Genomic DNA, 57671 nt, shown 5'->3' on the forward strand with positions numbered 1-57671 from the left:
CCCGCGGCTCTCCTCGAGCGCGGCGGCCGCCGCCTCTACCTCGCCTACCCGCACTTCCGCGACGCCGCGGCCGGCATCCCCGACTCCGTGTACCTCGCGGAACCGCGCGAGGCCCGCGCCTACCCCGGATACCGGGAGGGCGGCACGGGCACCCTGCTGCGGAGGGCGGCGCGGAAGGCGGGGCGGATGCTGAGATCCGCCGCCGCCGCTACGGGTGGGCGCGCTGCGGTGGTGTAGCGGACCGCCGCTGGTCGGGGATCTCGGTCGGAACCTCCTCCGCCAGCCGCTCCTCCATGCGGGCCCGGTGTGCCAGGGCCGCCGAACACAGCTCCCGCACCGCCCGGTTGAAGCGCTCCTGCGAGGTCGGCTCGTCCGGTCCCAGCAGGTGCCGCTTCAACTCGGCGCGGGCGTCGGCCAGTTCGTCCTCCTCGGGGTGGCGTACGGCGTCCAGCAGCTCCGGCACCCCGGCCGCGTCCGGCGTCAGCACGGTCGCCGCGCGCACGGTCGGGAAGGTCTTGCGGTACACGTCCTCCGCCAGACCGCTGGTGTTCGCCACCGCGTACGGCTTCCCGCTCGCCAGGAAGTCGCTGATCACGCTCGACACATCGCTGATCAGCAGGTCAGCCTGGTTGAAGCAGGAGTACAGGGTGGGCCGGGCGTCGACCACGACCTGGTGCTCGCCCTCCGGCAGCGACGCCCAGTACGCCTCCTCCCAGGCGGCCGTGGCCCGCGCCACCGCCTCGGCCCGCCCCGGCTCGGGCGCCGACTGCACGAGCATCCGCTCGACCTGGTCGGCGCCGGGCCGCCCGGCGAGCGTCGTCAGCCGGTCCAGCTCCCGAGTCAGCGCGGCGAGTTCAGCGGTGTCGCGGGGGCGCGGCACGGCACGCTCCCGGTTCGCGGCCCGGATCAGCTCCCGGATGCGCTGGTCGGCGGCCCCGGCCCGCGGATCCACCGAACCGGTCAGGGGGTGCGGCTTGTACAGCACCCGCACCCCGGGGTCGGCGAGCAGCGCCCGTACGACGTTCTCGCCGGCCTCGATCACCGAGGTGTTGCCCGGGTTGCCGTCCCAGCCCTCCCAGGTCGGCGCGTACAGGACCGTCGTCCAGGGCCCTGACGGCGGCCCCTGGTACGGCCGTACGCCGTCCAGCTGCGGGCGGCCGATCTCCACGACGTCCTTGTCCTCGACGCCGACCTCGGCGTACGCGTACCGCTCGCGGGCCGCGGGGCCGGCCACCCACACCTCGTCGTACGCCTTCGCGTAGGGGTTGCACGACGACAGCTTGTCGCTCTCCCCGTGGTTGACGAAGGTGTGCTTCAGCGTGGGGATGCGCAGGACCTGGGAGGTCTTCCCGGAGTTCGAGGGATGGATGAGGACCTGGAGCGACGACTCCTCCAGGCGCATCAGGGTGGACACCTTCGGCAGGCACAGGATCGGCACATCGGTCGGCGCGATCTTCTGCACCATGAACCGCTCGCGCAGCACGATCAGCGGCCGGCCCTCCAGCTTCGCCAGCGGCTCCAGCCACATGTTCGCCTGGTACGCCGAGGACACTCCGCCGGAGAAGTACAGCCCGGCCGTCGGCCGGTACTCCGCCAGCCAGGCGTCGAGCCACTCCAGGGCCTCCCGCTCGCCCACGGGGCGACGGCCCGGCAGCAGCCGCGCCAGCAGGTCGGCCAGACCCAGGACGGCCAGCCCGAGGGACAGGGCGACCCCGAGGGCCGCGCAGCGCGGGTCACCGGTGGCCGCCGTGGTGAGCAGGCCCGCCGTGGCCGGCAGCCCGAACAGCACCAGCCGGGGGCCGGGGCGGCGCAGCAGCACCGGCGGCGCGGCGGACAGGCGCAGCGCGGAGGCGTCGATGTTGCGGGTGACCACCGGGAGCGTGCGGGTACGGCGGACCAGCACCGACACCGCCTGGATCGCGCAGTGCAGGGCGTAGAAGGCCAGCAGGCCCCCGACGAGCGGGGTGTACAGCGGCTCCTGCTGCTCGCCGAGCCGCAGCAGGGCCACGACGAGCAGCAGGTCCCGCAGCACATGCCGCACGGTGATGTCGGCGTGCGCCTTGGCGAACGCGGTCAGCGCCACGCGCTGCCAGCGGAACAGCACGCCCTCCACGGCCAGGGACACCACCGTCGCCGTGAGCAGCAGCGGGACGTGCGGGCGCAGCGCCGCGCCGGCCTGGACGCAGAAGGCGGCGGCCAGAAGGGCCGAGACGAGTGCTCCCGCCGGGATGCGGGACAGGGGTGCGGGCAACGCGGTCACTCCAAGGTCGGCGCGGGACGTCGTGCGTCCGGTTCAACGCGCGGCGCCCCGGCAACGACACGCCCGTGTCGTCAGGAGTGACCGTGGTGCCCTCGTGTCAGCGCCCCGACTGCAGGGCCCGGCGGATCGGGCCGCCCACCACGCGGCGCGCGCGCCGGTAGACCGACGTCGGGAGCGCCCCGCCGCTCTGGGTGGCCCGGCCCAGCTCGCGCCGCAACCGCTCGTTGTCCCTGCCCAGTTCGCCGACCCGGCGCTGCAGGAAGGCGAAGCGGCTGCTCAGCGAGGTGAGGTCGACCTCGTTCCAGGGGCCGATGCCCGCCGGGAAGGTCAGCGAGCGCATGCGCTCCTCGAAGGCGGCGCCGCCGTCGCCGTGCGTGAAGGTGTTCTCCAGGCCGTTGCGGTCGAGGAACGCCGTGAACCGCTCGAAGCGCTCCTGGTGGCCGCTCATGAGGGGGCCGAAGTCGGCCTCCTCGTACAGCGCGGCCGGGTCCACCTCGCCCGTCAGCTTGTCGATCCGGCGGTGCGGGATGCCGAAGTACCGGCACAGCTCCAGCGTGCGCGAGTCCCCGCACAGGACGGTCGCCGGGGTGCCCGCGAGCAGCGCGGCGATATTGCCGTGGATCCGGGAGCCGAAGGAGAAGTCGAAGCCGCGCAGATCGTCGATCCAGGTGACCGGGTCGATGTAGACGCGGACCTTGTCCTCCCGGTACATCGGGTGCTCGGGATGCGTGGGCATCGCCGTCACCAGGGCGTTCGGGTCCGACAGATCGCGCCAGTGCAGCTGCCGGGCGTCGCTGAGGTTCTGCCCGATGAAGCGCAGATGCGGGTAGCGGGCGTGCGCCCGGTCGATGACCCGGTCCAGGCCCTGGGACTTCACGGCGCTGTGCGAGCCGTTGACCGCGATCCGGGAGCCGGCGCCGAGGGCCGGCTCCTTCTTGGTGACCGTGAGCTCCTTGCCGTACAGGAACAGCGACGGGCAGCCGATGACCTCGACGTCCCGGAAGCCGAGGTCGTTGAGGTACTTCTCGGTGAACTCGCCCCGCACGCCGATCGAGGCGCTGCGGTCCAGCACGGCGGAGACGAACGCGCGCACCGCGGGCTCGATGCCCTTCAGCCGGGCCGCGTTGTAGCCGAGCCCGGCCTGCGCGCCGACCCCGACGACGACCACCGGGATGCGCAGCTTCTCGATCAGCCGGGTCAGCCGCTTCAGCTGCGCCTCGAACGACGGCCGGAAGGCGTTCGCCAACGGGATGACGAAGGCGTCGAACTCCTCGTTGATCCGGCCGGCCGCCGAGACGTCCGTGCGGATGCCGTTGGAGACGACCTCCGTGCGCGGCGTCTCGAGGATCTTGTGCGTGGCGTCGCTGAAGATCAGGTTTCCGGAGTTGGTGGCGATGACGTCCTGTTCGAGCGCCTCCTCGACGGGGACGACGTCGTACGGGCTCTTGCCCGAACGAAGAAGAAGACGCTGCGTGCGGGGATCCTGGGGAGCGTGTGACACGCTCGTCACCCTAGGTTTGCCGCATCTTTAATTTCCAGAGGCAACCAACGCAACCTTTTCACCGTGCGCGTGGCGTGAGCAAGCGGTTACCACCCGCCTGTGTCCCGGGGGCTGGAACGCCCGCGCGCCGCACGATCCCCTTCGCGTAGATTGCCGGAAGAGGCTTTCGGCGGACACGAGGGAAAAGAGCAGAGGTGGCAGGGGCAAGGCAGGCCGTGCACGAGGCCCGCAGGATCGTCGTCAAGGTGGGCTCTTCCTCGCTGACCACCGCGTCCGGCGGCCTGGACGCCGACCGCGTGGACGCGCTGGTCGACGTCCTCGCCAAGAGCCGCAGCGGCGGGGAGCGGGAGATCGTCCTCGTCTCCTCGGGCGCCATCGCGGCCGGGCTCGCCCCGCTGGGGCTGCGCCGCCGCCCCCGTGACCTGGCCCGGCAGCAGGCCGCCGCCAGCGTCGGCCAGGGCCTGCTCGTCGCCCGCTACACAGCCTCGTTCGCGCGCTACGGCGTCCGCGTCGGCCAGGTGCTGCTGACCAGCGACGACATGAGCCGCCGCGCCCACCACCGCAACGCCTCACGCACCCTCGACAAGCTGCTGGCGATGGGCGCCTTCCCGATCGTCAACGAGAACGACACCGTCGCCACCGACGAGATCCGCTTCGGCGACAACGACCGGCTCGCCGCCCTCGTCGCCCATCTCGTCCACGCCGACCTGCTCGTGCTGCTGTCCGACGTCGACGGCGTGTACGACGGCGACCCCAGCACGCCGGGGACCTCGCGGATAGCGGAGGTGCGCGGCCCGCAGGACCTCGCCCATGTCGAGATCGGCAGCGCGGGCAAGGCGGGCGTCGGCACGGGCGGCATGGTCACCAAGGTCGAGGCGGCCCGCATCGCCGCCGCGGCCGGCATCCCCGTGGTCCTGACCAGCGCCGTCCACGCCGCCGAGGCGCTGACCGGCCGCGACACCGGTACGTACTTCCACGCCACCGGCAAGCGCTCCGCCGACCGTCTGCTGTGGCTCCAGCACGCCTCCACCCCGCAGGGCTCGCTGACCCTGGACGACGGCGCGGTCCGCGCGGTCGTGGAGCGCCGCAAGTCCCTGCTGCCCGCCGGGATCGCCGCCGTCGAGGGCGAGTTCAGCGCCGGCGACCCGGTCGAGCTGCGCGACGGCGCCGGGCGCGCGGTCGCCCGCGGTCTCGTCAACTTCGACGCCAAGGAGATCCCCCAGCTCCTCGGCCGCTCGACCCGCGAACTGGCCCGCGAACTGGGCGCCGAGTACGAACGGGAGGTCGTCCACCGCGACGACCTCGTGCTTCTCCAACCGTAGGCCCACCGCCGCCGCAGCCGCTTGTCGATGAGCGCCAGGGTGGGGTCGATGTAGAGGTCGCCCGGGTCGACGTCGCTGCCGGGCGGGACGATGGCGTCGACTCTTCGGCCCCACCCGTGCCCCCGCGTCACGGCGAAAAGCCGAAAACGGGGGGAACACCCCGTTGTGAACGTCGTCATGAGGTGGACGTTCCGCAAAATCGCCCCGCGAGCCCTTGCGGCCTGCTCAACTTTGTCTCACGGACACATTCCGCCGACCGTCCGGTCGGTCACTGCGTGAAGGAGGCCGTCGTGAGACGAGTGCGCCCTGGGACGGCGCCCCGCAGTGCCGGTGGGGGCTCGTCCCGCGCGGCCGGTGAGGAGCGCGCCTTGACGAGCGTCGCGGCCGGCGACCGGTTCGAGCAGCCGGAGGAGCTGCCCCGCCTGTGGCACGTCACCCTCAGCGTCTCCGGCAAGGAGGCCCCGCTGAAGGACGTCCGGCGCGCGCTCGAACAGCTGGCCCACGACCACCCCTTTCTGCTGACGAGCCGGTACGCGAACGACCACGCGGAGATCCGCTACTGGGAGGAGGCCCGCGACCTGCACGACGCGGCCGCCGTCGCCCTGCGGCTGTGGGGCGAGCACCGCCAGACCGCGGGCCTGCCGCCCTGGGAGATCGTCGGCCTGGAGGTCATCGACCGGGAGACCTACCACCAGCGCGTCGCGGAGGGGTACGGGCCGCTGCCGGCCACACCGGTGGGCGTCCACCCCTTCTGAGCGCCCGGCACGCCCCCGGGCCCGTCTCGCGGTGCGGAATGCGCGCTGGAACGATACGGCGGGCGCACTACCCTTCCTGGTATGACCTCGCTCTCCCCGTACGACGCCATGACCCCGGTCACCCAGGCCGCCTACCGCGCCAAGGCCGCAGCGGCCGACCTGGCCCCCCTGCCGCGGGCCGAGAAGGACGACGCGCTGCTGGCCATCGCGGACGCCCTGGAGGTCCGCACCAGCGAGATCGTCGAGGCGAACGCCAAGGACATCGCCAAGGCCCGCGAGGCCGGCACCAGCGAGGCGATCGTCGACCGGCTGACCCTCACCCCCGAGCGGGTCCGGGCCATCGCCTCCGACGTACGGGACGTCGTCGCCCTGCCCGACCCGGTCGGCGAGGTCGTCCGCGGCTCGACCCTGCCCAACGGCATCGACCTGCGCCAGGTCCGCGTCCCGCTGGGCGTCGTCGGGATCATCTACGAGGCCCGCCCGAACGTCACCGTGGACGCCGCCGCCCTCTGCCTGAAGTCCGGCAACGCCGTGCTGCTGCGCGGCTCGGCCTCGGCGTACGAGTCGAACTCCGCGCTGGTCCGGGTCATCCGGGACGCCGTCGGCGGCGCCGGGCTGCCCGCCGACGCCGTGCAGCTGGTGCCGGGCGAGAGCCGGGAGAGCGTGCGCGAGCTGATGCGGGCCCGCGGCCTGGTCGACGTGCTGATCCCGCGCGGCGGCGCCTCCCTGATCCAGACGGTCGTCGCCGAGTCCACGGTCCCGGTGATCGAGACCGGCACCGGCAACTGCCATGTCTACGTCGACGCCCACGCCGACCTCGACATGGCCGTCGACATCCTGATCAACTCCAAGGCCCAGCGCGTCAGCGTCTGCAACGCCGCCGAGACCCTCCTCGTCCACCAGGACATCGCGCCCGAGTTCCTGCCGCGCGCCCTGGACGCCCTCGCGGAGGCCGGCGTGACCGTGCACGCCGACGACCGGGTGATGGCGTACGCCGAGGACTCCAAGGCCACCGTCGTCGAGGCGACCGCCGAGGACTGGGAGACCGAGTACCTCTCGTACGACATCGCCGCCGCGGTCGTGGACTCGCTGGAGCGGGCGGTCGAGCACATCCGCCTGTGGACCTCCGGTCACACCGAGGCCATCGTGACCACCTCGCAGCAGGCCGCCCGCCGCTTCACCCAACTGGTCGACTCCACCACGGTCGCCGTGAACGCCTCGACCCGGTTCACCGACGGCGGCCAGTTCGGCTTCGGCGCGGAGATCGGCATCTCCACCCAGAAGCTGCACGCGCGCGGCCCGATGGGCCTGCCCGAGCTGACCAGCACGAAGTACATCGTCACAGGCGACGGGCACATCCGGCGCTGATCCGGGGCCGCTGCGGCCCGGCTCACGGGCGCCCGCGGGAAGCCTCGGGGGCGCCCGGCGCACAGCCGGGGCATATGCGTCCGACACGCGCCCCCGCAGGCGTCCGCGCCCCGGGCGGGTGTCTCAGCAGACGGATGAATTTCCATACCGTCTGCCCAAAATGACCCCCCAGGTCTACTCTGGATCCGTGCCGGAGGACGTGGGGGGCACGCCGTTCCCTGACGGCTGGGAGCCCGACGACGACCACGACCACGGGGTGTCGGACGAAGAGTTCGCCTCCGTGGTCTTCGACGAGGCCTTCGTACGCGCGGCCGTGGTGCACGAGCCGAGCGCTGTCGAGCGCCTCCTGGCCGCCGCGCAGGCGAGAGCCGAGGCCTCCGAGGCGGAGGCCCGCCGGGCCCATGGGCGCGGCGACCGGTTCGACGAGGCCTACGGCGAGCTCACCGGATTCGGCCGCGACCCCGACTTCGACGACCTGGACGACCGGGACCTCTTCGAGGACGGCTACGGCGGTTCCGGGGCGTTCGGCAAGCAGGTCCGCTGGCATCGTCCGGTCGCCTGGGTCCTCGCCGTGGTGATGGGCGTCGGCATGGTCGCGCTGGCCTTCGCGGCCGTCTACCGGGGCGCCTCCTCCAGCAGCGGCGACCAGGCCCCCGTGCCGGCCACCACCGGATTGGAGCAGGGCGGGGGACCGGTGCCGTCGGCCTCCGCCGACTACTCCCGGCCGACCGTCTCGGCGATCCCGCGCACGCCCTGACGCCGAGGCGCCGGACACCCCCGGGCCGACCGGTCAAATCTGGTGAGAACCTGTCAGAAGTTGTCCTGTGGACGGGCGTTTACCCGGGCTCCACGAGACCTACCCTGAAGATATGGGAGGGTCAGCGGACCCACCTGAGGGGACACCCGAAGGCGGCCCCGGAGGTGGCGAGGACGAATACCGGTCCGTCGTCTTCGACGAATCGTTCGTGCGGGCTGCCCGCCTGCAGGAGTTCTCCGCGCAGGAGCGCATCACCGACCACGCGCCCGCCGTCCGCAGCCTCCCGCCGCTGCGCAAAGGGCTGTCCCGGCAGGCCCTGATCCTCGTCCTGCTGATGGCCCTCGCCTTCGGCACCGCGATCTACATGGGCGTACGCCACCCCTACCAGGCCCCCGACGGCTCAGGACCGCCCGCCGAGCCGCTGCGCATGACCGTCATCCCGCTCTCCCCCCGCGGCGAGGTGCCCGGAGCGGCCGACACCGACCTGCTGTACGCCCGCAGCCCCGCCGCGCAGTTCCGCATCGGCGCCGAGGGCGTCCCGCTGCCCGCCGCCCGGCGCACCGCGCACTTCTCGGACAGCCAGGTCACGGGCGCGCTGTCCATCGCCAAGGACTACATCGTGCGGTCCGCCCTCTACCCCGAGGTGCTGACCGGCGACCAGACCCGCCCCGTGCGGGTGCTGCTCGACCCCGAGCAGCTCGACCAGTTCGACCGCAGCTTCAGCCACCCCGCCCCGGACGGACGGCACGCGCCCACCGGCTGGCTGGTGCGCTTCGACCCCTCCCAGGCGGAGCTCGCCGACCGCAGGATCCGGGTGCAGGGCACCCTCCAGGCCGCCGAGAGCGACGCCGGCACCCTGGAGGTCACCGCCGACCACACCTTCGTCTACGCCCTGCGCCCCGCGCGCGAGGACGCGGGCGGGGACAAGGCCGACGCGTCGCTGTTCACGGTGCGCCGGGAGCTGCAGTTCCGGTTCGACCGCGAGGATCTGCGGCTGCACCAGGCCCAGCTGGTCGTCTCCTACGTGCAGGCCGGACCGCTGTCCTGCGCCGAGGACTCCGTGAACCGGCTGCACCCGCTGCTGTCCGGCCAGACCGCCAAGGAGGGCGGACCGGCCGGGACCGACCCCTACGCCACCGGCGGGGCCACGGCCCTGTGCGGCTCTCTGGCACCGGGATCCCAGCCGAAGGTCTGAGCGGCCCCTCCGGCACCCGCCTCAGGCCGTGCTGCCGGACGCCCCGTCGCCGTCCTCGCGCGCGGGCCCGTCCTTCGGCGTCGAGCCCGACCCCGAGCCCGCGCCCGTGAAGCCGCCGAAGCCCCTGCGCACCCGGCCGCCCAGGTCGCCCGCGCCCCCGGCGATGTCCGTGACCAGCTTCATCAGCGGGTCCTTGGACGACTTCACATGGCCGGCGTAGTGGGACGCCGACTCACGGAAGGAGTCGGTCACCGAGGTGTCCTTGTCCTCGGAGCGGCGCGGGTAGTGGCCGTCCATGATCCGCTGGAAGTCGCGGGACTCCGCCCACCGCTTCAGCTCGGCCGCGCGGACCGTGGTGAAGGGGTGCGAGCGGGGCAGGACGTTCAGGATCTTCAGGACCGAGTCGCGCAGGTCGCCGCCCGCCTCGTACTCCTCGGCCTGCTTCAGGAAGGCGTCGACGTTCATCTCGTGCAGATGGTGGCCGCCCGCGAGCTTCATCAGGCCGCGCATCGACGCCTGGAGGTCCTGGCCGACGAGCAGCCCCGCGCGGTCCGCGGAGAGCTCCGACTTGCGGAACCACTCCCGCAGGGCCGTCACGATCGCCATGATCGCCAGATTGCCCAGCGGGATCCAGGCGACCCGGACCGCGAGGCTGGTCAGGAAGAGCAGGATCGTGCGGTACACCGAGTGGCCCGAGAGGGCGTGACCCACCTCATGGCCGACGACGGCCCGCATCTCCTCCTCGTCGAGCAGCTCCAGCAGGCCCGTCGTGACGACGATGATCGGCTCGTCCAGGCCGATGCACATCGCGTTGGGCACCGGGTCCTGGTTGACGTACATCGGGGGGACCTTCTCCAGGTCCAGGATGTAGCAGGCGTCCCGCAGCATGTCGTTGAGGTGCGCGAACTGCTCGTCGGAGACCCGGACCGAGTCCGACAGGAACAGCAGCCGCAGACTGCGCTCGGGCAGCAGGCCGCTGAGCGCCTTGAAGACCGTGTCGAAGCCGGTGAGCTTGCGCAGGGCCACCAGGGCGGAGCGGTCCGCGGGGTGCTCGTAGGCGCGGGAGGAGATCCCGGGGAAACGCGTGCGCCGCCTGCTCGGCACCTGCTCCTGCCCGCTGTGCTCGTGGCCGTCGGACATGTCTTTCCCCCATGTGCGTGAGTGTGGCCTTTGCGGACCCTTGTGCGGCCCTTTGCGTCCCCGAGGCTGGGCTCAGCCTAGGCGCAGTTACCGTGGACGGGCACTACAGCGAAGGAGTTCGGCGTCATGGAGCACATCACCGCGGCCGCCTGGTTCGCCGAGGCCGCGGGCGCGGCCGAGGAGCCGGTGTCGGGCAATCTGCTCAGGATCGTGCTGATCGTGGTGGTCGTGGGCGCTGTGCTGACCGCGTGGTTGCTGCTGCGGGGCTACAGGCAGAAGGACGACTGAGCCGCGGGGAAGGTTCCCCGGGCGGGCCGGAGCGCCACCAACGGTGGAGTCGGCGTGATCGCCGTCATGGTGGCCGCATACGATGAGCCGACATCTTTATCCCGCCCACACCGATAGGTCACGCCGAAGATGAGCTTCCACAGCGCAGCTGCCCAGTTGGTCACTCTCGCCGCCGAGGGCGAGCAGCACGGCGGCAACCACGACAGCATCAGCCCGTGGCTCACCGGCGGCGGTGCCTTCGTCATCCTCCTGCTGCTGCTGTGGGTCACCACCCGCTTCAACCGCGACCGCTGATCCCGGCCGGCCTCCAGGCTCCGCCCGCGCGACCGCCGGCCGGGGCTCTCAGGCGGGGCCGGTAGGGTCTGCACGCATGGGAGAGCAGGACATGCCTACCGGCCCCGGAAACGGACCGACGAACTCCGGCAAGCGCCGTCTCGGCGTCATGGGCGGGACGTTCGACCCGATCCACCACGGCCACCTCGTCGCGGCCAGCGAGGTCGCCGCGCGGTTCCACCTGGACGAGGTCGTGTTCGTGCCGACCGGCCAGCCGTGGCAGAAGAGCCACCGGCACGTCTCCCCGGCCGAGGACCGCTATCTGATGACGGTCATCGCCACGGCGGAGAACCCCCAGTTCTCCGTCAGCCGCATCGACATCGACCGGGGCGGCCCCACCTACACCGTGGACACGCTGCGCGATCTGCGCGCGCTGAACCCCGACACGGACCTCTTCTTCATCACCGGAGCCGACGCCCTCGGTCAGATCCTGACCTGGCGCGACTCCGAGGAGCTGTTCTCCCTCGCGCACTTCGTCGGGGTCACCCGGCCCGGCCACCAGCTCGACGACGCAGGCCTGCCGGAGGGCGGCGTCTCGCTGGTCGAGGTCCCGGCGCTGGCCATCTCGTCCACCGATTGCCGTGCGAGAGTCGCGAAGAAGGACCCCATCTGGTATCTGGTGCCGGACGGAGTCGTGCGCTACATCGACAAGCGCGAGCTGTACCGCGGCGAGTGAGGCGAGTGAGCCGAGAGGGGCTACGGTGAACGACCGATACGACGCGGGCTACGGGGACGTCCCCTACGAACTGGTCGGCTACGACGAGTACGGGCAGCCGGTGTACCGGCAGATCCCGGCGCAGCAGCAGCCCCAGCAGCACTACGACCCCTACGCTCAGCAAGGCTACGGATACGACCCGTACGCGACCGGCACCCAGCCGCAGACACCGCCGTACGACCCCTACGGCGACACCGGCGCGCAGGAGCCCGCCCCCGCCCCCTACGACCCGTACGGCACCGGCACGCAGGCCCAGTACGACCCCTACGGGCAGACCGCCGCCAGTGGCCGGCAGCCCCGCGTCGCCGAGCAGACCGCCTACATCCCGCAGCAGGCCCGCCCGGCCGAGGAGCCGGAGACCGTGGAGCCGGAGACCGGCGAGCGGGCCGACCGGGACTACCGCACCGAGCAGTTCGCCTTCGTCGAGGAGCCCGACCAGGACTCCGAGGACGTCATCGACTGGCTGAAGTTCACCGAGAACCGCACCGAGCGGCGCGAGGAGGCCCGGCGCCGGGCACGCGCGCGCGTGATCGCGCTCGTCGTCGTCCTCGCCCTCGTCGTGGCGGGCGGCGTCGGCTACCTCTGGTACGCCGGGAAGCTGCCCGGCCTCGGCTCGTCCGACGGCAAGACGAACACCGCGACGCCGGTCGGCGCGCAGAAGCGCGACGTGATCGTCGTCCATCTGCACAACACCGCCAAGGGCGGCACCTCCACCGCCCTGCTCGTCGACAACACCACCACCCAGCAGGGCACCACCGTCCTGCTGCCCAACTCCCTCGCCGTGGCCTCCGACGACGGCTCCACGACCACCCTGGCCAAGTCCGTCGACGACGACGGCTCCGCCGGCACGCGCGACGCCATCGACACCGTCCTCGGCACCGAGATCCAGGGCACCTGGCGGCTGGACACCCCCTATCTGCAGAACCTCGTCGACCTGATCGGCAACATCGAGGTCGACACCGACGTGAACGTCCCCGACCCGTCCGCCAAGTCCAAGGGCGCCGCACCCCTCGTCCGCAAGGGCAAGGACCAGACCCTCAGCGGCAAGACGGCCGTCGCCTACGCCACCTACCAGGGCTCGGGCGAGGCCCAGAACGCCCAGCTCCAGCGGTTCGGGCAGGTCATGCAGGCCGTACTGCGCAAGCTGACCTCGGACAGCGGCGGCGCGACCACCACCGTGCAGACCCTCGGCATGATCATCGAGCCGCCGCTGACCGAGAAGGACCTCGGCGCCTTCCTCGCCCGGCTCGCCGACCTGGCCAAGGGCGGCGACTACAAGACGGCCCTGCTGCCCGTGCAGGACGACGGCACGCTGAGCCAGGAGGCCAGCGCGAGCGTGGTCAAGGACGTCCTCGGCGGCACCGCCAAGAGCCCCGACAAGGACGCCGCCGTCCGCGTGTCCGTCCGCAACGCCAGCGGCGTCAAGGACAACTCCGGCGAGGCGCGCGTGGTGCTGCTCAACGGCGGCTTCACCTTCCTGGAGGGCGGCACCGCGTCCGCCGTGGCGACCTCCCAGGTCCGCTACTCCGACGCCGCCGACAAGGCCGACGCCACCGAGGTCGCCAAGACCCTGGGGCTGCCCGCCGGTGCGGTCGTCAAGGGCGAGGTGTCCGCCAACGCGGATGTCACGGTGGTCCTCGGACAGGACTACGACCCGAAGTCGTGAGGCACCCGGCACCCCACGTGCGCCACCCGTCACGTGGGGTGCTGTCACCGGTCCGTGAGACCCTTGGAGACAAGTGTCCACCGACCGAAAGCCTTGTAGTGACCGCTACCGACCGTTCGACCGAACTCGTCCGCACCGCCGCCCAGGCGGCCGCCGACAAGCTCGCGCACGACATCATCGCCTATGACGTGAGCGACGTCCTGTCGATCACCGACGCCTTCCTGCTCGCCTCCGCGCCCAACGACCGCCAGGTCAAGTCGATCGTCGACGAGATCGAGGAGCGGCTCCACAAGGAGCTCGGCGCCAAGCCGGTGCGCCGCGAGGGCGACCGCGAGGCCCGCTGGGTGCTGCTGGACTACGTCGACATCGTCGTCCACGTCCAGCACTCCGAGGAGCGCGTCTTCTACGCCCTGGAGCGCCTGTGGAAGGACTGCCCCGAGCTCGACCTTCCCGAGGACGCCAAGGCCACCCGCGGCAAGGCCGCCGAGCACGCCAAGCTCCAGGCCGCGGAGGAGGCCGCCGAGCTGGACGGTGAGTGGCGGTGAGCGCCACCGGTGAGGTGACCGCCGGCCGTCCCGGCCGGGGGCGCCGCCTCATCCTCTGGCGGCACGGCCAGACCTCGTGGAACGTGGAGCGCCGCTTCCAGGGCTCCACGGACGTCGACCTCACCGAGGTCGGCGTCTCCCAGGCCCGCCGTGCCGCCCGGCTGCTCGCCGGCCTCAAGCCGGACGCGATCATCGCCTCCGACCTCAAGCGCGCCGCCCGCACCGCCGCCGAGCTGGCGGTGCTCACCGGCCTGGAGGTCACCCACGACGAGGCCCTGCGCGAGACCTACGCGGGCGTCTGGCAGGGGCTGACGCACGAGGAGATCATCGCCCGGTACGGGGAGGAGTACGCCGCGTGGAAGCGCGGTGAGCCGGTCCGCCGCGGCGGCGGCGAGCTGGAGACCGAGGTGGCCGACCGCGCCGCCCCGGTCGTGCTGCGGCACGCCGAGAAGCTCCCCGCGGACGGGACGCTCGTCGTGGTCAGCCACGGCGGCACGCTCCGTACGACCATCGGCCGCCTCCTGGGCCTGGAGCCGCACCACTGGGAGAGCCTGGGCGGGCTGTCGAACTGCTGCTGGTCCGTCCTCGGCGAGGGCGCCCGCGGCTGGCGTCTGCTGGAGCACAACGCCGGCACCCTGCCGGAGCCGGTGCTCGGCGACGACGACTGACGCCGACGACGGACGCCGAGGTCCCGGCCGGGGCGGCCCGGGACCCGGATTTCACTTTCCGGCAGGTCGCAGGCTAAAGTTCTTCTTGTTCGCCCCGCTGAGCGGGAAGAACAGCGACAAGGGGCTATAGCTCAGTTGGTAGAGCGCCTGCATGGCATGCAGGAGGTCAGGAGTTCAATTCTCCTTAGCTCCACAGCGAGACAACAAGATCCCGCCGATCGATCCGATCGGCGGGATCTTCTGGTATCCGGCACGGGTGCCCGGACCAACGTCCTCCTGCGCGGGGCCGGTTCGCACGGGACGAGATCCCGCGGGAACTGTTCCGGTCCGGCTTGAGTGACTTGGGCCCCGCAGGCGTATACCTCTGAGGAGGCGTCCAGGCGCGGTGGACGCGCGGTCCCGTACGCCGACGGGGCCGCCGTGTCCGGACTGGTACTGAGGCGTCGCTGACCGTATTGGCCCGGCCGTGGCAGAATCAAACGGCCGGAAGGGGGCGCGTCCCGACGGGAGGGAGCAGTGATGCCTGCGAGCATCCTCGGAGAGGTCGGTCACCTCTTCGAGACGGCATTGGCACGGGACACCATCATTCGCCTCAGCTGCCCTTCCTGCGGTTCCGGCCACGTCGCCCAGCTTCTCGGGGACAACGGCGGAATCTCCTACGTGTGCACGGCCTGCGGCCACAGCTGGAGCTGATCGATGGGTGCACACAGGCGAAAGTGCGACTGGTGCGGCAGCGGAACGCCGATCGTCCGTGACATGGAACCGGTGAACCCCGACTACCAGTACTGGTGCGAGGAATGCGCGCGGGCGCTGATCATAAAAGGCGACCCCATCGAGACCTACCGTGAGCTCGAAGGGGAGCCGATCTACGGGCGTCTGCTCGAGGAGCACTGCACGCTCAAGCGCTTCTACTCCTTCGTCACGGCGTGACGGTGGTGTCCCGCTTCCCGGGGTCCGTCCTGGGGGTCCCTCAACTGTCAGGTAATCCGACATAGGTGGACATACCGGGCAGGCGGGTAATGGATTTGGTGGAGCGCCCCGTCGACCGGTAATGTTGGCGTCGCCGCCGGGGAGACCGGGCGGACCAGGCAAGGGGCTATAGCTCAGTTGGTAGAGCGCCTGCATGGCATGCAGGAGGTCAGGAGTTCAATTCTCCTTAGCTCCACAGTGAGATCCCCCGGGTCGATGAGACCCGGGGGATCTTTTTCATGTGCGCGTGGTGCGGGCGTCGTTGCCCGGGACGCGCGGGAGACGCGCGAAGGGGCCGCCCGGATCGGACGGCCCCTCCACACGCGTTCTACGGCCCCTCTACGGCCCCTCAGCGGCCCAGTGCGCGCCGGCCCCGGCCCTCGCGGCCCTGGGAGAGCACCGGCAGGTTGTTGCGCGACGGGGCCTGCCCCCGCGTGTCCTCCTCGATCCGCAGGGCCAGCGCCGGGCAACGCCGCACCGCCCGCAGGGCCTTGGCCTCCGCATAGCGCGGCACCATGGCCTGGGCGACGGTCGGGAAGCCGTCGGCGCCGAGCTGGAAGACCTCCGGGAGGATGTCCGCGCACAGGCCGTGGCCCCGGCACAGCGTCCAGTCGACGTAGATCTTCTGACGGCTGGGACCGTTCTCCTCGGACTCGCCGCCGCCCGGGATGCCCGTCGGCGCCTTGCCGCCCTCGAAGAGCGGCAGAACGCCCTCCACGGGCCGTCCGCAGCCGTTGCCGAGGACATGGGCGGCCAGGTCGTCCGTGAACGCCTTGATGGTCGACTCGAGGAACATCGCCGAGCCGTCCGGGTGCGAGCACGCCCCGCGCCGCTTCACGTTCTTGGCGACCTGCTTCAGCGCCTCCAGGGCGGCCGGGCCGCCGCCGTTGATGATGTCCTCCATGCCGCGCGCCGCGGCCGGCAGGCCGAGGTAGCAGGGCCCGCACTGACCGGCGCTCTCCTCGGCAAGCCACTGCGCCACCCGCAGCGACTCGCCCAGCGGGCAGGTCTCCTGACTGATCGGCAGGATCGCGCCGGCGCCCAGCGAACCGCCCACCGCGTCCAGCGAGTTGCGGGAGACGATCGCCTCGTTCACGGTCGCCGCGTCGATCCACTTGCCGTGGTAGCCGCCGGTCAGCACGCCCTGCGGGACCGGCGGGGCCCCGGCGAGCTGGAGGACGTAGCGCAGCGGCACGCCGGTGGGGACCTCGATGACCATGGGGCGCGCCACCGCGCCGGAGACCGTCAGCATGACGGTGCCCGGCTCGTCGTACAGACCCGTGTTGCCGTAGCGCTCGGGGCCGATGCGGGCGGCGATGGCCAGCTGCGCGAACGTCTCGGCGTTCGACAGCAGGGTCGGCGCGCCGCCCACGCCGTTCTGCGAGGCGCTGACCTTGCGGCCGGGCGGGATCGCCGGGCCGCCGTCGATGGAGCGGATCAGGGACGCCGCCGCGCCGGTGACCATGCGCACCGGATTGCGCTGCACGAACGCGCGTAGCGCCGAGCGGCGGCTGTTGCTCAGACCGCGCTCGGCCAGCGCGGCCTCCATGGACCGCTGGGTCGACTCCCGGGTGACCCCCACCACGAGCGTGCGGGCTCCCAGGGCCTCGGCGACCAGCAGCGCGCCGTCCAGGATGAGGTGCGGGGCACGGTTGATCATCACCGTGTCCTTGCGGCAGGCCGGTTCGTCCTCACTGCCGTTGACGACGACGACCGGCCGCACACCGCGCTTGATCGCGGACTCGGCGACCGAGCGCAGCTTCTTGTGGAAGGGGAAGCCCGCGCCGCCGCGGCCCTTGAGGTTGATGTTCTCGGCGAGCTTCGCGAGCTGCTCGCCGCCCATCGGTTCGAGCGGCCCGTGCACCTTGAGGTGCATGGGCAGGTCCAGTCGTTCCACAAGGTCGAAGCCCGACGTGAGCTGGGGAAGTCCGACCACGCGGACTTCGGGGACGTCGGGCAGGGCCTCGTTCACTTAAAGCCTCCGGAAGGCGTGTTCCAAGGTTCGCCCGGACCCGGTGCGTCGAAGTCGTAGGGAGCACCGGGCATCGTTTCAGTGGCGGGACCGCTGTTGTACGTGTCGTTCTGGTTGTACGTACCGAAGACGGCGTTTGTCTCGGAGGTGTCGTACACATCACTCGACCCGTAGCCGGCGGCGCCGCCTCCGTAGCCCGCGGCGCCCGCGGTGCCGTAGGCGGGGATGTTGTTGAAGCCGGTGTCGTTGAGCGGATCGTAGGCCGAGGGGGGTGCCTCGCCGACCGGCGGCGGGGAGGGGATCGGCCAGCTGCCCGTGCCGCCGTCCGCGCGCGGGACGGCCTGGGTGGGCTGGGTGTCGAACGGCAGGTCCATCCGGGCCGTCCGGTCTCCCGCGTACGACTCCTGGCCGCCACCGGAGCGCGGGGAGACGGCCCGGTAGGCGGCGGCGAAGCCGGCGGTGGTCTCGGCGGCCGAGGGGGGCTGCGCCGGCATGCCGGGCAGGGGACCGGGCCGGTCGTCGCGGGACGCGCGCTTCGCGGAGCGCGGGGCGTCGAAGCCCGCCGACCCGTGGGCGGCCCGGGCGCGGCTCTCCTCGAGGCCCTCGCGGACCCCCGGCTCGTTCCCGACGATCCGGGCGATCCGGTCGGCGAAGCGGCGCTTGACCGGGCGCGGCGCGGCGCGCAGGGCGAGGGCGGCGGCGACGCCGACCACGCACAGCTCGTAGCTGACCATGAAGAAGGTCTTCGCCGGGCGCCCGGCGAACAGGCCGTGGATCAGCGCCGCGCACCAGGCGGGGTAGGCCAGCATGTGCATCGCGCGCCAGCGGGCGGCGACCGGCGCGGGGGACGCGAACTGGTTGCGCAGCGCGCCGGTGACGCCGACGAAGATCATGAGCAGCGCGGCCATGGAGCCCAGGCCGATCAGGAAGGCGCTGCCCGGGATCTCGTCGCCGCCGAAGAAGACGAGGCTGAACGGGATGATCGCGGCCATCGGGCTCGCGTGGTCCAGGGCGAGTTTGACGCCGATGTGCACCAGAAGGAACGCGATCGAGGCGACGGCGGTCACCCGGTGGACGCCCTGCGCGATGATCCGCTGGCGGGTGTCGAGGATCATCCGGTCCTGGGCGACCAGACCCCAGATCACGGAGCAGGTGAGACAGACGAGGGACAGGACGCCGGCACCGAAGTTGAGGAACTCCTGGAGCCAGCTGCCGCCGAGGAAGACGACCAGGGGTATGAGCAGCAGGACGGCGGCCGTCGCCACCCCGTAGGCCGACCGGCCCGGCTGGGGGAGCGAAGTGTTACTACGACGAGGGTTCATGGGGGCAACTCCGAGCGGTTCGGGAAGGCGGTCCCGGTGCCGCACTCTAAGTGGCTCCATACCGGGGGGTACGGCGTTTGAGTTATTGCGTTGTTATCTACGGGCCGCGCGTGGCGCCCGATGTCCCTTAGCGTCTGTTACGCCAGGTAACACTTGAACCTTGTTCAGCTTTTCGATGTCTTCACAATCCTCAGGTACGCAGCGGGGGGCGCCGATGTTCACGCGCGCGCCCTCCTATAGCCCGTCGCTCCGTGCTCCGGCGCTGCGGTACCCTGACGCCATGCGTGCCGTACGCCTTCTGCTTAGCGAGCCGCGCTGATCACTCCCGACCACCGGGCGATTCGGATGGTCGGCATCGGCGCGGCGTCCCCTCCTGTGCGAGGGGATTTTTCGTTTTTCGACAATCGCAGCCGCGGGCAGAGACGATCGATGGAGCTTTGAGGATCATGAGCGAGACGAACCCCGCTGCCGCCGCCGAGGTGGCCGCGCCGCACCGCTACACGGCTGCCCTGGCGGCCGACATCGAGGCACGCTGGCAGGACTTCTGGGACGCCGAGGGCACGTACGCGGCTCCCAACCCCAAGGGCGACCTGGCGGGCGACCCCGAGCTGGTCGCCCGGCCCAAGAAGTTCATCATGGACATGTTCCCGTACCCGTCGGGCGCGGGCCTGCACGTTGGTCACCCCCTGGGCTACATCGCCACCGACGTCTTCGCCCGCTTCCAGCGCATGACCGGGCACAACGTCCTGCACACCCTGGGCTTCGACGCCTTCGGCCTGCCCGCCGAGCAGTACGCGGTGCAGACGGGCACGCACCCGCGTGTCTCCACCGAGGCCAACATCAAGAACATGCAGATCCAGCTGCGCCGGCTGGGCCTGGGCCACGACAAGCGCCGGTCGTTCGCCACGATCGACCCGGACTACTACAAGTGGACCCAGTGGATCTTCCTGCAGATCTTCAACTCCTGGTACGACGACGACGCGCAGAAGGCCCGGCCGATCTCCGAGCTGGTCGCCGAGTTCGAGTCCGGTGAGCGGCCCGTACCCGGCCACACGCGCGCGTGGAGCGAGCTGAGCGCCGCCGAGCGCGCCGACGTCCTGGGCGAGTACCGGCTGGCCTACGCCTCCGACGCGCCGGTCAACTGGTGCCCCGGGCTGGGCACCGTGCTGGCCAACGAGGAGGTCACCGCCGACGGCCGCTCCGAGCGCGGCAACTTCCCCGTCTTCAAGGCCAAGCTGCGCCAGTGGAACATGCGCATCACCGCCTACGCCGACCGGCTGCTGGACGACCTGGACGCCCTGGACTGGCCCGAGGCCATCAAGCTGCAGCAGCGCAACTGGATCGGCCGCTCCGAGGGCGCCCGCGTCGACTTCCCGATCGACGGCGAGAACATCACCGTCTTCACCACGCGCCCCGACACCCTGTTCGGCGCCACCTACATGGTGCTGGCGCCAGAGCACCCGCTGGTCGAGAAGTTCACCCCGGACGCCTGGCCCGAGGGCACCCACGAGGTGTGGACCGGCGGCCACGCCACCCCCGCCGAGGCCGTCGCCGCCTACCGCGCGCAGGCCGCCTCCAAGTCCGACGTCGAGCGCCAGGCCGAGGCCAAGGACAAGACCGGCGTCTTCACCGGCTCGTACGCGACCAACCCGGTCAACGGCGAGAAGGTCCCCGTCTTCATCGCCGACTACGTCCTGATGGGCTACGGCACCGGCGCGATCATGGCCGTCCCGGCCCACGACTCGCGCGACTTCGCGTTCGCGCGCGCCTTCGAGCTGCCCGTCGTCTGCGTGGTCGAGCCCACCGACGGCCGCGGCACCGACCCGGCGACGTGGGACGACGCCTTCGTCTCCTACGACGCGAAGATCGTCAACTCCTCCGGCGAGGGCGTCTCCCTGGACGGGCTGGGCGTCGTCGAGGCCAAGGCGCGCATCACCGAGTGGCTGGAGCGCGAGGGCCGCGGCGAGGGCACCGTCAACTTCCGGCTGCGCGACTGGCTGTTCAGCCGCCAGCGCTACTGGGGCGAGCCCTTCCCGATCGTCTACGACGAGGACGGCATCGCCCACCCGCTGCCCGAGTCGATGCTGCCGCTGGAGCTGCCCGAGGTCGAGGACTACAGCCCGCGCACCTTCGACCCGGACGACGCCGACACCCAGCCCGAGACGCCGCTGTCGCGCAACGAGGACTGGGTCAACGTCACCCTGGACCTGGGCGACGGCCCCAAGCGCTACCGGCGCGAGACCAACACCATGCCCAACTGGGCGGGTTCCTGCTGGTACGAGCTGCGCTACCTGGACCCGCACAACTCCGAGAAGCTGGTCGACCCCGAGATCGAGCAGTACTGGATGGGCCCGCGCGAGGGCATGCCGCACGGCGGTGTCGACCTGTACGTCGGCGGCGCCGAGCACGCCGTGCTGCACCTGCTGTACGCCCGCTTCTGGTCCAAGGTCCTGTACGACCTGGGGCACGTCTCGTCGGCCGAGCCGTTCCACAAGCTGTTCAACCAGGGCATGATCCAGGCCTACGTCTACCGCGACAGCCGGGGCATCGCCGTGCCGGCCGCCGAGGTCGAGGAGCGCGACGGCACCTACTGGTACCAGGGCGAGCAGGTCACCCGGCTGCTGGGCAAGATGGGCAAGTCCCTGAAGAACGCCGTCACTCCGGACGAGATCTGCGCCGAGTACGGCGCCGACACCCTGCGCCTGTACGAGATGGCGATGGGCCCGCTGGACGTGTCCCGGCCGTGGGACACGCGCGCGGTCGTCGGCCAGTTCCGGCTGCTGCAGCGCCTGTGGCGCAACGTCGTCGACGAGACCACCGGCGAGGTGACCGTCGTCGACGCCGAGCCCGACGAGGAGACGCTGCGCGCCCTGCACAAGGCGATCGACGGCGTGCGCGGGGACCTGGAGAACATGCGGTTCAACACCGCCATCGCCAAGGTCACCGAGCTGAACAACCACCTGACCAAGTCCGGCGGCGCGGTCTCCCGCTCCGTCGCCGAGTCCCTGGTGCTGATGGTCGCGCCGCTGGCCCCGCACATCGCCGAGGAGCTGTGGCGCAGGCTGGGCCACGAGGACTCCGTCGTGCACCGGGACTTCCCGGTCGCCGACCCGGCGTACCTGGTGGACGAGACCGTCACCTGCGTCGTCCAGATCAAGGGCAAGGTCAAGGCCCGCCTGGAGGTCTCGCCCTCGATCTCCGAGGACGACCTGGAGAAGACCGCGCTGGCCGACGAGAAGGTCGTCGCCGCGCTGGGCGGGGCCGGCATCCGCAAGGTCATCGTGCGGGCGCCGAAGCTGGTGAACATCGTTCCGGCGTAGGCGCCGATGCGGCGGCCGGTCGAGGTGATCTTGCCTCGGCGGTCCCGCAGCCGGGTTCAGGGTGATCCCCTACGGGCAGGTTCGGGGTTCCGTCGGAACTACGGGCCTGCCCGTTGCGTTTACCGTGGAGAGGCGGCCTGGCGCAGGTCGCGCCAGGCAGGAGGAGGAGCCCGTGGCAGAAGTGATCGCAGTCATCGCCCTGCTCTTCGTGCTCTTCGTCGCGCTCGGCGTGTTCGCCACCGTCAAGGTGGTGGGCGCCGCCAAGCGCAGCGCCGACAAGCACATCACCCAGGCCCGCCGCACCGTCGAGGACCACACCCTCAAGGCCAAGGCGCTCGGCCGCCCCGGCCCGGCCGGCGAGGTCGCCCAGCTCCGCCTCACGCTGCGCACCTCCATGCGGGCCACCCAGGAGGCGCTGGAGGCCCTCGCCGTCGAGGACGGGTCCGTCAAGGAGTCCCTCGCCCTCTTCCAGCGGCTCAGCGCCCACGGCCATGAACTGGACGCCGAGCTGCGCCGCCTGGAGTCCGAGCCGGACCGCGCCACCCTCGCCGCACGCCTGCCCGACCTGCGCGAACGCACCGAGCGCATCGCGCACTCCGCCGACTCGCTGCGCTGGGCCGCCCGCGACCGCGCCCGCCGCTTCGCCGACGACGACCTGGACTCCCTGAGCACCCAGATCGACATGGAGGCCGGCGCCCTGCGGCACTGGCAGACCGCCGAGTCCGAGTCGTCTCCCACGGCATCCTCCGCGCCCTCCGCCGCCAGGGCAGCCTCCGAGCCCGCGCGGGCCGCCGAGGCCCCCGAGCGCCCCGCGCCGCCGCCGTGGCCCGAGGCCCCCGCCACCGAGCCCGGTACGGCACCCGAGCAGACCTGGCCGGACACGCCCCGGACCCGGCAGGCCGAGGAGCCGACCAGGCCCGCGATCAGCCCGGCGGCACCCCGTCCCACCTATCCCTGGCAGAAGAAACCCCGCCCGGAGAGCACGACTTGAGCCCCCGCGGCACGATCCGTTCCGGTCACGACGGCACCGGCTGAGCGGGGTCGGGCTGCCGCCCGGGCACTACGCCAGGTAACCTCCAGCTCATGTCCCGCCATGTCGCGATCGTCACCGATTCAACGGCCTACCTGCCGCTCCGGACGATGCAGCGCCACGGCATCACAGCGGTCCCCCTGACCGTGGTCCTCGGCGACCAGGCGCTCCTCGAGGGCACCGAGATCTCGACCCGTTCCCTCGCGCAGGCGTTGCAGAAGCGACGCCCCGTCACCACCTCGCGGCCCAGCCCGCAGGTCTTCGCCGAGCACTACCGCAAGGTCGCCGAGTCCGGCGCCACGGGCATCGTGTCCCTCCACCTTTCCGCCGAACTCTCCGGCACCTACGACGCAGCGGTCCTCGCCGCGCGCGAGGCACCGGTGCCGGTACGGGTCGTGGACACCGGGATGGTCGCCATGGCCCTCGGGTTCAGCGCGCTCGCCGCCGCCGAGACGGCCGAGGCCGGCGGCACGGTGGACGAGGCCGTCACCGCCGCGGAGAAGCGGGCCGGGGGCACCGCCGCCTACTTCTACGTCGACACGCTCGAATACCTGCGCCGTGGCGGCCGGATCGGCGCCGCGCAGGCGCTGCTGGGCTCCGCGCTCGCGGTGAAGCCCCTACTGCAGCTGGACGGGGGCCGGATCGACCTCCTGGAGAAGGTGCGGACGGCGTCGAAGGCGATCGCCCGGCTGGAGGAGATCGCGGCCGAGCGGGCGGGCGGCGCACAGGTCGACATCGCGGTCCACCATCTCGCGGCATCCGAACGTGCGTCGGCGCTCGCGGACCGGTTGCGCACGCGGGTGCCCGGGCTGGCCGATCTGCATGTCAGTGAGGTGGGGGCGGTGATCGGGGCGCATACCGGGCCCGGGTTGCTGGGGGTTGTGGTTTCGCCTCGGTGACCCCGGGGGCGGCATCGCGCGGGTCGCGGGTCGTCGCGCGGGTCGTCATCCGCGTTGTCACTCGTTGGGGTGGCGTGGTTTTCCACAAGTGGGCCGTGGTCCACGGAAATTGGGCATGATCATCGCGAATGCGACGGGTGCCGGATGCTCGTCGCATGGCACTTCGATCACGCACATCCACATCTCCGAGGGTTCGCTCCACGAGGGTCACCAGCGGCCCGGGACGCGGACCCGCCTCCGACGGCCGGGCACGCCATCGGCGGGGCACGCACAGCGACGGCCGAGGCAGGACGGGGCAGCGGCGGGCCTCGGCCGAGGAACTGCGCCGCCGGGCGGAGCTGATCTTCGCCGAACGGGGCGGGGACTGGCGGGAGTCGGGGAACGGCCCGCCAGGAGTCGCCGAGACAGTCGTCCAGCCACTCGTTCAGCCAGTTGTCGAGACGGAGCCGGCTCGGCGTCCGGATCCCGTCGCACGGGGGCTGCGCGGGTGGCTCGGGCCGGCGTTGCGGGAGCGGCTGCCGGTGTGGGTGCAGGCGCGGTGCGGTCTGGAGCGGCGCAGTGTGATCGCGCTCGTCGCCGTGCTCGCCCTCGCCGCCGCCCTGGCGGTTCAGCACTTCTGGGCCGGGCGTGTGCAGCCCGTACGGGCGCCCGACGTGGTGCGCGCGGTCGCCTCCCACGGCGACGGAGCGCGTGGCGGGGCGGCCGAGCCCGGCGCCATGGCGTCCGCCGGGCCGGGTGCCGCGGGCTCGCCCGGTGCCGAGATCGTGGTCGACGTGGGCGGCAAGGTCCGTGAACCGGGTGTCCATCGGTTGCCCGCCGGATCGCGGGTCGCCGACGCCCTGCACGCGGCCGGCGGGGTACGGCCCGGCGCGGACACCGACGGACTGAACCAGGCCCGCTTCCTGGTGGACGGCGAGCAGGTCATCGTCGGTGCCCCGCCCGGCGCCGCCGGACCGGCCCCGGCCCCGGCCGCCGGAACGGGCGGAGTGTCCGGTCCCGGGGGCACGCCCACCGCCCCGGTGTCGCTCAACACGGCCACGCTGGAACAGCTCGACACCCTGCCGGGTGTGGGACCGGTGCTGGCGCAGCACATCATCGACCACCGCACCCGGCACGGCGGCTTCCGCTCGGTGGACGAACTACGCGACGTCAACGGCATCGGCGACCGCCGCTTCGCCGACCTGCGGAATCTCGTACGGCCATGAGGGAGGAGGGGGAGGGGTACGACGACCGGCGGGACGAGGGGCGGCGCGGCACCCGCGCCGCCGTGCACGCCGCGTCCGGCGGGCGGCTCGGGGCGGCGCATCCGCGACAGGAGGGCCCGACGGATCTACGGCTGGTGCCGCCCGCGCTGGCCGCCTGGGCGACCTCGGCGGTGATGCTGGACGCCGCACCGGCGTGGGTGACCGGTACGGCGGTCGGGTGCCTGGTCCTGGCCGGCGTGCTGATGACCCTGCGGGTGGGCCGGGTGGGCCGGGCGCGCCGGGTGCCCGGAGCGATGACGGGCGGCAGATCCGGGTGGCCTGCCGTCACCGCCGCGGCCGTCCTGGTCTGTGTGGCGGCGGCCGCCGTCTCGGCCGGGCTGCACGGGGCGGACCTGCGGCGCGGGCCGCTGCCGGCGCTCGCCGAGCGGTACGCCACGGTCATCGCCGAGGCGGAGATCACCTCGGACCCCCGGCTCGTCCGGCCCCGGGTGAGAGGCCCGGCACCGGCGCCGACCGCCGTGCTGCTCGAGGCGGACGTACGGCGCGTGGAGACGCGGGACGGCGCGACCGTGGTGACGCGGACTCCGGTGCTGATGGTGGTCGACGTCGAGAGACGGCGCTCTTCTTCTTCCGCCTCTTCCGCCTTCTCCGCCGGGGACCGGCCGTCGCCGTGGCTCGCCCTGCTGCCCTCGACGCGGGTGAGGGTGACGGCCCGTGTGATGCCGCCCGCGGACGGTGGGGACATCGCGGCGGTGCTGCGGGTGCGGGACCCAGAGGTGCCGGAGGTGGTGGGGGAGCCGTCGGCGGCGCAGCGGCTGGCGGGGCGGTTGCGTGCCGGGCTGCGGGAGGCGAGCGACGGGCTGGCCCCGGACGCCCGGGCGTTGCTGCCCGGGCTGGTCGTCGGTGACACCGCGCGGATCACCCCGGAGCTGGACGAGGCGTTCAAGGAGACCGATCTGGCACACACGCTGGCGGTGTCGGGGAGCAACCTCACGATCATCCTCGTCCTGCTCGTCGGCCCGCCAGGGCTCGCCCAGCGCGTGGAGCGGCGTGGGCTCGCGCCGCGCCTCGGTATCTCGCTGCGGACGACCGCGCTGCTCGGCGGGGCGCTCACCCTCGGATTCGTCATCGTGTGCCGGCCCGATCCGAGCGTCCTGCGGGCGGCGGCCTGCGGGGCGGTGGCACTGCTCGCCCTGGCGACAGGGCGCCGCCGCTCGCTGATCCCGGCGCTGGCGACGGCCGTGCTGCTGCTGGTGCTGTACGACCCGTGGCTGTCCCGCAGCTATGGCTTTCTGCTCTCCGTCCTGGCCACCGGGGCGCTGCTCACCCTGGCGCCCCGGTGGAGCGCGGCGCTGCGTGCACGCCGGGTTCCGCCGCGGCTCGCCGAGGCGCTGGCCGCCGCTGCCGCCGCGCAGGCGCTGTGCGCACCGGTGGTGGCGGTGCTGTCGGCCCGGGTGAGCCTGGTGGCGGTGCCCTGCAATCTGCTCGTGGAGTTCGCGATCGCTCCGGCCACGGTGCTGGGGTTCGCCGCGCTGGCGACGGCACCCTGGGCGATGCCGGTGGCGAAGGCGCTGGCCTGGTGCGCGGGATGGCCCGCCGGGTGGATCGCGGACGTCGCCCGGACCGGCGCCGCGTTACCGGGCGCGGGCGTGGACTGGCCGGGCAGCTGGACCGGGGCCGCGCTGCTCGCGCTCGCCACGGTGGCCCTGCTGCTCGCCGGGCGGCGACTGCTGCGGCACCCCTGGTGGTGCGGGGCGTGCGGGGTGCTGCTTCTGCTGGCCGTCGTGCAGCCGCCGCCGTTGACGCGGGTGGTGACGGGGTGGCCGCCGCCGGGGTGGCGGTTCGCGATGTGCGACGTCGGGCAGGGCGACGCGACGGTGCTCGCGGCGGGCGCGGGGACGGGAGTGGTCGTGGACGCGGGACCCGACCCGGTGCTGGTCGACCGGTGCCTGCGCACCCTCGGCATCACGAGGATCCCCCTGGTCGTCCTGACGCACTTCCACGCCGACCATGTGGCGGGCCTGCCCGGCGTCCTGAGAGGCCGGCAGGTCGGCGCCATCGAGACGACGGCGTACCAGGAGCCGTCGGATCAGGCGGAGTTCGTGCGGCGGGAGGCGGCCGCGCGGGGCGTTCCGGTGACGCGGGCCGCTGCCGGGGAGGAGCGCCGCACCGGCCGCCTGAGCTGGCGCGTGGTGTGGCCGCCGGCCGATCCCGCGGTGCTGCCGGAAGGGCCGAACGACGCGAGTGTCGCCCTGCTCGTCCGCTCGGCGGGCCTGCGGCTCCTGCTCCTCGGTGACCTCGAACCACCGGCACAGCGCGCCCTGTTGAGTTCACCGGCAGGTCCGCTGCTGGCCGGGGTGGACGTGCTGAAGGTCGCGCATCACGGCTCGGCCTACCAGGACCCCGGGCTCCTGAGCCGGGCGGCACCCCGGCTCGCGCTCATCTCGGCGGGCGCGGACAACACGTATGGGCATCCGGCACCCGGCACGGTCGCGGCGCTGCGGGCGATGGGTGCGGTGGTGCTGAGCACGGACCGGGACGGGGCGCTGGCGGTGACCGGGGAGGGTGCGGAGCTGGGCGTGGCGGGAGACTGAGGGCATGGATTCCGTGGAGATCGATGCCTACCTGAGCCGACTGGGAGCCGAGCGTCCGGCCCGGCCCACCGCCGACGCCCTGCGCGAGCTGCATCTGCGCCATCTGCGCACCGTGCCCTTCGAGAACCTGTCGATCCACCTCGGCGAGGAGATCGTCCTGGAGGAGAAGCGGCTGGTGGACAAGGTGGTGGGGGCGGGACGCGGCGGGTTCTGCTACGAACTGAACGGCGCTTTCGGGGCGTTGCTCGGCGCGCTCGGCTTCGAGGTGACGCTGCTCGCGGCGCGCGTGCACGGCAACGAGGGGAGACTCGGCATCCCTTACGACCACATGGCACTGGAGGTCCGGACGGCGGACGGGGGCGCCTGGCTGGCGGACGTGGGCTTCGGGGCGCACAGCCATCACCCGCTGGCGCTCGGCGACCGGGAGGAGCAGGTGGATCCGGCGGGGGTGTTCCGGATCGTCGAGGCCGGGCCGGACGCGGCGGGGGTGCGCGGCGGCCAGGAGGCGGACCTGGACGTGGTCATGGACGGCAGGCCCGAGTACCGGCTGGAGCGGCGGCCCCGGGTGCTCGCGGACTTCGTGTCCGGCGCGTGGTGGCACAGCACCTCGCCCGCCTCGCACTTCACGCAGTCGCTGGTGTGCTCGCGGGTCACCGGGGAGGGAGGGCGGATCACGCTCAGCGGCCGTACGTTCAAGGAGACGGCGGCCGACGGGACCCGTACGGAGCGGGAGCTGGGCACGGACGAGGAGGTACTGGGGGTGTACCGGGACCGGTTCGGTATCGCGCTGGACCGGGTGCCGACGGTCCGGGCACCGGGCGGGAACGGGTGAGGGGCCGGCGGCACAAGCGCTGCCGCGGCCCCCGGCACCCGCGCACCCCCGCACCCCCGGCTCCCGGCCTTCGCCCCGTGTCCGAGAATTGCCCCGTGAGCGATGTGAGACATGTGCTGGTGCTGCCCGACCGTGACGCGGCCGAGGAGGCGGCGGAGGCGCTGCGGGAGCGGTTCGGCGTCGACGAGGAGCCGCACCTGGTGCGGGACGCCCTCGCGGGCGAGGACGACGCCGAGGACGCGCAGTGGCTGCTGGTGCTGCGCGACGAGAAGGAGCGCCTCGACCCCGCGGAGCTCGACGCGTTCGCGGGGGAGTGGGAGGGCTGGCGCGAGGAGCCGTAGCCGCCGGGAAGTCTTCCGGCAGCGGCAGCGGCAGCGGCAGCGGCAGCGGCAGCGGTACGGCAGCGGCACGGCACCGGCCGGCGTTGTCGTACCCGCGTGCCATGCTGTACGCGATGGCCAGGAAGACTGCGAACGACGATCCCCTCGCCCCCGTGACCCTCGCCGTGGGTCAGGAGGAGCTGCTGCTCGACCGTGCCGTGCGGGAGGTGGTGGTCGCCGCGCGGGCCGCCGACGCCGACACGGACGTACGGGACCTCACCGCGGACCAGGTGCAGCCGGGCACGCTGGCGGAGCTGACCAGCCCGTCGCTGTTCGCCGAGCGCAAGGTCGTCGTCGTGCGGAACGCGCAGGACCTGTCGGCGGACACCATCAAGGACGTGACGGCGTATCTCTCCTCCCCGGCCGAGGAGATCACGCTGGTGCTGTTGCACGCCGGTGGCGTCAAGGGCAAGAAGCTGCTCGACGCCGCCCGTAAGGCGGGGGCGCGTGAGGTGGCGTGCCCGAAGATGACCAAGCCGGCGGACCGGCTGGCGTTCGTCCGGCAGGAGTTCCGGGCGACCGGCAGATCCGCGACGCCCGAGGCCTGCCAGGCCCTGGTCGACGCCATCGGCAGTGATCTGCGGGAGCTGGCGTCCGCTGTGACCCAGCTGGTCGCGGATGTCGAGGGCACCATCGACGAGGCCGTGGTCGGGCGCTACTACACGGGCCGGGCCGAGGCGTCGAGCTTCACCGTCGCCGACCGGGCCGTGGAGGGCCGGGCGGCGGAGGCGCTGGAGGCGCTGCGGTGGTCGCTGGCGACCGGTGTCGCCCCCGTCCTGATCACCAGTGCGCTGGCACAGGGCGTGCGGGCCATCGGCAAGCTGTCCTCGGCCCGCGGGGGCCGGCCCGCCGATCTGGCCCGGGAGCTGGGGATGCCGCCCTGGAAGATCGACCGGGTGCGCCAGCAGATGCGGGGCTGGACGCCCGACGGTGTCGCGGTCGCGCTGCGGGCCGTCGCCGAGGCCGACGCCGGGGTGAAGGGCGGCGGGGACGACCCGGAGTACGCCCTGGAGAAGGCGGTCGTGACGATCGCCCGCGCCGCCCGCTCCCGCGGCCGCGCCTGACGCCCGCCCGCGCCGCCCGCTCCCGCGGCCGATCCTGACGCCCGTCACCCACCCACCCCCCGGCCCCTGATCCGAACGACAGGCATCCCCAGGGCGAGGAGAATCGGACATATCAGCTGTTGTCGCCGGACGGCGAAAGGTGGCGATCACGATGGCTGAGCACCCGCACGCCGCACTCGTGTGAAAGGGGTACACGGCGTTCCAGAACGGGGACATGGACACCCTGCGCTCCCTGATGACCGGGGACTGCACACACCACGTCCCCGGTACGCATCCGCTGTCGGGGGACCACAAGGGGATCGACGCGATTCTCAGCGGCTACTACGGCCGGCTCCAGGCGGAGACGGGCGGCTCGTTCCGCGTGGAGCTGCGGAATGTGTTCGTCGACGGGCGTGGGCATGCCGTCTCCGTGCACCACTTCACCGCCGACCGGGGCGACAAGCACATCGAAGAGGACGGCGGCATCGTCTTCCGGGTCGTCGGGGACAAGATCACCGATCTCGACGAGTGCGTCGCGGACCTCGACACGGCCGACGAATTCTGGAGCTGACCCGCCCCGAGAGCGTGCCGAAAACCGATTCTGGAGCTGACCCGCCCCGAGGGCATGCCGAAGCCGACTCTGGCGCTGCCCGCGCCCAGGGGCATGCCGAAGGCCCCGGCACCCGCCCTGGGGAAGGGTGGGCGCCGGGGCCTTCGGGTTCAAGCTGCTGGATCCGCACCCGCGTGGCGAACGCAGGCCGCGTGCGGATCCGGGGGTGCCGGACGGGAGCGGATGAGAGAGGGCCCGCTCGAGTCCCTCCGGCGGTCAGATCAGAAAGGTGTCAGCCCTTGAGGGTCGCGACCTTCGAAGCAAGCGCCGACTTCTTGTTGGCGGCCTGGTTCTTGTGGATGACGCCCTTGGAGACGGCCTTGTCGAGCTGACGCGCGGCAGCGCGCTGGTACTCGGTGGCCTTCTCGACGTCACCCGCGGCAGCGGCCTCGCGGGCCTTGCGGATCGCGGTCTTGAGGGAGGACTTGACGGCCTTGTTGCGCAGCCGGGCCTTCTCGTTGGTCTTGATCCGCTTGATCTGGGACTTGATGTTCGCCACGAATGAGCCTTTTCAGGTTCAGGCACGGGCCTGGGGCCTCCCGAAGCGGAGACCGGTCCCGTACCAGGTGATTTCTTGAAGGTGTGCCTCGCGCTGAGAGGGCATGAGACACAGCCACCCAGACTACCAGTGGGCCGAAGAATGGCCCAAACCCGCTCCAGGTCGCCGCCCATGGGACCATGGAACCTACGTATCGATCCGACCCGAGGCATAAGGCGCCTCAAGAGACAGGACCCTGCGTGCCCGCGACCCCTAACAATGTGCCCGAGCCGAGCCGTACCGCCCCGGCTCTGATCCGCAATTTCTGCATCATCGCGCACATCGACCACGGCAAGTCCACGCTCGCCGACCGGATGCTCCAGCTGACCGGTGTGGTCGAGCAGCGGCAGATGCGTGCTCAGTACCTCGACCGGATGGACATCGAGCGCGAGCGCGGCATCACGATCAAGTCCCAGGCGGTGCGGCTGCCGTGGGCTCCCACCCACGACCCCGGCAACACGCACATCCTCAACATGATCGACACCCCGGGGCACGTCGACTTCACCTACGAGGTCTCGCGGTCGCTCGCCGCCTGCGAGGGGACCATCCTCCTCGTCGACGCCGCCCAGGGCATCGAGGCCCAGACCCTCGCCAACCTCTACCTGGCGATGGAGAACGACCTCACGATCATCCCCGTGCTGAACAAGATCGACCTGCCGGCCGCGCAGCCCGAGAAGTTCGCCGAGGAGCTCGCCAACCTGGTCGGCTGCGACCCGAGCGACGTGCTCAAGGTGTCCGCGAAGACCGGGCTCGGCGTCGACGCGCTGCTCGACAAGGTCGTGGCCGAGGTGCCCGCCCCGGTGGGCGTCGCGGACGCCCCCGCCCGCGCGATGATCTTCGACTCGGTCTACGACTCCTACCGCGGTGTCGTGACGTACGTCCGTGTCATCGACGGCCAGCTCAACAAGCGTGAGCGCATCAAGATGATGTCGACCGGCGCCACCCACGAGCTGCTGGAGATCGGGACGAACTCGCCGGAGATGCTCCCGGCCGACGGCCTGGGCGTCGGTGAGGTGGGCTACCTCATCACCGGTGTGAAGGACGTCCGCCAGTCCAAGGTCGGTGACACCGTCACCAGCCAGCACAAGGGGGCCACGGAGGCGCTCGGGGGCTACAAGGACCCCAAGCCCATGGTCTTCTCCGGCCTGTACCCGCTGGACGGCTCCGACTACCCGGAGCTGCGCGAGGCCCTGGACAAGCTGCAGCTCAACGACGCCGCGCTGGTCTACGAACCGGAGACCTCCGCCGCCCTCGGCTTCGGTTTCCGCGTCGGCTTCCTCGGCCTGCTGCACCTGGACGTGATCCGGGAGCGACTGGAGCGCGAGTTCGGCCTCGACCTGATCGCGACCGCGCCGAACGTGGTCTACCGGGTCGTGATGGAGGACGGCAGCGAGCACACCGTCACCAACCCGAGCGAGTTCCCCGAGGGCAAGATCAACGAGGTGTACGAGCCGGTCGTGCGCGCCACGATCCTCGCGCCCACCGAGTTCATCGGCTCGATCATGGAGCTGTGCCAGACCCGGCGCGGCACCCTGCTCGGCATGGACTACCTCTCCGAGGACCGGGTGGAGATCCGCTACACCCTGCCGCTCGCGGAGATCGTCTTCGACTTCTTCGACCAGCTGAAGTCCAAGACCCGCGGCTACGCCTCGCTGGACTACGAACCCACGGGCGAGCAGACCTCCAGCCTGGTCAAGGTCGACATCCTGCTGCACGGCGACAAGGTGGACGCCTTCTCGGCGATCACCCACAAGGACGCCGCGTACGCGTACGGGGTGCGGCTCGTCGCCAAGCTGCGCGAGCTGATCCCGCGGCAGGCCTTCGAGGTGCCGATCCAGGCGGCCATCGGCTCCCGGGTGATCGCCCGCGAGACCATCCGCGCCATCCGCAAGGACGTCCTCGCCAAGTGCTACGGCGGTGACATCTCCCGGAAGCGCAAGCTGCTGGAGAAGCAGAAGGAAGGCAAGAAGCGGATGAAGATGGTGGGTTCCGTGGAGGTTCCCCAGGAAGCCTTCATCGCCGTCCTGAGCAGCGATGACAGCGCGGGGTCGGGCAAGGGCAAGAAGTAACCACGGGTAACACTCCGTGACCCGGCAAATCGCCGCATGAAGGGTCCGTCGTGCGAAAGCACGGCGGGCCCTTTTGTGTGCGCGTCGTGCCCGTTCGGAGGAAGTGACAGGGCGCAGGCTCTTACGCAGGGGGCCGTCGACCTTTAACCTGATCCCTGCTCGATAGTTACTCGCGAGTTAAACAAGCGCGAGTGGAACGTGGAACCAGCCGCACCGTCGCGGGCCCCCGGAGGATGTCGTGAGCGACACACAGACACTGATCGAGAACCGTCCGCCGAGCGTGGCGACCCTCTTCCTGGAGCGCGTGGCCGCCACGCCGGATGCCGAGGCGTACCGCTATCCCACTCCGCCCGCGTCGGGGGAGGGCCCCGACGACTGGAAGTCGCTGACCTGGGCGCAGGCCGCCGAGCGGGTGCACGCCATCGCCGCCGGGCTCATCGAGCTGGGGGTCCAGCCCGAGCAGCGCGTGGCTCTCGCCTCCTCCACCCGGATCGAGTGGATCCTCGCCGACCTGGGCATCATGTGCGCCGGCGCGGCCACGACCACCGTCTATCCGCAGACCAACGCCGAGGAGTCGGCGTTCATCCTCGCGGACTCCGAGAGCCGGGTGCTGATCGCCGAGGACGCGGCGCAGGTCGCCAAGGCGCGCGAGAAGCGCACCGAGCTGCCGCAGCTCCTCCAGGTCGTGGTCGTCGACCCGGCCGGCGTCGAGACCGACGACTGGGTGATCGCCCTCTCCGAGCTGGAAGCGCGCGGCGCCGCCCGGCTGGAGAAGGAGCCCGGGCTGATCAAGCAGCGGGTCGGCGCGATCACCAAGGACCAGCTCGCCACCCTCATCTACACCTCCGGCACCACCGGCCGCCCCAAGGGTGTGCGCCTGCCGCACGACAACTGGTCGTACATGGCCAAGGCGATCGCGGCGACCGGTCTGGTCAGCGGGGACGACGTGCAGTACCTGTGGCTGCCGCTCGCCCACGTCTTCGGCAAGGTGCTCACCTCCGGCCAGATCGAGGTCGGCCATGTCACCGCCGTCGACGGCCGGGTCGACAAGATCATCGAGAACCTGCCGATCGTGCAGCCGACCTACATGGCCGCCGTGCCGCGCATCTTCGAGAAGGTCTACAACGGCGTCGCCGCCAAGGCGAAGGCCGGCGGGGGCGCCAAGTACAAGATCTTCCAGTGGGCCGCGGGCGTCGCCCGCGAGTACGCCAAGGTCACCCAGGACAACTTCCGGCGCACCGGCACCGCGACCGCCCCGGCCGGACTGCGCACCAAGCACGCCGTCGCCGACAAGCTCGTCTACGCCAAGATCCGCGAGGCGTTCGGCGGCAACCTGCGCGCCTGCGTCTCCGGCTCGGCCGCCCTCGCGCCCGAGATCGGCTACTTCTTCTCCGGCGCCGGCATCCACATCCTGGAGGGCTACGGCCTCACCGAGTCGTCCGCCGCGTCCTTCGTGAACCCGGGCGAGGCGTACCGCACCGGCACGGTCGGCAAGCCGCTGCCCGGCACCGAGGTCCGTATCGCCGAGGACGGCGAGATCCTGCTGCGCGGCCCCGGCATCATGCAGGGCTACCACGGGCTGCCCGAGAAGACCGCCGAGGTGCTGGAGGCCGACGGCTGGTTCCACACCGGTGACATCGGCGAGCTGTCCCCGGACGGCTATCTGCGCATCACCGACCGCAAGAAGGACCTCATCAAGACGTCCGGCGGCAAGTACATCGCGCCCGCCGAGGTCGAGGGCCAGTTCAAGGCGGTCTGCCCGTACGTCTCGAACATCCTCGTGCACGGCGCCGACCGGAACTTCTGCACCGCGCTGATCGCGCTGGACGAGGTCGCCCTCCAGCCGTGGGCCGAGGAGAACGGGCTGGCCGGCAAGTCGTACGCCGAGATCGTGGCCGCACCGGAGACGGTCGCCATGGTCGACGCCTATGTGCAGCAGCTCAACGCCGGGCTGCAGAAGTGGCAGACGATCAAGAAGTTCCGGCTGCTGCCGCGCGACCTCGACGTCGAGCACGGCGAGATCACCCCGAGCCTCAAGCTCAAGCGGCCCGTCGTGGAGCGCGAGTACAAGGACCTCATCGAGGAGATGTACGCGGGCACGCGGGAGGCCTGACCTCTCCGGCGGGGGACCGCACGGCGCCCGTCAGGTGCCGTGCGGTCCGGTGGCCAGCTCCCGCAGCTCCCGGACCCGGTCGCGCAGCGTCGCGGTGTCCGGGGGGTCCTGCCGGTCCAATTCCCGCTCCAGGGCGTCCAGGCGTATGAGGAACTCGGTGCCCCGCGGCGGCCTGCGCGCCAGCAGCCGGGCCAGCTGCTCGTTCTTGCGGTGCAGCTCCAGGAACACGCTGACCTTGGCGCGCAGCACCCACGGGTCGAACGGCTTCGTCACATAGTCGGCGGCCCCCGTGGCGTACCCGCGGAACGCGAAGCCCGGCTCGTCGTCCGCGCCGGTCAGGAAGATGATCGGGACGTCCTTGGTCTGGTCGAGCCGCTTGATGTTCGCGGCGGTCTCGAAGCCGTCCATGCCCGGCATCCGCACATCGAGCAGCACCAGCGCGAACCGCTGCCGCAGCAGCGCCTTCATCGCCTCCTCACCCGACCGCGCCCGGACGAGAGGCTCGTTGAGGGACCCGAGCACGGCCTCCAGGGCGATCAGGTTGTCCTCCATGTCGTCGACCAGAAGGATGCCGGCACGCTCGTCGGCCGTTGCCTCAGCGATCATGGGAAAAAGCCTCATTCGGTGATGGTGGACGGGACCTCTTCGGGGTCCAGGAGGTCGCAGACGACGGTGAGCAGCTGGTCCACGTCCACCGGTTTCGGTACGTAGTCGTTGGCGCCCCGCGCGATGGACTTCTCCCGGTCGCCGGGCATCGCCTTCGCGGTCAGGGCGACGATCGGCAGGTCCGCCCAGCGCGGGGTGCGGCGGATGGCGGAGATCGTCTCGTAGCCGTCCATCTCCGGCATCATGATGTCCATCAGGACCAGCTCGACGTCCGGTGCGCGCTCCAGCGTCTCGATGCCCTCACGGCCGTTCTCCGCGTACAAGACCGGCATCCCGACCCGGCCGAGGACATGGGTGAGCGCGAAGACGTTGCGGATGTCGTCGTCGACGATCAGCACCCTGCGCCCCGGCAGCACCCGGCCCGGGCGCCCGGTCTGCCAGGACTCCAGCTTGGCCGGTGCCGGCCAGGAGTCGTCCGGTTCGTGGAGCGCCGCGAACGGCTCCGCCGACAGCTGCTGCGGCACCGGTGGCAGCCGCTGCTCGCCCAGCGCGCCGGTCATGGAGTGTCCGGGGCTGACGACCGGCACGTACAGGGTGAACGTGGAGCCGCTCCCCGGTTCGCTCTCGGCGACGATACGGCCGCCCAGCAGGCCCGCGATCTCGCGGCTGATGGACAGACCGAGCCCCGTGCCGCCGTACTTGCGGTTGGTGGTGCCGTCGGCCTGCTGGAACGCCTCGAAGATCACCGGCAGCTTCTCCGGCGCGATGCCGATGCCGGTGTCCGTCACCGCGAACGCGATGATCTCCTCGCTCTCGGCGTCGGGATCGCGTACCCGGCCGACCCGCAGCTCCACCTTGCCGGACGCGGTGAACTTGATCGCGTTGGACAGCAGGTTGCGCAGGATCTGCTGGAGGCGCTGCTCGTCGGAGTACATCTCGCGCGGCACGTCCTCGCCGACCCGCACCTCGAAGGCGAGCCCCCGGTCCAGGGTGAGCGGGCGGAACGTGGCGTGGACGTAGTCCAGCAGCTTGATCAGCGGCAGCCGCTTCGGGCGTACGTCCATCCGGCCCGCCTCGATCTTCGACAGGTCCAGGATGTCGTTGATCAGCTGGAGCAGGTCCGAGCCGGAGCGGTGGATCGTCGTGGCGAACTGCACCTCCTGGTCGGACAGCCGCCCGTCCGGGTTGTCGGAGAGCAGCCGGGCGAGGATCAGCAGCGAGTTCAGCGGGGTGCGCAGCTCGTGCGACATGTTCGCCAGGAACTCCGACTTGTACTGCGAGCTGGTCGCGAGCAGGGCCGCCTTCTCCTCCAGTTCGGCGTTGGAGCGCTGGAGCTCCGCCTGCTGCATCTGGAGTTCGTCCGAGCGCTCCTGGAGCTGCCGGGCCAGGCGCTGAGACTCGCCGAGCAGCGACTCCGTACGGGAGTTGGCGATGATCGTGTTGATGGCGACCGCGATGGTGTTCACGAACTGGTCGAAGAACGCCAGGTGCACATCGGAGAAGCGGGAGAACGACGCCAGCTCGATCACCCCGAGGAGCTTGTCCTCGAACAGGATCGGGATGATGACGACGCTGGTGGGGGCGGCCTCGCCGAGCCCGCTCGCGATCCTGATGTAGTCCGGCGGGGCCTCCTCGACCAGGATCCGCTTCTTCTCCCGCGCCGCCTGCCGGACCAGCCCGTGCACCGGCAGACCGCCGGTCTCGAGCGTGGTGCCCTGAGCGGAGCCGTAGCCGGCGATGAACGCGAGCCCCTTGCCTGGCACGGTGGTGGGCAGCGCGGCGTCCTCCTCGTCCGGGTCGGCCAGGAAGAACGCCCCGTACTGGGCGTTGACCAGCGGCGTCAGCTCGCGCAGCAGCAGATCGGCGACCTCCATCAGATCGCGGTGGCCCTGCATCAGCGCGGCGAGCCGGGCCAGGTTGGACTCCAGCCAGTCCTTGGCGCGGGTCGTCTCGCGCAGGTTGGCCACCATCAGGTTGATGTTGTCCTTCAGCTCGGCGACCTCGCCGCGCGCCTCGACCGTGATCGAGCGGGACATGTCGCCCTGGGCGACGGCGGAGGCCACCTCGGCGATCGCGCGGACCTGTGTGGTGAGGTTCGAGGCGAGCTCGTTGACGTTGGTCGTCAGGCGCTTCCAGGTGCCGTACACGCCCTCCACCCGGGCCTGCCCGCCGAGCTGTCCGGCCGAGCCGACCTCGCGGGCCACCCGGGTGACCTCGGAGGAGAAGGAGGAGAGGGTGTCGACCATCGTGTTGATGGCGGTCTTCAGCTCCAGGATCTCGCCGCGCGCGTCGACGTCGATCTTCTTCGACAGGTCACCGTTGGCGACGGCGGTGGTGACCTGGGCGATGTTGCGGACCTGCGAGGTCAGGTTGTCCGCCATGGAGTTGACGTTGTCGGTGAGGTCCTTCCAGACCCCGGAGACCCCCAGCACCTGCGCCCGGCCGCCGAGCCGGCCGTCGGTGCCGACCTCGCGGGCGACCCGCGTCACCTCGTCGGCGAAGGCGCGCAGCTGCTGCACCATCGTGTTGACGGTGTCCTTGAGTTCGAGGATCTCGCCGCGCGCGTCGACCGTGATCTTCTTCGAGAGATCGCCGTTGGCTACGGCCGTCGTCACCTGGGCGATGTTGCGCACCTGTGAAGTGAGGTTCAGCGCCATGAAGTTGACATTGTCGGTGAGGTCCTTCCAGACGCCGGAGACGCCGCGGACCTGGGCCTGACCACCGAGGTTGCCCTCCGTGCCGACTTCGCGGGCGACGCGGGTGACCTCGTCGGCGAAGGCGGAGAGCTGGTCGACCATGGTGTTGATGGTCGACTTCAGCTCCAGGATCTCGCCCTTCGCCTCCACGGTGATCTTCTTGCCCAGGTCGCCCTGGGCGACGGCGGTGGACACCAGCGCGATGTTGCGGACCTGCGAGGTCAGGTTGTCCGCCATGAAGTTGACGTTGTCGGTGAGGTCCTTCCAGACCCCGGAGACGCCGCGGACCTGGGCCCGGCCGCCGAGGTTGCCCTCGGTGCCGACCTCGCGGGCGACGCGGGTGACCTCATCGGCGAAGGCGGAGAGCTGGTCGACCATGGTGTTGATCGTCGACTTCAGCTCCAGGATCTCGCCCTTGGCGTCGACGGTGATCTTCTGACTGAGGTCGCCGTTGGCGACGGCGGTGGTGACCTGGGCGATGTTGCGGACCTGTGAAGTGAGGTTCGACGCCATGAAGTTGACGTTGTCGGTGAGGTCCTTCCAGACCCCGGACACGCCCCGGACCTGGGCCCGGCCGCCCAGCTGACCCTCGGTGCCGACCTCGCGGGCCACCCGGGTCACCTCGTCGGCGAACGCGGAGAGCTGCTCGACCATCGTGTTGACCGTCAGCTTCAGTTCCAGCAGCTCGCCGGTCGCCTCCACGGTGACCGTACGGGTCAGATCGCCGCGCGCCACCGCCGTCGTCACCAGGGCGATGTCCCGCACCTGGGCCGTCAGCCGGGACGCCATCGTGTTGACCGCCTCGGTGACGTCCCGCCAACTGCCCGATAATCGGCGCACCTTGGCGCGGCCGCCGAGCCGGCCCTCGGTGCCGACCTCGCGGGCCACCCGGGTCACCTCGCCGGTGAACAGGGAGAGCTGGTCGACCATCGTGTTCACGGCCCGGCCGAGGCGGCGCAGATCGCCACGCAACTGGCGGCTGCCGTCGTGCAGGTCGACGCGCTGGGTGAGGTCGCCGCCCGCCACCGCGTCGAGGACCCGGGTCGCGTTGGCGGCCGGTGCCACGAGGGCGTCCAGGACGACGTTGACGTCGTCGACGCGGGTCGTCCAGTCGCCCTGGCCCGGGCTCGCCGAGAGCCGCTCGTCGAGCCGGCCGTAGCGCACCAGCTCCCGTTTGACCCGCTGCATCTCCCCGTTGAAGTGGGTGCTGCGGTCCATGATCTGGTTGAAGACGGCGGTCAGTTCGGCCACCATGCCGTCCCCGGTCTCAGGGAGCCTGCGGAAGTCGCCGTCGCGCGCCGCGGTCATCGCGGCGAGCAGGGGGCGCAGCTCCGCCGCTCGAATTCGGCCGTCAATCGGTCCGTCTTCGAGCACAGGCGTAGCACGGTTCTCACTCATGGCGGCCCACTTCGGTAACTCGGTGCTTATGGGCGCGGCCAGTCTGTCACTCTGTCGGCGTCGTCCGAGGCGTATTCGTTCGAACTGCTCGGGGAGCTGTCGATGGGGGCCATTCCGGTGCAACGGGAGACCGTCACCCGTGCCTCTGATGCGCCCGCGCACCCGGAGGACGCGCCCCCTCGCGCCCTGGACGCGCCCGCGCACGCCCCGAGCGCGCCTGCGCACGGAAGCCCGCGCGGCGGTGCGCCGGCGCACCTTACGGACGCGCCCGCGCAGCGCGCGGAGACCCCTGGGCATCGCACGGACGCCCCCGCCCGCCCGACGGACGCCCCTGGGCATCGCACGGACGCCCCCGCCCGCCCGACGGACGCCCCCGCCCGCCCGGCCGACGCCCCCGCGCACCCCTTACCGACCGCCGAGACCCGCGCCACCCTCCCCGGCAGCCCCCTCTCCCCGGGCACCGCCCGCACCCTCGTGCGCTCGGCCCTGACCGAGTGGGCGGCCTCCGGCCTCCCCGGCGTGGACCGCATCCATGACCGCCAGATCCAGGACGCCGTCCTGGCCGTCAGCGAACTCGTCACCAACGCCGTCGTCCACGCCGGCACGGACGTCCAGCTCACCTGCCGGCTGGAGCCGGACACCGGCGCCCTGGTCGTCGAGGTCCAGGACCACCACCCCTCGCGCGCCCCGCGCGACACGGAGCCTGACGGGCCGTACGACACCCCCGAGCACGGGCGCGGACTGCGCCTGGTGGCCCGGCTCGCCGAGTCCTGGGGCGTCACCTACCGCACCGGGGCCAAGACCGTGTGGGCCAGGCTGCCCCCCGAGGACCCCCTGGCGGACCGGGACGGCCGGCACCCCGGCACGGGGGAGCACACGCCGGACGACGGGTTGCGTGTCGCCGAGATCCTCGCGCCGGAGCCGCCCCCGTCCGAACCGCCCGATCCGGCCGGCGCCCACTCCGGGGGCCATCCCGGCGACCACCCCGGGGAGCACCCCCATCGCGGGGAGCGGGAGCGGGACTGGCTCGACCGCGGCGCCCTGTCCTTCCTCGCCGAGGCGTCCGACCTGCTCGCCGGGCAGCTCGACGAGAACCTGGTCGCCGCGCTCGCCGGCCAGCTGATCGTGCCGAGGCTCGCCGACTGGTGCGCGGTGTGGCTGGAGGACGAGGTCGCCGGGCGGTGGGGCCATGGACACCCCGGCTCCGGCGGGAGCGGCCCGGTGGACGGCGCCGGCCCCCGCCTCGCCCGCGTCTGGCACGCCTCGGAGAACCACATCGAGGAACTGCGCCGCGCACTGGAGAAGGAGCCCCCGTGCCCGGCGGACGACCACCGCACCGGGCCCGTCACCCACCCCTGGCCCGGTACGGCGCTCGGCGCCCGCGGCGCGCGGGGCACCGCGCTCGCGTACCGCCTGATCGCCGGGGGCCGCCCGCTGGGCACGCTGGTCATCGGACGGGCCGGCGTGACGAGCTTCCCCGACGAGATCACCGGGCTCGTGGAGGACCTCGGCCGGCGGGTGGCCCTCGCCATCGGCGCGGCCCGCCAGTACGCCCGGCAGGCCACCATCAGCCGGGTACTCCAGCGCGGGCTGCTGCCCGGCGCCGTCGCGAAGATCCCCGGCGTGGCCAGCGCGCTGGTCTACGAGCCGTGCGACAAGGGCGGCCCGAGCGGCGACTTCTACGACCTCTTCCCGGCCGGCGACGGTCGCTGGTGCTTCGCCATCGGCGACGTCCAGGGCAAGGGGCCGGAGGCGGCCGTGGTGATCGGCATCGCCCGCCCCTGGCTGCGGCTGCTCGCCCGCGAGGGCTACCGCGTAGCCGACGTCCTCGACCGCCTCAACCAGCTGCTCCTGGACGACGCCACCGAGGCCGCCGACGCCGCCGCCCGCGCCCTCGTCGGACCCGTCGCGCCCGGCGACGGCCCGCAGACCCGCTTCCTGTCCCTGCTGTACGGCGAGCTCACCCCGTTCGACGGCGGCGTCCGCTGCACGCTCGGCTCCGCCGGGCACCCGCTGCCCCTCCTCCTCGGCGAGGACGGCGAGGTCCACACCGCAGCCCAGCCGCAGACCCTGCTCGGCGTCTTCGAGGACGCCACGTACACCAGCGAGACCTTCGAGCTGCGCTCCGGCGACACCCTGCTCTGTGTGACGGACGGGGTGACGGAGCGGCGCAGCGGCTCCCGCCAGTTCGACGACGGCGACGGCCTCGCGACCGCCCTGGCCGGCTGCGCGGGCCTGGACGCCGAGCTGATCGCGGAGCGCATCCGCAGGCTGGTGCACGAGTTCGGCGGCCGCCCGCCGGACGACGATCTCGCGCTGCTGGTGCTGCAGGCCGAGTAGCGCGCGCGGTGCGGGACAATGGAGCCCATGCCCTCCGCACTCCCCGACGGCGAGCCCGTCCCCGCCGACGGCGCGCTGCCCGCGCACGCGCTCACCGGCGCGGCCGACCGCCCCCTCGGCTTCTATCTGCACGTCCCGTACTGCGCGACCCGCTGCGGCTACTGCGACTTCAACACCTACACGGCGACCGAGCTGCGCGGCAGCGGCGGCGTCCTGGCGTCCCGGGACAACTACGCCGAGACCCTCGTCGACGAGATCCGCCTGGCCCGCAAGGTGCTCGGCGACGACCCGCGCGAGGTCCGCACGGTCTTCGTCGGCGGCGGTACGCCCACCCTGCTGGCCGCCGGCGACCTCGTACGGATGCTCGGGGCGATCCGCGACGAGTTCGGGCTGGCGCCGGACGCGGAGATCACCACCGAGGCCAACCCGGAGTCGGTCGACCCGGCCTATCTGGCCACGCTCCGCGAGGGCGGCTTCAACCGGATCTCGTTCGGCATGCAGAGCGCCAGGCAGCACGTCCTGAAGATCCTCGACCGCACGCACACCCCCGGCCGCCCCGAGGCCTGTGTCGCCGAGGCCCGCGCGGCCGGCTTCGACCATGTGAACCTGGACCTGATCTACGGCACCCCGGGCGAGTCGGACGACGACTGGCGGGCCTCCCTGGAGGCGGCGATCGGCGCCGGGCCCGACCATGTGTCGGCGTACGCCCTGATCGTCGAGGAGGGCACCCAGCTGGCCCGGCGCATCCGCCGCGGCGAGGTCCCGATGACCGACGACGACGTCCACGCCGACCGCTATCTGATCGCCGAGTCCGTCCTGTCCGAGGCGGGCTACGACTGGTACGAGGTCTCCAACTGGGCGACCTCCGAGGCGGGCCGCTGCCTGCACAACGAGCTGTACTGGCGCGGCGCCGACTGGTGGGGCGCGGGTCCGGGCGCCCACTCCCACGTCGGCGGCGTCCGCTGGTGGAACGTCAAGCACCCCGGCGCCTACGCGGCGGCCCTGGCGGAGGGCCGCTCCCCGGGCGCCGGCCGCGAGCTGCTGTCCGAGGAGGACCGGCGCGTCGAACGCATCCTCCTGGAGCTGCGCCTGCGCGAGGGCGTCCCGCTGGACCTGCTCCGCGAGGAGGGCCTGGCGGCTTCGCGCCGGGCGCTGGAGGAGGGGCTGTTGCAGGAAGAGCCGTACGCCGAGGGGCGGGCGGTCCTCACCCTGCGAGGACGGCTGCTGGCCGACGCGGTGGTCCGTGACCTGGTGGACTGACCCCTCCGGCGAGTGAATCCCCCCGGAACGCCGGTTCGGTCCTAACCTGGTTCGTAGGCTGCCGCCAAAAGGACGCGGCGGATGTGGAGGGCCACGGAGATGACCGCTGTGGACGAGCGTGGGATGACCAAGTACTTCGAGGAACTTGAGCCTCCCGAGGGCGTCAGGGTCGAGCTTCTCCGGGGGGAAATCGTGATGATGGCCAGCCCTGATCTTGTGCACAACATGATCGTGGAAGACGTGCTGGACCAGATCCCCCGTAAGCGGTGGTCCCGCCTGCAGACCCAGGACATCGACATCCCCGACGAGGCCAGTGAGCCAGTACCGGACCTCGTGGTTCTCGAGCGTGCGGCCAGGCCCGCTTCGGGCTCCCTGCTGCCGTCCTCTCTGGTCACCATGGTCGTCGAGGTCGTCTCCCGGACCAGCATCCAACGCGACTACGAGATCAAGCGGTCGATCTACGCTGCCGGCAAGGTGCCCGTCTACCTCATCGTGGATCCGATCATGGCGCAGTGCGTCCTGCTGACGAGGCCTGTGGGGAGGAGGGACGACGCCGACTACCAGCGGCAGCAGGTCACCAAGTTCGGGGCGCCCTTGCCGTTGGAGGAACTCGGGCTCGAACTCGACACCACCGAGTTCGGTACCTTCCCCGGCGTCAAGCCCCACCGCTATCCGTGACGAAGTCGATCAGTTCCTCCACTCGGCCCAGCAGCTCCGGCTCGAGGTCCTTGTAGGAGCCGACCCGTTTCAGGATGGCCTGCCAGACCGCGCCGGTGTTGTCCGGCGGCCAGCCCAGGGCGCGGCAGACGCCCTTCTTCCAGTCCTGGCCGTGCGGGACCCGGGGCCAGGACTCGATGCCCAGGGACGAGGGCTTCACGGCCTCCCAGATGTCGATGTACGGGTGGCCGACGACCAGCGCGTGCTCGCTGGTCACCGCCTGTGCGATCCGCCACTCCTTCGAGCCCGGCACCAGGTGGTCCACCAGGACGCCCAGCCGCGCGTCGGGGCCGGGCGCGAAGTCCGCAACGATCGACGGCAGGTCGTCGACGCCCTCCAGGTACTCCACGACCACGCCCTCGATGCGCAGGTCGTCGCCCCACACCTTCTCGACCAGCTCGGCGTCGTGCCGGCCCTCCACATAGATGCGCCCCGCCCGGGCCACCCGCGCCCGCGCGCCGGGGACCGCCACGGAGCCGGACGCCGTACGCGCCGGGCGGGCCGGACCGGCCGCCGGCCTCACCAGGGTGACCACGCGGCCCTCCAGCAGAAAGCCCCGGGGCTCCAGCGGGAACACCCGGTGCTTGCCGAAGCGGTCCTCCAGGGTGACCGTGCCCGCCTCGCAGCGGATCACCGCGCCGCAGAAGCCCGTACCGGGCTCCTCGACCACCAAGCCCGGCTCCGCCGGGACCTCGGGCACGGACGTGGGCTTCTTCCAGGGCGGGGTCAGGTCCGGGGAGTACTGGCGCATTCGGATGACGATAGGAGAACCGGCCCCACGGTCACCGCGACACGCCGAATCTGGCGGCGAGCCCGTCGCGCTGGCGCCGGACGAACTCCGCGTCCACCACCGCTCCGTGTCCGGGTACGTACAGCGCGTTCTCACCGCCCAGGTCCAGCAGCCGGTCCAGCGCGGCCGGCCAGTGCGAGGGCACGGCGTCCGGGCCCGCCTGCGGTTCCCCCGACTCCTCCACCAGATCGCCGCAGAACACCACCTCCGGGTCGCCGGGGAGCCGGCCCGGCACCAGCACCACCAGATCGTGCGCCGTGTGCGCCGGACCCACGTTCGCCAGCAGGACCTGCCGCCCGCCGCCGAGGTCCAGCGTCCACTCGCCGCTCACCGGATGGCGGGGCACGACCAGCGCGTCCGCCGCCCCCTCGGCCGCCGCCGCGTCCAGGCCGTGGCGCACCGCGTCCGCGCGCAGCTCCTCGCGTGCGTGCCGCCCCGCCAGGACCGTCTCCATGCCCACCGGCCCGTAGACCTCCGCGCCCGCGAACGCCGCGGCGCCGAAGACATGATCGAAGTGGGGGTGGGTCAGCGCGAGATGGGTCACACGGTGACCCGTGAGCCACTGCGCCTGCGTCCGCAGCCGCGCCCCCTCCGCGAGGCTCGACCCGGCGTCGACGGCCAGCGCCGCTCCGTCGCCCGCCACCAGCCCCACGGTGCAGTCCCACCCCGGCAGACGGCACCGGCCCACCCCGTCCGCCAACCGCTCCCACCCCAGCTCTTCCCAAGTCACCGTCATACCGCGACGCTAGCGCTGTGACCGGAAAGGTTCACCGGCTCGCGGCGCCCGGTACGGCACCTCGCCGCGTTGTCGCATCACCCGAGTACATCCAGTACACGGGTCATGCTCCGCCTTGCGATGCACCGCACCGGACGCCGCGAGCTTCCCGGCAAACCTTTCCGGTCACAGCGCTAACCAACACACCCCTGCCGAGCACGGAGGTGAAACCGACCGGCCTTGCCCGGGGTGTACCCCACCGCCGTACACTGGCCGGGGACGGCTGGCACTCGGACGGACAGAGTGCCAGGAAGGGTGTCAAGGGGACCGACCGCTGGAGGTGTGCGCGAGATGCTGAGTGAACGCAGGCTCCAGGTGCTGCGCGCGATCGTCCAGGACTACGTCGGGACGGAGGAGCCGGTGGGCTCCAAGGCGCTCACCGAGCGGCACAACCTCGGCGTCTCCCCGGCGACCGTACGCAACGACATGGCGGCCCTGGAGGACGAGGGCTACATCGCGCAGCCGCACACCAGCGCCGGGCGCATCCCCACCGACAAGGGCTACCGGCTCTTCGTCGACAAGCTCGCCGGTGTGAAGCCGATGACCCCGCCCGAGCGGCGCGCCATCCAGAACTTCCTCGACGGCGCCGTCGACCTCGACGACGTCGTCGCGCGCACGGTGCGGCTGCTCGCGCAGCTCACCCGGCAGGTCGCCGTCGTGCAGTACCCGTCGCTGACCCGGTCCACCGTCCGGCACGTCGAGCTGCTCTCGCTCGCCCCCGCGCGCGTGATGCTCGTCCTGATCACGGACACCGGCCGGGTCGAGCAGCGGATGATCGACTGCCCGGCCCCCGTCGGCGAGGCCTCGCTCGCGGACCTGCGCGCCCGGCTGAACAGCCGGGTCGCCGGCCGGCGCTTCACCGACGTGCCCCGGCTCGTCGAGGATCTGCCCGAGGCCTTCGACGTCGAGGACCGCGGCACCGTCTCGACCGTGCTCTCCACCCTCCTGGAGACACTCGTCGAGGAGAACGAGGAGCGGCTGATGATCGGCGGCACCGCCAATCTGACCCGCTTCGGACATGACTTCCCCCTCACCATCCGGCCGGTGCTCGAGGCCCTGGAGGAGCAGGTCGTGCTCCTCAAGTTGCTGGGCGAGGCGGGGGATTCGGGCATGACCGTGCGCATCGGGCACGAGAACGCCTACGAGGGACTCAACTCCACGTCCGTCGTGTCGGTGGGCTACGGTTCGGGCGGCGAGGCAGTCGCCAAGCTCGGCGTGGTCGGACCGACCCGCATGGATTACCCGGGAACGATGGGAGCGGTACGCGCAGTGGCACGTTACGTCGGACAGATCCTGGCGGAGTCGTAGGTGGCCACGGACTACTACGCCGTGCTCGGCGTGCGTCGCGACGCGTCGCAGGAAGAGATCAAGAAGGCCTTCCGGCGGCTCGCCCGCGAGCTGCACCCGGACGTCAACCCGGACCCGAAGACCCAGGAGCGGTTCAAGGAGATCAACGCCGCCTACGAGGTGCTGTCGGACCCGCAGAAGAAGCAGGTCTACGACCTCGGCGGCGACCCGCTGTCCCAGGCGGGCGGCCAGGGCGCGGGCGGCTTCGGCGCCGGCGGCTTCGGCAACTTCTCCGACATCATGGACGCGTTCTTCGGCACGGCCTCCCAGCGGGGCCCGCGCTCGCGGACCCGGCGCGGCCAGGACGCGATGATCCGGCTGGAGGTCGAGCTCGACGAGGCGGCCTTCGGCACCACGAAGGACATCCAGGTCGACACCGCCGTCGTCTGCAACACCTGCAGCGGCGAGGGCGCCGCCCCCGGCACCTCCGCCCAGACCTGCGACATGTGCCGCGGCCGCGGCGAGGTGTCGCAGGTGACGCGGTCCTTCCTCGGCCAGGTCATGACCTCGCGGCCCTGCCCGCAGTGCCAGGGCTTCGGCACCGTCGTCCCGACGCCGTGCCCGGAGTGCGCGGGCGACGGACGTGTGCGGTCCCGCCGCACCCTCACCGTCAAGATCCCGGCCGGTGTCGACAACGGCACCCGGATCCAGCTCGCCGGTGAGGGCGAGGTCGGCCCCGGCGGCGGTCCCGCCGGCGACCTCTACGTCGAGATCCACGAGCTGCCGCACAGCACCTTCCAGCGGCGCGGCGACGACCTGCACTGCACCGTCACCATCCCGATGACGGCGGCGGCCCTCGGCACCAAGGTGCCGCTGGAGACGCTGGACGGCATGGAGGAGGTCGACATCCGGCCCGGCACCCAGTCCGGCCAGTCGATCCCGCTGCACGGCCGCGGTGTCACGCATCTGCGCGGCGGCGGCCGGGGCGACCTCATCGTCCACGTCGAGGTGCAGACCCCGACCAAGCTCGACCCGGAGCAGGAGCGCCTGCTGCGCGAGCTGTCCAAGCTGCGCGGCGAGGAGCGGCCCCAGGGCCAGTTCCAGCCCGGTCAGCAGGGGCTGTTCTCGCGCCTGAAGGACGCCTTCAACGGACGCTGACCCGGACGGCCCGATCCCTTGCCCCGCAAGGGGAAGGGCCGATTCGGACTTGTTCGGGGGACGTGACAACATGCCGTCATGTCCTCCGCACTGACCGATCTCCTGCCTCACCCGATCGTGCAGGCACCCATGGCCGGCGGCGTCTCCGTGCCGCAGCTCGCGGCCGCCGTGTCCGAGGCCGGGGGGCTGGGCTTTCTCGCCGCCGGGTACAAGACCGCCGACGGGATGTACCAGGAGATCAAGCAGCTGCGGAGCCTGACCCAGCGGCCCTTCGGGGTCAACCTCTTCATGCCCCAGCCGGAGTACCCCGGTGCAAGCACCGGCTCCACCGGAGCGGCCGGCGCCGCACCCTCCAATGCGGCGGCCGTCGACGTCTACGCCCACCAGCTGGCCGGCGAGGCCGCCTGGTACGAGACCGAGCTGGGGGACCGCGACAGCGGCCGGGACGACGGCTACGACGCCAAGCTCGCCGTGCTGCTCGACAACCCGGTGCCGGTCGTCTCCTTCCACTTCGGCGTCCCCGGCGCCGACGTGCTGGAGTCCCTCCGGCGCGCCGGGACCTTCACGCTCGCCACGGCCACCACCCCGGACGAGGCCCTCGCCGTCGAGCGGGCCGGCGCGGACGCCGTGATCGCCCAGGGCGTCGAGGCCGGCGGCCATCAGGGCACCCACCGCGACAACCCGGAGGCCGAGTGCGCCGGGCTCGGCGTGCTGACCCTGGTCTCCCAGATCCGCGAGACCGTGACCATCCCCGTGGTCGCCGCCGGAGGCATCATGCGGGGCAGCCAGATCGCCGCCGTCCTCGCCGCCGGCGCCACCGCCGCCCAGCTCGGCACCGCGTTCCTGGCCACCCATGAGTCCGGCGCGAACGCCGTGCACAAGCAGGCGCTCACCAACCCGCTGTTCACCCGGACCGAGCTGACCCGCGCCTTCACCGGCCGCCCCGCCCGCAGCCTCGTCAACCGCTTCCTGCGCGAGCACGGCCCGTACGCCCCCGCCGCCTACCCCGAGGTGCACCACCTGACCGCGCCGCTGCGCAAGAAGGCCGCCGCCTCCGGTGACGCGCAGGGCATGGCGCTGTGGGCCGGGCAGGGCCACCGCCAGGCCCGGGAGCTGCCCGCGGGCCGGCTCGTGGAGGTCCTGGCAGCCGAGCTCGAGGCGGCCTCGACAGCGTTGTCCGCCCACCCGAAGGGACCTTCCCGATGACCGCGCCCGTCTTCGTCGTCGACACTCTGGAGCCCACCGGGGCCCCGCGCGGTCCCTACGTCCTCGACGGGCCCGAGGGCCGGCACGCCGTGTCCGTGAAGCGGCTGCGGCCCGGCGAGGAGGTCGTCCTCACCGACGGGCTCGGGCACTGGGCCGAGGGCGTCGTCGCCGCCGCCGAGGGCAAGGACCGGCTCGTCGTCGACCTGGGAGCCGTCGCGGAGGAGCCCGCCCCACGGCCGACGATCACCGTCGTGCAGGCCCTGCCCAAGGGCGACCGGGGCGAACTGGCCGTCGAGACCATGACCGAGACCGGCGTCGACCGGATCGTGCCGTGGGCGGCCTCGCGCTGCATCACCCAGTGGAAGGGCGAGCGCGGCGCGAAGGCCCTCGGCAAATGGCGGGCCACCGCCCGCGAGGCCGGCAAGCAGTCGCGCCGGGTCCGCTTCCCCGAGGTCACGGAGGCGGCGACGACCAAGCAGGTCGCCGGTCTTCTCGCGGAGGCCGCGTTCGCCGCCGTGCTGCACGAGGACCGGGACTACGGCAGCCGGCCGCTGGCGACCGCCGAACTGCCCGCCGACGGCGACCTGGTGCTCGTCGTCGGACCCGAAGGGGGCGTCTCCCCCGAGGAGCTGGCCCTGTTCGAGGCGGCGGGCGCGTCGGCGTACCGGCTCGGGCGTTCCGTGCTGCGCACCTCCACCGCCGGGACCGCCGCGACGGCCCTGCTGCTGGGCCGCACCGGCCGCTGGTCCTGACCGAGCGCGCCGCCGGGGGAGGGGAGCCCACAGTGGCCGTATGCGCCCTACCGCGCCGCGCGGGACAGTGGCAGGCTGCCCTCCCATGGGGGTATCGCACAGGATCCGGGGCCGTGCGGCACGAGGGATCGCCGTCACGGCGCTCGCCGTGCTCGGAGCCGGCGGCATCGCCGCCTGCGATCCGGGCGGGCTGAGCGCCGCGTCCGTGGCCTTCACGACCGACCAGACCGTGACCAAGGAGCTGGAGCGGCAGAAGGCCGACGTGCAGTGGCTGAACTGCACGGGCTCCTACGACGGCGGGAGCGGCGGCAGTTCGCCGCAGGCCGGCGAGCGGACGGTCGTCAAGGTCGACTGCGAGGGCGAGACCTCCGACGGCAAGGACATCACCGTCACCGGCCGCATCACCCGCGCCGTCAGCGGCTCCTGCGTACGCGGCGATCTGGTCGCCGAGGTCGGCGGCAAGGAGTGGTTCCACGTCAACGGACTCGGCCGGTGCGACAGCACCCCGTCCCCGGTGGGGCCCGGCGACGGCGGGCAGCAGCCCGGCCCGACCGTCACCGTCACCGTGACGAAGACCGTGTACTGCCAGGAGCGCCCGAACTGCTGGCCGGAGGGCAAGTGAGCGGTCGGCCACCGGACCGTGGGGAACTGCCCCGAAGCCCTGTCCGCGGCCCCCGCCCTTCCCTAGGGTGATCGCGTGACACAGCCCGCGACCTCCACCCCGGTCCCGCCCGCCTACCTGCGGTACCCGCATCTGCACGGCGACCTCGTCGCGTTCACCGCGGAGGACGACGTCTGGCTCGCCCCGCTCGACGGCGGTCGCGCCTGGCGGGTCAGCGCCGACAACGTCCCCGTCACCTCGCCGCGCATCTCGCCCGACGGCACCACCGTCGCCTGGACGTCGACCCGCGACGGCGCCCCCGAGGTGCACATCGCGCCGGTCGACGGCGGCCCCTCGACCCGCCTCACCCACTGGGGCAGCCCGCGCACCCGGGTCCGGGGCTGGACCCCGGACGGCCGGGTCCTCGCCACCAGCACCTGGGGTCAGGCCGGCAGCCGCCGCACCTGGGCGCAGGCCGTCCCGCTGGACGGCGGACCCGCCACCACCCTGCCGTACGGGCCCGTCGGCGACGTCGTGCACGGGCCGCGGCTGCTGCTCGGCTCCGCGCCGATGGGTCTGGAGGCCGCCCGCTGGAAGCGCTACCGGGGCGGCACCGCGGGCAAGCTGTGGATCGACCGCGACGGCGACGGCGCATTCGTCCGGCTGCACGAGGAGCTGGACGGGAACCTGGAGTGCCCCCTGTGGGTGGGCGACCGGGTCGCGTTCCTCTCCGACCACGAGGGCGTGGGCGCCCTGTACTCGTCCCTCGCCGACGGCACCGACCTGCGCCGCCACACTCCGATCGATGGCTTCTACGCCCGGCAAGCCGCCGGGGACGGCTCCCGGGTCGTCTACGCGAGCGCCGGCGACCTGTGGCTGCTGGACGACCTGGACACGGCCGAGCCGCGGCGCCTCGCCGTCCGGCTCGGCGGTCAGCGCACCGACCGGCGGCCGTATGTGCTGAACGCCGCCCGCTGGTTCGGCTCCGCGTCCCCCGACCACACCGCGCGCGGCAGCGCCGTCACCGTCCGGGGCAGCGTCCACTGGGTCACCCACCGCTCCGGACCCGCCCGCGCCCTCGCCGCCGAGCCCGGCGTCCGCGCCCGGCTGCCGCGCACCTTCCGCACGGACGGCGAGGAGTGGGTGGTGTGGGTGACGGACGCGGAGGGCGAGGACGCCCTCGAGTTCGCCCCGGCCACCGGTCTCGCGCCGGGCGCCACCCCGCGCCGGCTCGCCGCCGGACGGCTCGGACGGGTGCTGGAGCTCGCCATGGCCCCCGACGGCAGCCGGGCCGCGGTCGCCGTGCACGACGGACGGCTCCTGCTCGTCGAACGGGACAGCGGCGAGGTCCGCGAGGTCGAGCGCAGCGCCGACGGCAACGTCTCGGGGCTCGTGTTCTCGCCCGACTCGGCCTGGCTCGCCTGGGCGCACCCCGGCCCCGACCCGCTGTCCCAGCTGAAGCTCGCCAACACCACCGATCTGTCGGTGTCCGAGGCGACCCCGCTGCGGTTCCGGGACTACGCGCCGGCGTTCACCCACGACGGCAAGCACCTGGTGTTCCTGTCCACCCGGGCCTTCGACCCCGTCTACGACGAGCACGTCTTCGACCTCGCCTTCGTGGTGGGCTCCCGGCCGCATCTGATCACGCTCGCCGCGACCACCCCGTCGCCGTTCGGCCCGCAGCGGCACGGACGCGCCTTCGACGCCCCGGACAAGGACGAGACCCCCGACAGCGAGGGCACCCCGGCCACCCGGATCGACCTGGAGGGCCTCGCCGACCGGATCGTGCCCTTCCCGGTCGAGGCCGCCCGCTACTCGCATCTGCGGGCCGCGAAGGACGGTGTGCTGTGGCTGCGGCATCCCGTGCAGGGCGCGCTCGGCGCGGCCCGGGCCAGCCTCGACGACCCCGAGCCGAAGACCGAGCTGGAGCGCTACGACCTGGTGCAGCGGCGGGTGGAGCATCTCGCCGACGACGCCGACCACTTCGAGGTCAGCGGCGACGGCCGGCGCGTGCTGCTGTGGACGGACGGGCGGCTCAAGGTCGTCCCGAGCGACCGGCGGGCCTCCGGCGACGAGGACGGCGACTCGAACATCACCGTGGACCTCGGCCGGGTCCGCCGGCGCGTCGACCCGGCGGCGGAGTGGCGCCAGATGTTCGAGGAGACCGGGCGCATCATGCGCGACCACTTCTGGCGGGCCGACATGAACGGCGTCGACTGGGCGGGCGTCCTCGACCGCTACCGGCCGCTGCTGGACAAGGTGGCCACCCACGACGACCTGGTCGACCTGCTGTGGGAGGTCCAGGGCGAGCTCGGCACCTCGCACGCGTACGTCGGCTCGCGCGGCTACGGCGGCGGGCCCCGGCAGGGCCTGCTCGGCGCGGACATCTCCCGCCACGAGGACGGCAGTTGGCGGATCGACCGGATCCTGCCGTCGGAGACCTCCGACCCGGAGGCACGGGCGCCGCTGGCCGCGCCGGGCGTCGCCGTGCGCCCCGGGGACGCGATCGCCGCGGTGGCCGGGATGCCGGTGGACCCGGTGACCGGGCCGGGACCGCTGCTGGTCGGCACCGCGGGCAAGCCGGTGGAGCTCACGATCGCGCCGGCCGGCGGCGGGGACGCCCGGCACACCGTCGTCGTCCCGGTCGCCGACGAGCAGCCGCTGCGCTACCACGCGTGGGTCGCGGACCGGCGGGCGTACGTCCACGAGCGGTCCGACGGCCGGCTCGGCTATCTGCACGTGCCGGACATGCAGGCGCCCGGCTGGGCGCAGATCCACCGCGACCTGCGGGTCGAGGTGACCCGCGAGGGCCTGGTGGTCGACGTGCGGGAGAACGGCGGCGGGCACACCTCGCAGCTGGTCGTGGAGAAGCTCGCCCGGCGCATCGTCGGCTGGGAGATGCCCCGCGGCATGCGGCCGAACAGCTATCCCATGGACGCGCCGCGCGGTCCCGTGGTGGCCGTGGCGAACGAGTTCTCCGGCTCCGACGGCGACATCGTCAACGCGGCGATCAAGGCGCTCGGCCTGGGCCCGGTCGTCGGCACCCGCACCTGGGGCGGGGTCATCGGCATCGACAGCCGCTACCACCTGGTCGACGGCACCCTGGTCACCCAGCCCAAGTACGCCATCTGGCTGGAGGGGTTCGGCTGGGACGTGGAGAACCACGGGGTCGACCCGGACGTGGAGGTGGTCCAGCGCCCGCAGGACTGGGTGGCGGGCCGGGACGCGCAGCTGGACGAGGCGATCCGCCTCGCGCTGGAGGCGCTGGAGACCCGTCCGGCGAAGACCCCGCCGGCCCTGCCGGAGCGCTGAGGGGCGCCGCGCGATCACTCCCCGCGCGGCGGCACCCGGCGACGATACGATGCCCCGGTCACACCATCGCCGTCCAACGCCCGGAGGGACCATGGCTGGGGAGCCGCAGGACGACTGCCTGTTCTGCAAGATCGTCGCGGGGCATGTGCCGGCGACGATCGTGCGGGAGACCGAGACGACCGTCGCCTTCCGCGACATCAACCCGCAGGCACCCACCCACGTCCTGATCATCCCCAGGGCGCACTACAAGGACGCCGCCGCGCTCGCCACCGCCGAACCGGCGCTCGCCGCGGATCTCCTGCGCGAGGCGCAGGCCGTCGCCGACGACGAGAAGCTGGACAGCTACCGCGTCGTCTTCAACACGGGTGCGGGCGCGGGCCAGACGGTCTTCCACACGCACGCCCACGTCCTCGGCGGCCGCGGTCTCGAGTGGCCCCCCGGATAAGTCGCCGTGTCCGTACGTGAACTGGTCGTCCTCGGCACCGCGAGCCAGGTCCCGACCCGGCACCGCAACCACAACGGCTATGTGCTGCGCTGGGACGGCGAGGGCATCCTGTTCGACCCCGGCGAGGGCACCCAGCGGCAGATGCTGCGGGCCGGGGTCGCCGCCCACGACCTGAACCGGATCTGTGTCACCCACTTCCACGGCGACCACTCGCTGGGCCTGGCCGGGGTGATCCAGCGGATCAACCTCGACCGGGTCCCGCACCCGGTCACCGCCCACTACCCGCGCTCCGGGCAGCGGTTCTTCGACCGGCTGCGGTACGCCACCGCCTACCGGGAGACCGCCGAGATCACGCCTGCCCCGGTGGACTCCGACGGGGTCGTCGCCGACACCGGCTCCTACACGCTGCACACCGCCCGGCTGTCGCACCCCGTGGAGTCGTACGGCTACCGCCTGGTCGAGCCCGACGGCCGCCGCATGCTGCCCGAGCGGCTCGCCGCGCACGGTGTCCGGGGCCCGGACGTGGGCCGGCTCCAGCGCGAGGGCGTCCTCGGCTCGGTCACGCTCGACGACGTGAGCGAGGTCCGGCGCGGGCAGCGGTTCGCGTTCGTCATGGACACCAGGCTGTGCGACGGCGTGTACGCCCTCGCCGACGGCTGCGACATGCTCGTCATCGAGTCCACCTTCCTGGACGAGGACGCCGCCCTCGCCGAGGAGCACGGCCATCTGACCGCGGGTCAGGCCGCCCGGGTGGCGCGGGACGCCGGGGTGGGCCACCTCGTCCTCACCCACTTCAGCCAGCGCTACACCGACCCGGGCGAGTTCGAGCGCCAGGCCCGGGCCGCCGGCTTCGAGGCGGACCTGACCGTGGCGCACGACCTGCTCCGCGTGCCCTTCCCGAAGCGCCGGCCCTCCTGACGTCTCAGGTCGTGTCCGCAAAGTCCCGCCTGCCGTTCGACGCCCGGCACGCCCTCTCGCCGCACCGGCCGGCCACCCGCGTACAACCAGTACGCGGGAGCCCGTCCGGCGCGCCGAGAGCACGCACCGGACGCCGCTCGGCCCGCCCTACGGGCGGACGACGCGACTTTACGGACACGACCTATGTCGCGGGGGCCAGGCGCTCCGGTGCGGCCGGGGCGGCCTCGGCGGTGTCCAGCGGGATCGAGACGACCTCGACGCCGTCCGCGGTCCCGTCCGGCTCCGGCGTACGGCGGCCCAGCGCCACCACCGTCAGCGGTACCGCGACCAGCAGCAGCCCCGCCGCGAGGATCACGCCCATCACCGGGAAGCCCGCCCCGGCCGACAGTACGCTCCCGGTGAGCGGGCCCGCGGCCGTGCCCAGCGAGGAGGCCGAGCCGACGAGCACCGCCCAGCGGCCCCGCCCGTCGAGGGAGGCGGCGAGGCCGATGACGTACGACAGCACGATCGGGTACAGCGTGTTCCAGGCGATCTCGCCGGTCGCGAACGACGTCAGGTCCGTCGCGGAGGCGCTGAGCGCGATGCACACGGCGATGAGGACGGTGCCGCCGCCGACGGGCACCGCACGGCCGAGCCGGGGGCCGAGCGCGCCCGCGCCGGTCACACCGAGCAGTCCGGCGCCGAGCGCCACGGCGAACACCGCGCCCACCGCGGCCTCCGTCAGATGCGCCTGCTCCAGGCCGATCCGGCCGCTGACGCCCCACAGGGAGTTCTGCGCGAGGGACCACAGCAGCATGCAGCCGGCGAGCACGAGGCCGTGCCGGCGGTGGGGGAGCGGCGCCGCGGGCCGTGCCGCCGGGGTGCCGGACGTGGCCTCGGCGGCGGGGAGCCGGCCGGTGAGCGGCCACACCGCGAGCGCGGTGAGCGCGATCGCGGCCAGCGGCCGGTCGTGGCCGGCGCCGAGGTGCGGGACCGTCAGATAGAGGGCGCCCGCGAGGGCGGAGACGCCGAGCAGCCCGGCGATGGTGACCCGGTGCGGGTCGGTGCGCCAACTCCCGCGTCCCGTGCGGGGCGCGGACGCCCCGAGGGCGGCGATCCGGGTGGCGGCGACCGCGGTGACCGTGCCGGAGCCGAGGCCGCCGGCCATGACACCGGCGACGACGGCCGGTACGGCGTGCGCGAGCGCGGCCCCGCCGTAGCCGAGCAGGGCCAGGAGCAGCCCGGTCCGGGCGAGCCGGCGGGCGCCGAGGCGCTCCACGCGGGAGGCCAGCAGGAAGCCCGCCGACGCCGAACTCAGCAGCAGGGCACTGCCGATGGCGCCGGCCTGGGTGGGGGTGAGCGGAAGCCCGGAGTCGAGCCGGCCGACGACGGTCGGCAGCAGATACGGGGCGAGGTACCCGGCCGTGAAAAGGGCGACGAGGGGCCAGGGGGTGGTGCGAGGGGCGAGCACGGGCGTTCCCAGGGCATGCGAAAGAGAGGCACGGAAAGGGGGAGGGGCGCAGGCCGTCGACGGACAGGAACGCGCGGGCAATTTGTATCAAGCACGGAGACGTGCGAAGAAGGCCGGGCGGTGTGATCTGAAGCACGTTCGGTTTCGGGGTGCCGAACAGGGGTAACAGCGATGCCTCACAGGGTGCTGAAAACCCCTCTCACCTGCGCCAGTGCACCGAACCGCCCGCCGCTCCGGGAGCCGTCGCCTCGATCTTCGTGCGGATCTCCCGCATCACCGCGACGATGCGCTCCTCGTGCCGCGGCGACCAGCGGGCCACCGGCACGGAGCAGCTGATCGCGTCCTGTGCGGGGGTGTCGTAGCGCAGGGCGAAGCCGAGTCCGATGATGCCGGGGACGCTCTCCTCGCGGTCGACCGACCAGCCGCGCTCCCGCACCTCGGCGAGGTCCGCGGCCAGGGCGGCGCGGGTGGTGTGGGTGCGGGGCGTCAGCGTCGCATACGGGCCCTCGGGGAGGTCGGAGTCGGGGCGTTCGGCCAGCAGGGCCTTGCCC

The 57671-nt window shown here is 72.3% G+C and carries 46 protein-coding genes, 2 tRNA genes and 1 pseudogene (2 of these 49 cut by a window edge); 37 read left to right on the forward strand and 12 right to left on the reverse strand.

Translation table 11 applies throughout. The annotated features are described in order from the left end of the window. Positions 1-237 carry the end of a glycosyltransferase family 2 protein gene (locus KBY32_RS16660; RefSeq protein ID WP_247689607.1) on the forward strand. 936 nt of this gene lie to the left of the window's left edge, so only the last 237 of its 1173 coding nucleotides appear in the window; its start codon lies beyond the left edge, outside the window; the stop codon is at positions 235-237. Here the strand turns inward: KBY32_RS16660 and KBY32_RS16665 are convergent. After that, on the reverse strand, positions 209-2251 hold the full coding sequence (locus KBY32_RS16665) for a hypothetical protein (protein WP_210980602.1): 2043 nt from the start codon (positions 2249-2251) through the stop codon (positions 209-211). The genes KBY32_RS16660 and KBY32_RS16665 overlap by 29 nt on opposite strands. 106 nt (positions 2252-2357) lie before the next feature. Continuing rightward, complete coding sequence (locus tag KBY32_RS16670) at positions 2358-3761, reverse strand: polysaccharide pyruvyl transferase family protein (protein WP_210980603.1); 1404 nt, start codon at positions 3759-3761, stop codon at positions 2358-2360. A gap of 215 nt (positions 3762-3976) precedes the next feature. Here KBY32_RS16670 and proB point away from each other — a divergent pair, with 215 nt between their 5' ends. The 5 genes from proB (at position 3977) to KBY32_RS16695 (ending at position 9158) form a co-directional block, all read left to right on the forward strand. After that, a complete protein-coding gene (gene proB / locus KBY32_RS16675) occupies positions 3977-5083 on the forward strand; it encodes a glutamate 5-kinase (protein ID WP_115508805.1) in 1107 nt (368 codons plus the stop codon). A 299-nt stretch (positions 5084-5382) separates the two neighbouring features. Further along, positions 5383-5838: a hypothetical protein gene (locus KBY32_RS16680; protein ID WP_055620919.1), complete on the forward strand. Its 456-nt coding sequence runs from the start codon at positions 5383-5385 to the stop codon at positions 5836-5838. A gap of 81 nt (positions 5839-5919) precedes the next feature. Then, the gene (locus KBY32_RS16685; RefSeq protein WP_055620918.1) at positions 5920-7206 is read left to right on the forward strand and encodes a glutamate-5-semialdehyde dehydrogenase; all 1287 of its coding nucleotides are present in this window, start codon (positions 5920-5922) and stop codon (positions 7204-7206) included. Positions 7207-7366: 160 nt separating this feature from the next. Beyond that, entirely contained in the window at positions 7367-7963 is a 597-nt protein-coding gene (locus KBY32_RS16690) for a hypothetical protein (RefSeq protein ID WP_210980604.1), read from the forward strand. Positions 7964-8075: 112 nt separating this feature from the next. Further along, the gene (locus tag KBY32_RS16695) at positions 8076-9158 is read left to right on the forward strand and encodes a hypothetical protein (protein ID WP_115508801.1); all 1083 of its coding nucleotides are present in this window, start codon (positions 8076-8078) and stop codon (positions 9156-9158) included. 21 nt (positions 9159-9179) lie between these two features. Here KBY32_RS16695 and KBY32_RS16700 read toward each other — a convergent pair whose 3' ends face one another. Continuing rightward, positions 9180-10298 (reverse strand): M48 family metallopeptidase, encoded by a 1119-nt coding sequence (locus KBY32_RS16700; RefSeq protein WP_055620915.1) that lies wholly within the window; start codon positions 10296-10298, stop codon positions 9180-9182. Positions 10299-10424: 126 nt separating this feature from the next. Between KBY32_RS16700 and KBY32_RS16705 the strand changes: the two genes are divergently transcribed. The 9 genes from KBY32_RS16705 to KBY32_RS16745 all read left to right on the forward strand — a co-directional run bounded on the left by KBY32_RS16705 (position 10425) and on the right by KBY32_RS16745 (position 15678). Next, the gene (locus KBY32_RS16705; protein ID WP_164492289.1) at positions 10425-10586 is read left to right on the forward strand and encodes a hypothetical protein; all 162 of its coding nucleotides are present in this window, start codon (positions 10425-10427) and stop codon (positions 10584-10586) included. 129 nt (positions 10587-10715) lie between these two features. Beyond that, complete coding sequence (locus KBY32_RS16710) at positions 10716-10880, forward strand: hypothetical protein (RefSeq protein ID WP_107096706.1); 165 nt, start codon at positions 10716-10718, stop codon at positions 10878-10880. Positions 10881-10956: 76 nt separating this feature from the next. After that, positions 10957-11595, forward strand: a complete 639-nt coding sequence (gene nadD / locus KBY32_RS16715) for a nicotinate-nucleotide adenylyltransferase (protein WP_108706836.1) — start codon at positions 10957-10959, stop codon at positions 11593-11595. Positions 11596-11620: 25 nt separating this feature from the next. After that, entirely contained in the window at positions 11621-13300 is a 1680-nt protein-coding gene (locus KBY32_RS16720; protein ID WP_210980605.1) for an LCP family protein, read from the forward strand. Positions 13301-13398: 98 nt separating this feature from the next. After that, positions 13399-13845 carry a ribosome silencing factor gene (gene rsfS, locus KBY32_RS16725; RefSeq protein WP_210980606.1) on the forward strand — a complete coding sequence of 149 codons (447 nt, stop codon included), beginning with the start codon at positions 13399-13401 and terminating at the stop codon, positions 13843-13845. Next, positions 13842-14513, forward strand: a complete 672-nt coding sequence (locus KBY32_RS16730) for a histidine phosphatase family protein (protein ID WP_055620969.1) — start codon at positions 13842-13844, stop codon at positions 14511-14513. The genes rsfS and KBY32_RS16730 overlap by 4 nt, the downstream gene beginning before the upstream one ends. A gap of 120 nt (positions 14514-14633) precedes the next feature. Next, a tRNA-Ala gene (locus KBY32_RS16735) sits at positions 14634-14706 on the forward strand. Between the two features lie 503 nt (positions 14707-15209). Next, complete coding sequence (locus KBY32_RS16740) at positions 15210-15443, forward strand: hypothetical protein (protein ID WP_003976229.1); 234 nt, start codon at positions 15210-15212, stop codon at positions 15441-15443. Between the two features lie 162 nt (positions 15444-15605). Next, a tRNA-Ala gene (locus KBY32_RS16745) sits at positions 15606-15678 on the forward strand. Between the two features lie 153 nt (positions 15679-15831). Here the strand turns inward: KBY32_RS16745 and KBY32_RS16750 are convergent. Together KBY32_RS16750 and KBY32_RS16755 are read right to left on the reverse strand one after the other, a co-directional pair. Further along, positions 15832-17454 carry an NADH-quinone oxidoreductase subunit NuoF family protein gene (locus KBY32_RS16750; RefSeq protein ID WP_210980607.1) on the reverse strand — a complete coding sequence of 541 codons (1623 nt, stop codon included), beginning with the start codon at positions 17452-17454 and terminating at the stop codon, positions 15832-15834. Then, on the reverse strand, positions 17451-18776 hold the full coding sequence (locus KBY32_RS16755; RefSeq protein ID WP_210980608.1) for a ferric reductase-like transmembrane domain-containing protein: 1326 nt from the start codon (positions 18774-18776) through the stop codon (positions 17451-17453). The genes KBY32_RS16750 and KBY32_RS16755 overlap by 4 nt, the downstream gene beginning before the upstream one ends. Positions 18777-19222: 446 nt before the next feature. Between KBY32_RS16755 and leuS the strand changes: the two genes are divergently transcribed. The 9 genes and pseudogenes from leuS to KBY32_RS16800 all read left to right on the forward strand — a co-directional run bounded on the left by leuS (position 19223) and on the right by KBY32_RS16800 (position 30650). Next, a complete protein-coding gene (gene leuS / locus KBY32_RS16760) occupies positions 19223-22096 on the forward strand; it encodes a leucine--tRNA ligase (RefSeq protein WP_210980609.1) in 2874 nt (957 codons plus the stop codon). Positions 22097-22268: 172 nt separating this feature from the next. After that, complete coding sequence (locus tag KBY32_RS16765) at positions 22269-23087, forward strand: hypothetical protein (RefSeq protein ID WP_210980610.1); 819 nt, start codon at positions 22269-22271, stop codon at positions 23085-23087. Positions 23088-23179: 92 nt separating this feature from the next. Continuing rightward, positions 23180-24025 carry a DegV family protein gene (locus tag KBY32_RS16770; RefSeq protein ID WP_115508792.1) on the forward strand — a complete coding sequence of 282 codons (846 nt, stop codon included), beginning with the start codon at positions 23180-23182 and terminating at the stop codon, positions 24023-24025. 155 nt (positions 24026-24180) lie between these two features. After that, positions 24181-25230, forward strand: coding sequence for a ComEA family DNA-binding protein (locus tag KBY32_RS16775; RefSeq protein WP_210980611.1), 1050 nt, complete (start codon positions 24181-24183; stop codon positions 25228-25230). Continuing rightward, positions 25227-27824 (forward strand): ComEC/Rec2 family competence protein, encoded by a 2598-nt coding sequence (locus tag KBY32_RS16780; protein WP_210980612.1) that lies wholly within the window; start codon positions 25227-25229, stop codon positions 27822-27824. Before KBY32_RS16775 ends, KBY32_RS16780 begins: the two co-directional genes overlap by 4 nt. Positions 27825-27828: 4 nt before the next feature. Beyond that, on the forward strand, positions 27829-28656 hold the full coding sequence (locus KBY32_RS16785) for an arylamine N-acetyltransferase (protein ID WP_210980613.1): 828 nt from the start codon (positions 27829-27831) through the stop codon (positions 28654-28656). Positions 28657-28751: 95 nt separating this feature from the next. Next, on the forward strand, positions 28752-28997 hold the full coding sequence (locus KBY32_RS16790; RefSeq protein ID WP_210980614.1) for a hypothetical protein: 246 nt from the start codon (positions 28752-28754) through the stop codon (positions 28995-28997). Between the two features lie 113 nt (positions 28998-29110). Further along, on the forward strand, positions 29111-30100 hold the full coding sequence (holA, locus tag KBY32_RS16795) for a DNA polymerase III subunit delta (RefSeq protein WP_208645844.1): 990 nt from the start codon (positions 29111-29113) through the stop codon (positions 30098-30100). A gap of 151 nt (positions 30101-30251) precedes the next feature. Then, positions 30252-30650 (forward strand): annotated as a pseudogene (locus tag KBY32_RS16800) (nuclear transport factor 2 family protein). Positions 30651-30921: 271 nt separating this feature from the next. Here KBY32_RS16800 and rpsT read toward each other — a convergent pair. After that, positions 30922-31188, reverse strand: coding sequence for a 30S ribosomal protein S20 (gene rpsT / locus KBY32_RS16805; protein WP_053750780.1), 267 nt, complete (start codon positions 31186-31188; stop codon positions 30922-30924). A 239-nt stretch (positions 31189-31427) separates the two neighbouring features. Between rpsT and lepA the strand changes: the two genes are divergently transcribed. Then, positions 31428-33296, forward strand: coding sequence for a translation elongation factor 4 (lepA, locus tag KBY32_RS16810; protein ID WP_055620903.1), 1869 nt, complete (start codon positions 31428-31430; stop codon positions 33294-33296). A 238-nt stretch (positions 33297-33534) separates the two neighbouring features. Continuing rightward, positions 33535-35409 (forward strand): long-chain fatty acid--CoA ligase, encoded by a 1875-nt coding sequence (locus tag KBY32_RS16815; protein ID WP_210980615.1) that lies wholly within the window; start codon positions 33535-33537, stop codon positions 35407-35409. Positions 35410-35439: 30 nt separating this feature from the next. Here the strand turns inward: KBY32_RS16815 and KBY32_RS16820 are convergent, their stop codons facing one another. Further along, positions 35440-36015: a two-component system response regulator gene (locus KBY32_RS16820; RefSeq protein WP_115508786.1), complete on the reverse strand. Its 576-nt coding sequence runs from the start codon at positions 36013-36015 to the stop codon at positions 35440-35442. An 11-nt stretch (positions 36016-36026) separates the two neighbouring features. Continuing rightward, complete coding sequence (locus tag KBY32_RS16825) at positions 36027-40109, reverse strand: HAMP domain-containing protein (RefSeq protein WP_210980616.1); 4083 nt, start codon at positions 40107-40109, stop codon at positions 36027-36029. A gap of 102 nt (positions 40110-40211) precedes the next feature. On the opposite strand from KBY32_RS16825, the gene KBY32_RS16830 reads away from it, so the two are divergent. The 3 genes from KBY32_RS16830 (at position 40212) to KBY32_RS16840 (ending at position 44387) form a co-directional block, all read left to right on the forward strand. Beyond that, positions 40212-42449 carry an ATP-binding SpoIIE family protein phosphatase gene (locus KBY32_RS16830; RefSeq protein ID WP_247689575.1) on the forward strand — a complete coding sequence of 746 codons (2238 nt, stop codon included), beginning with the start codon at positions 40212-40214 and terminating at the stop codon, positions 42447-42449. Positions 42450-42476: 27 nt separating this feature from the next. Then, positions 42477-43709 carry a radical SAM family heme chaperone HemW gene (gene hemW, locus KBY32_RS16835; protein ID WP_210980617.1) on the forward strand — a complete coding sequence of 411 codons (1233 nt, stop codon included), beginning with the start codon at positions 42477-42479 and terminating at the stop codon, positions 43707-43709. 99 nt (positions 43710-43808) lie between these two features. Next, positions 43809-44387, forward strand: a complete 579-nt coding sequence (locus KBY32_RS16840) for a Uma2 family endonuclease (protein WP_079033556.1) — start codon at positions 43809-43811, stop codon at positions 44385-44387. Here the strand turns inward: KBY32_RS16840 and KBY32_RS16845 are convergent. Both KBY32_RS16845 and KBY32_RS16850 read right to left on the reverse strand, forming a co-directional pair. Next, complete coding sequence (locus KBY32_RS16845; protein ID WP_210980618.1) at positions 44365-45177, reverse strand: DUF3097 domain-containing protein; 813 nt, start codon at positions 45175-45177, stop codon at positions 44365-44367. The two genes, KBY32_RS16840 and KBY32_RS16845, sit on opposite strands and share 23 nt — an antisense overlap. 31 nt (positions 45178-45208) lie before the next feature. Next, positions 45209-45952, reverse strand: a complete 744-nt coding sequence (locus KBY32_RS16850; RefSeq protein ID WP_210980619.1) for an MBL fold metallo-hydrolase — start codon at positions 45950-45952, stop codon at positions 45209-45211. Positions 45953-46282: 330 nt separating this feature from the next. Between KBY32_RS16850 and hrcA the strand changes: the two genes are divergently transcribed. From hrcA to KBY32_RS16890, 8 genes are all read left to right on the forward strand, one after another. Continuing rightward, entirely contained in the window at positions 46283-47299 is a 1017-nt protein-coding gene (gene hrcA / locus KBY32_RS16855) for a heat-inducible transcriptional repressor HrcA (RefSeq protein ID WP_055620965.1), read from the forward strand. Further along, positions 47300-48436 carry a molecular chaperone DnaJ gene (dnaJ, locus tag KBY32_RS16860; RefSeq protein ID WP_115508780.1) on the forward strand — a complete coding sequence of 379 codons (1137 nt, stop codon included), beginning with the start codon at positions 47300-47302 and terminating at the stop codon, positions 48434-48436. It begins immediately after the preceding gene. Between the two features lie 78 nt (positions 48437-48514). After that, entirely contained in the window at positions 48515-49642 is a 1128-nt protein-coding gene (locus tag KBY32_RS16865; RefSeq protein ID WP_210980620.1) for a nitronate monooxygenase, read from the forward strand. Next, a complete protein-coding gene (locus KBY32_RS16870) occupies positions 49639-50394 on the forward strand; it encodes a 16S rRNA (uracil(1498)-N(3))-methyltransferase (protein ID WP_210980621.1) in 756 nt (251 codons plus the stop codon). Before KBY32_RS16865 ends, KBY32_RS16870 begins: the two co-directional genes overlap by 4 nt. A gap of 85 nt (positions 50395-50479) precedes the next feature. Beyond that, positions 50480-51016: a hypothetical protein gene (locus KBY32_RS16875; RefSeq protein WP_115508777.1), complete on the forward strand. Its 537-nt coding sequence runs from the start codon at positions 50480-50482 to the stop codon at positions 51014-51016. 75 nt (positions 51017-51091) lie between these two features. Then, positions 51092-54307, forward strand: a complete 3216-nt coding sequence (locus tag KBY32_RS16880; RefSeq protein WP_210980622.1) for a S41 family peptidase — start codon at positions 51092-51094, stop codon at positions 54305-54307. Between the two features lie 91 nt (positions 54308-54398). Further along, entirely contained in the window at positions 54399-54752 is a 354-nt protein-coding gene (locus tag KBY32_RS16885; RefSeq protein ID WP_055620890.1) for a histidine triad nucleotide-binding protein, read from the forward strand. A gap of 6 nt (positions 54753-54758) precedes the next feature. Continuing rightward, positions 54759-55670, forward strand: a complete 912-nt coding sequence (locus KBY32_RS16890; RefSeq protein WP_210980623.1) for a ribonuclease Z — start codon at positions 54759-54761, stop codon at positions 55668-55670. A 181-nt stretch (positions 55671-55851) separates the two neighbouring features. Here KBY32_RS16890 and KBY32_RS16895 read toward each other — a convergent pair whose 3' ends face one another. After that, on the reverse strand, positions 55852-57120 hold the full coding sequence (locus KBY32_RS16895; protein ID WP_210980624.1) for an MFS transporter: 1269 nt from the start codon (positions 57118-57120) through the stop codon (positions 55852-55854). Positions 57121-57319: 199 nt separating this feature from the next. Continuing rightward, on the reverse strand, positions 57320-57671 hold the final stretch of the coding sequence (locus tag KBY32_RS16900) for an IclR family transcriptional regulator (protein WP_210980625.1). Its footprint extends 437 nt past the window's final position; the window shows 352 of its 789 coding nt (coding positions 438-789); its start codon lies off the right edge, out of view — the gene reads right to left on this strand; the stop codon is at positions 57320-57322.

The organism is Streptomyces sp. RK62 (genome assembly GCF_018070255.1).
Lineage (GTDB): Bacteria > Actinomycetota > Actinomycetes > Streptomycetales > Streptomycetaceae > Streptomyces > Streptomyces nigra.

Coding starts and splice junctions, on each gene's coding strand:
- KBY32_RS16685 (WP_055620918.1), top strand. CDS start 5,920: ATGACCTCGCTCTCCCCGTACGACGCCATGACCCCGGTCACCCAGGCC.
- KBY32_RS16690 (WP_210980604.1), top strand. CDS start 7,367: ATGACCCCCCAGGTCTACTCTGGATCCGTGCCGGAGGACGTGGGGGGC.
- KBY32_RS16695 (WP_115508801.1), top strand. CDS start 8,076: ATGGGAGGGTCAGCGGACCCACCTGAGGGGACACCCGAAGGCGGCCCC.
- KBY32_RS16700 (WP_055620915.1), bottom strand. CDS start 10,298: ATGTCCGACGGCCACGAGCACAGCGGGCAGGAGCAGGTGCCGAGCAGG.
- KBY32_RS16705 (WP_164492289.1), top strand. CDS start 10,425: ATGGAGCACATCACCGCGGCCGCCTGGTTCGCCGAGGCCGCGGGCGCG.
- KBY32_RS16710 (WP_107096706.1), top strand. CDS start 10,716: ATGAGCTTCCACAGCGCAGCTGCCCAGTTGGTCACTCTCGCCGCCGAG.
- nadD (WP_108706836.1), top strand. CDS start 10,957: ATGGGAGAGCAGGACATGCCTACCGGCCCCGGAAACGGACCGACGAAC.
- KBY32_RS16740 (WP_003976229.1), top strand. CDS start 15,210: ATGGGTGCACACAGGCGAAAGTGCGACTGGTGCGGCAGCGGAACGCCG.
- KBY32_RS16755 (WP_210980608.1), bottom strand. CDS start 18,776: ATGAACCCTCGTCGTAGTAACACTTCGCTCCCCCAGCCGGGCCGGTCG.
- leuS (WP_210980609.1), top strand. CDS start 19,223: ATGAGCGAGACGAACCCCGCTGCCGCCGCCGAGGTGGCCGCGCCGCAC.
- KBY32_RS16770 (WP_115508792.1), top strand. CDS start 23,180: ATGTCCCGCCATGTCGCGATCGTCACCGATTCAACGGCCTACCTGCCG.
- KBY32_RS16775 (WP_210980611.1), top strand. CDS start 24,181: ATGGCACTTCGATCACGCACATCCACATCTCCGAGGGTTCGCTCCACG.
- KBY32_RS16780 (WP_210980612.1), top strand. CDS start 25,227: ATGAGGGAGGAGGGGGAGGGGTACGACGACCGGCGGGACGAGGGGCGG.
- KBY32_RS16785 (WP_210980613.1), top strand. CDS start 27,829: ATGGATTCCGTGGAGATCGATGCCTACCTGAGCCGACTGGGAGCCGAG.
- holA (WP_208645844.1), top strand. CDS start 29,111: ATGGCCAGGAAGACTGCGAACGACGATCCCCTCGCCCCCGTGACCCTC.
- KBY32_RS16820 (WP_115508786.1), bottom strand. CDS start 36,015: ATGATCGCTGAGGCAACGGCCGACGAGCGTGCCGGCATCCTTCTGGTC.
- KBY32_RS16825 (WP_210980616.1), bottom strand. CDS start 40,109: ATGAGTGAGAACCGTGCTACGCCTGTGCTCGAAGACGGACCGATTGAC.
- KBY32_RS16830 (WP_247689575.1), top strand. CDS start 40,212: ATGGGGGCCATTCCGGTGCAACGGGAGACCGTCACCCGTGCCTCTGAT.
- hemW (WP_210980617.1), top strand. CDS start 42,477: ATGCCCTCCGCACTCCCCGACGGCGAGCCCGTCCCCGCCGACGGCGCG.
- KBY32_RS16840 (WP_079033556.1), top strand. CDS start 43,809: ATGACCGCTGTGGACGAGCGTGGGATGACCAAGTACTTCGAGGAACTT.
- KBY32_RS16845 (WP_210980618.1), bottom strand. CDS start 45,177: ATGCGCCAGTACTCCCCGGACCTGACCCCGCCCTGGAAGAAGCCCACG.
- KBY32_RS16850 (WP_210980619.1), bottom strand. CDS start 45,952: ATGACGGTGACTTGGGAAGAGCTGGGGTGGGAGCGGTTGGCGGACGGG.
- hrcA (WP_055620965.1), top strand. CDS start 46,283: ATGCTGAGTGAACGCAGGCTCCAGGTGCTGCGCGCGATCGTCCAGGAC.
- KBY32_RS16865 (WP_210980620.1), top strand. CDS start 48,515: ATGTCCTCCGCACTGACCGATCTCCTGCCTCACCCGATCGTGCAGGCA.
- KBY32_RS16870 (WP_210980621.1), top strand. CDS start 49,639: ATGACCGCGCCCGTCTTCGTCGTCGACACTCTGGAGCCCACCGGGGCC.
- KBY32_RS16875 (WP_115508777.1), top strand. CDS start 50,480: ATGGGGGTATCGCACAGGATCCGGGGCCGTGCGGCACGAGGGATCGCC.
- KBY32_RS16885 (WP_055620890.1), top strand. CDS start 54,399: ATGGCTGGGGAGCCGCAGGACGACTGCCTGTTCTGCAAGATCGTCGCG.